General features: G+C 73.4%; 53 protein-coding genes (1 of these 53 running past the window's edge). 23 read left to right on the top strand and 30 right to left on the bottom strand.

The features are described 5' to 3' along the window. Positions 1-174: 174 nt before the first annotated feature. Both ACZ6ZT_RS27755 and ACZ6ZT_RS27750 read right to left on the bottom strand, forming a co-directional pair. On the bottom strand, positions 175-1104 hold the full coding sequence (locus ACZ6ZT_RS27755; RefSeq protein ID WP_469722721.1) for a glutaminase: 930 nt from the start codon (positions 1102-1104) through the stop codon (positions 175-177). A gap of 3 nt (positions 1105-1107) precedes the next feature. Beyond that, positions 1108-1800 carry a demethylmenaquinone methyltransferase gene (locus ACZ6ZT_RS27750; RefSeq protein ID WP_469722720.1) on the bottom strand — a complete coding sequence of 231 codons (693 nt, stop codon included), beginning with the start codon at positions 1798-1800 and terminating at the stop codon, positions 1108-1110. 190 nt (positions 1801-1990) lie between these two features. On the opposite strand from ACZ6ZT_RS27750, the gene ACZ6ZT_RS27745 reads away from it, so the two are divergent. After that, positions 1991-2734 (top strand): DUF3152 domain-containing protein, encoded by a 744-nt coding sequence (locus ACZ6ZT_RS27745; protein ID WP_469722718.1) that lies wholly within the window; start codon positions 1991-1993, stop codon positions 2732-2734. A gap of 12 nt (positions 2735-2746) precedes the next feature. Here the strand turns inward: ACZ6ZT_RS27745 and ACZ6ZT_RS27740 are convergent, their stop codons facing one another. The 5 genes from ACZ6ZT_RS27740 to ACZ6ZT_RS27720 all read right to left on the bottom strand — a co-directional run bounded on the left by ACZ6ZT_RS27740 (position 2747) and on the right by ACZ6ZT_RS27720 (position 8222). Beyond that, positions 2747-3388, bottom strand: a complete 642-nt coding sequence (locus tag ACZ6ZT_RS27740; protein WP_469722717.1) for an imidazolonepropionase-like domain-containing protein — start codon at positions 3386-3388, stop codon at positions 2747-2749. Positions 3389-3396: 8 nt separating this feature from the next. Next, entirely contained in the window at positions 3397-4596 is a 1200-nt protein-coding gene (gene mqnC, locus ACZ6ZT_RS27735) for a cyclic dehypoxanthinyl futalosine synthase (protein ID WP_469722716.1), read from the bottom strand. 73 nt (positions 4597-4669) lie between these two features. After that, a complete protein-coding gene (locus ACZ6ZT_RS27730) occupies positions 4670-6430 on the bottom strand; it encodes a serine/threonine-protein kinase (RefSeq protein ID WP_469722714.1) in 1761 nt (586 codons plus the stop codon). 66 nt (positions 6431-6496) lie between these two features. Further along, positions 6497-7162, bottom strand: a complete 666-nt coding sequence (locus ACZ6ZT_RS27725) for a hypothetical protein (RefSeq protein ID WP_469722713.1) — start codon at positions 7160-7162, stop codon at positions 6497-6499. Positions 7163-7358: 196 nt separating this feature from the next. Further along, positions 7359-8222 (bottom strand): menaquinone biosynthetic enzyme MqnA/MqnD family protein, encoded by an 864-nt coding sequence (locus tag ACZ6ZT_RS27720; RefSeq protein WP_469722712.1) that lies wholly within the window; start codon positions 8220-8222, stop codon positions 7359-7361. Positions 8223-8459: 237 nt separating this feature from the next. Here ACZ6ZT_RS27720 and ACZ6ZT_RS27715 point away from each other — a divergent pair, with 237 nt between their 5' ends. Further along, positions 8460-8663, top strand: coding sequence for a cold-shock protein (locus ACZ6ZT_RS27715; protein WP_007265804.1), 204 nt, complete (start codon positions 8460-8462; stop codon positions 8661-8663). 177 nt (positions 8664-8840) lie between these two features. Here the strand turns inward: ACZ6ZT_RS27715 and ACZ6ZT_RS27710 are convergent, their stop codons facing one another. Further along, the gene (locus ACZ6ZT_RS27710) at positions 8841-10538 is read right to left on the bottom strand and encodes a lytic transglycosylase domain-containing protein (protein ID WP_469722711.1); all 1698 of its coding nucleotides are present in this window, start codon (positions 10536-10538) and stop codon (positions 8841-8843) included. Positions 10539-10844: 306 nt separating this feature from the next. Between ACZ6ZT_RS27710 and ACZ6ZT_RS27705 the strand changes: the two genes are divergently transcribed. The 3 genes from ACZ6ZT_RS27705 to ACZ6ZT_RS27695 all read left to right on the top strand — a co-directional run bounded on the left by ACZ6ZT_RS27705 (position 10845) and on the right by ACZ6ZT_RS27695 (position 14952). Then, positions 10845-11423 carry a hypothetical protein gene (locus ACZ6ZT_RS27705; protein WP_469722710.1) on the top strand — a complete coding sequence of 193 codons (579 nt, stop codon included), beginning with the start codon at positions 10845-10847 and terminating at the stop codon, positions 11421-11423. Between the two features lie 111 nt (positions 11424-11534). Next, the gene (locus ACZ6ZT_RS27700; RefSeq protein ID WP_469722708.1) at positions 11535-12320 is read left to right on the top strand and encodes an SDR family oxidoreductase; all 786 of its coding nucleotides are present in this window, start codon (positions 11535-11537) and stop codon (positions 12318-12320) included. Positions 12321-12360: 40 nt separating this feature from the next. Then, positions 12361-14952 (top strand): bifunctional FO biosynthesis protein CofGH, encoded by a 2592-nt coding sequence (locus tag ACZ6ZT_RS27695; RefSeq protein WP_469722706.1) that lies wholly within the window; start codon positions 12361-12363, stop codon positions 14950-14952. Positions 14953-15065: 113 nt separating this feature from the next. Here the strand turns inward: ACZ6ZT_RS27695 and ACZ6ZT_RS27690 are convergent, their stop codons facing one another. After that, positions 15066-16151, bottom strand: a complete 1086-nt coding sequence (locus ACZ6ZT_RS27690; protein ID WP_469722704.1) for a tyrosine-protein phosphatase — start codon at positions 16149-16151, stop codon at positions 15066-15068. Positions 16152-16400: 249 nt separating this feature from the next. On the opposite strand from ACZ6ZT_RS27690, the gene ACZ6ZT_RS27685 reads away from it, so the two are divergent. Further along, positions 16401-17579 carry an ADP-ribosylglycohydrolase family protein gene (locus ACZ6ZT_RS27685; RefSeq protein ID WP_469722732.1) on the top strand — a complete coding sequence of 393 codons (1179 nt, stop codon included), beginning with the start codon at positions 16401-16403 and terminating at the stop codon, positions 17577-17579. A 155-nt stretch (positions 17580-17734) separates the two neighbouring features. Continuing rightward, entirely contained in the window at positions 17735-18595 is an 861-nt protein-coding gene (locus ACZ6ZT_RS27680; protein WP_469722703.1) for a TIGR03619 family F420-dependent LLM class oxidoreductase, read from the top strand. Positions 18596-18638: 43 nt separating this feature from the next. On the opposite strand, the gene ACZ6ZT_RS27675 is transcribed toward ACZ6ZT_RS27680, so the two are convergent. Next, on the bottom strand, positions 18639-19214 hold the full coding sequence (locus ACZ6ZT_RS27675) for a TetR/AcrR family transcriptional regulator (protein WP_469722702.1): 576 nt from the start codon (positions 19212-19214) through the stop codon (positions 18639-18641). Between the two features lie 70 nt (positions 19215-19284). Between ACZ6ZT_RS27675 and ACZ6ZT_RS27670 the strand changes: the two genes are divergently transcribed. Further along, positions 19285-20178 (top strand): NADP-dependent oxidoreductase, encoded by an 894-nt coding sequence (locus tag ACZ6ZT_RS27670; RefSeq protein ID WP_469722700.1) that lies wholly within the window; start codon positions 19285-19287, stop codon positions 20176-20178. Positions 20179-20204: 26 nt separating this feature from the next. On the opposite strand, the gene ACZ6ZT_RS27665 is transcribed toward ACZ6ZT_RS27670, so the two are convergent. From ACZ6ZT_RS27665 to ACZ6ZT_RS27655, 3 genes are all read right to left on the bottom strand, one after another. Further along, positions 20205-20615: a DUF6188 family protein gene (locus ACZ6ZT_RS27665; protein WP_469722699.1), complete on the bottom strand. Its 411-nt coding sequence runs from the start codon at positions 20613-20615 to the stop codon at positions 20205-20207. Beyond that, entirely contained in the window at positions 20612-22420 is a 1809-nt protein-coding gene (locus ACZ6ZT_RS27660) for a polymorphic toxin-type HINT domain-containing protein (protein ID WP_469722698.1), read from the bottom strand. Before ACZ6ZT_RS27660 ends, ACZ6ZT_RS27665 begins: the two co-directional genes overlap by 4 nt. Before the next feature lie 103 nt (positions 22421-22523). Further along, positions 22524-22997, bottom strand: coding sequence for an ATP-binding protein (locus ACZ6ZT_RS27655; protein ID WP_469722697.1), 474 nt, complete (start codon positions 22995-22997; stop codon positions 22524-22526). A gap of 126 nt (positions 22998-23123) precedes the next feature. Here ACZ6ZT_RS27655 and ACZ6ZT_RS27650 point away from each other — a divergent pair, with 126 nt between their 5' ends. From ACZ6ZT_RS27650 to ACZ6ZT_RS27640, 3 genes are all read left to right on the top strand, one after another. Next, the gene (locus ACZ6ZT_RS27650) at positions 23124-23957 is read left to right on the top strand and encodes a helix-turn-helix domain-containing protein (protein WP_469722696.1); all 834 of its coding nucleotides are present in this window, start codon (positions 23124-23126) and stop codon (positions 23955-23957) included. Next, positions 23954-24214, top strand: a complete 261-nt coding sequence (locus ACZ6ZT_RS27645; protein ID WP_469722695.1) for a DUF397 domain-containing protein — start codon at positions 23954-23956, stop codon at positions 24212-24214. The genes ACZ6ZT_RS27650 and ACZ6ZT_RS27645 overlap by 4 nt, the downstream gene beginning before the upstream one ends. Positions 24215-24324: 110 nt before the next feature. Beyond that, positions 24325-26172, top strand: a complete 1848-nt coding sequence (locus ACZ6ZT_RS27640) for an MFS transporter (RefSeq protein ID WP_469722693.1) — start codon at positions 24325-24327, stop codon at positions 26170-26172. 108 nt (positions 26173-26280) lie between these two features. On the opposite strand, the gene ACZ6ZT_RS27635 is transcribed toward ACZ6ZT_RS27640, so the two are convergent. Continuing rightward, positions 26281-26619, bottom strand: coding sequence for a hypothetical protein (locus ACZ6ZT_RS27635; RefSeq protein WP_469722692.1), 339 nt, complete (start codon positions 26617-26619; stop codon positions 26281-26283). A 123-nt stretch (positions 26620-26742) separates the two neighbouring features. On the opposite strand from ACZ6ZT_RS27635, the gene ACZ6ZT_RS27630 reads away from it, so the two are divergent. Next, positions 26743-27141, top strand: coding sequence for a VOC family protein (locus ACZ6ZT_RS27630; protein WP_469722691.1), 399 nt, complete (start codon positions 26743-26745; stop codon positions 27139-27141). Between the two features lie 6 nt (positions 27142-27147). Here the strand turns inward: ACZ6ZT_RS27630 and ACZ6ZT_RS27625 are convergent, their stop codons facing one another. The 7 genes from ACZ6ZT_RS27625 to ACZ6ZT_RS27595 form a co-directional block, all read right to left on the bottom strand. Further along, positions 27148-27447 (bottom strand): hypothetical protein, encoded by a 300-nt coding sequence (locus tag ACZ6ZT_RS27625; RefSeq protein ID WP_469722690.1) that lies wholly within the window; start codon positions 27445-27447, stop codon positions 27148-27150. A gap of 43 nt (positions 27448-27490) precedes the next feature. Next, a complete protein-coding gene (locus tag ACZ6ZT_RS27620) occupies positions 27491-29086 on the bottom strand; it encodes an APC family permease (RefSeq protein WP_469722689.1) in 1596 nt (531 codons plus the stop codon). A gap of 231 nt (positions 29087-29317) precedes the next feature. Further along, positions 29318-30805 (bottom strand): aldehyde dehydrogenase family protein, encoded by a 1488-nt coding sequence (locus ACZ6ZT_RS27615; RefSeq protein WP_469722688.1) that lies wholly within the window; start codon positions 30803-30805, stop codon positions 29318-29320. Further along, positions 30802-32541 carry an N-acyl-D-amino-acid deacylase family protein gene (locus ACZ6ZT_RS27610; protein WP_469722687.1) on the bottom strand — a complete coding sequence of 580 codons (1740 nt, stop codon included), beginning with the start codon at positions 32539-32541 and terminating at the stop codon, positions 30802-30804. The genes ACZ6ZT_RS27615 and ACZ6ZT_RS27610 overlap by 4 nt, the downstream gene beginning before the upstream one ends. A gap of 213 nt (positions 32542-32754) precedes the next feature. After that, a complete protein-coding gene (locus ACZ6ZT_RS27605; protein WP_469722686.1) occupies positions 32755-33876 on the bottom strand; it encodes an LLM class flavin-dependent oxidoreductase in 1122 nt (373 codons plus the stop codon). Between the two features lie 109 nt (positions 33877-33985). Further along, entirely contained in the window at positions 33986-34771 is a 786-nt protein-coding gene (locus tag ACZ6ZT_RS27600) for an SDR family NAD(P)-dependent oxidoreductase (protein ID WP_469722685.1), read from the bottom strand. A 23-nt stretch (positions 34772-34794) separates the two neighbouring features. Beyond that, a complete protein-coding gene (locus ACZ6ZT_RS27595) occupies positions 34795-35742 on the bottom strand; it encodes an LLM class F420-dependent oxidoreductase (protein ID WP_469722684.1) in 948 nt (315 codons plus the stop codon). Positions 35743-35882: 140 nt separating this feature from the next. Between ACZ6ZT_RS27595 and ACZ6ZT_RS27590 the strand changes: the two genes are divergently transcribed. Further along, a complete protein-coding gene (locus tag ACZ6ZT_RS27590; RefSeq protein WP_469722683.1) occupies positions 35883-36095 on the top strand; it encodes a hypothetical protein in 213 nt (70 codons plus the stop codon). A 121-nt stretch (positions 36096-36216) separates the two neighbouring features. Here the strand turns inward: ACZ6ZT_RS27590 and ACZ6ZT_RS27585 are convergent, their stop codons facing one another. From ACZ6ZT_RS27585 to ACZ6ZT_RS27575, 3 genes are all read right to left on the bottom strand, one after another. Further along, complete coding sequence (locus tag ACZ6ZT_RS27585) at positions 36217-37047, bottom strand: L,D-transpeptidase family protein (RefSeq protein ID WP_469722682.1); 831 nt, start codon at positions 37045-37047, stop codon at positions 36217-36219. A gap of 73 nt (positions 37048-37120) precedes the next feature. After that, entirely contained in the window at positions 37121-38341 is a 1221-nt protein-coding gene (locus ACZ6ZT_RS27580; RefSeq protein ID WP_469722681.1) for a sensor histidine kinase, read from the bottom strand. Then, entirely contained in the window at positions 38338-39036 is a 699-nt protein-coding gene (locus tag ACZ6ZT_RS27575; RefSeq protein WP_469722680.1) for a response regulator transcription factor, read from the bottom strand. The genes ACZ6ZT_RS27580 and ACZ6ZT_RS27575 overlap by 4 nt, the downstream gene beginning before the upstream one ends. An 89-nt stretch (positions 39037-39125) precedes the next feature. Between ACZ6ZT_RS27575 and ACZ6ZT_RS27570 the strand changes: the two genes are divergently transcribed. From ACZ6ZT_RS27570 to ACZ6ZT_RS27545, 6 genes are all read left to right on the top strand, one after another. Beyond that, on the top strand, positions 39126-39620 hold the full coding sequence (locus tag ACZ6ZT_RS27570) for a hypothetical protein (protein ID WP_469722679.1): 495 nt from the start codon (positions 39126-39128) through the stop codon (positions 39618-39620). Continuing rightward, on the top strand, positions 39605-40729 hold the full coding sequence (locus tag ACZ6ZT_RS27565) for a peptidoglycan-binding protein (protein WP_469722677.1): 1125 nt from the start codon (positions 39605-39607) through the stop codon (positions 40727-40729). The genes ACZ6ZT_RS27570 and ACZ6ZT_RS27565 overlap by 16 nt, the downstream gene beginning before the upstream one ends. Beyond that, entirely contained in the window at positions 40726-41484 is a 759-nt protein-coding gene (locus tag ACZ6ZT_RS27560; protein WP_469722676.1) for an ABC transporter ATP-binding protein, read from the top strand. The genes ACZ6ZT_RS27565 and ACZ6ZT_RS27560 overlap by 4 nt, the downstream gene beginning before the upstream one ends. 242 nt (positions 41485-41726) lie before the next feature. Next, the gene (locus tag ACZ6ZT_RS27555) at positions 41727-42911 is read left to right on the top strand and encodes an ABC transporter permease (RefSeq protein WP_469722731.1); all 1185 of its coding nucleotides are present in this window, start codon (positions 41727-41729) and stop codon (positions 42909-42911) included. 286 nt (positions 42912-43197) lie between these two features. Further along, positions 43198-43527 carry a hypothetical protein gene (locus tag ACZ6ZT_RS27550; RefSeq protein ID WP_469722675.1) on the top strand — a complete coding sequence of 110 codons (330 nt, stop codon included), beginning with the start codon at positions 43198-43200 and terminating at the stop codon, positions 43525-43527. A gap of 82 nt (positions 43528-43609) precedes the next feature. Then, positions 43610-44050 (top strand): NUDIX hydrolase, encoded by a 441-nt coding sequence (locus ACZ6ZT_RS27545; protein ID WP_469722674.1) that lies wholly within the window; start codon positions 43610-43612, stop codon positions 44048-44050. A 53-nt stretch (positions 44051-44103) separates the two neighbouring features. Here ACZ6ZT_RS27545 and ACZ6ZT_RS27540 read toward each other — a convergent pair whose 3' ends face one another. Next, positions 44104-44517, bottom strand: coding sequence for a VOC family protein (locus ACZ6ZT_RS27540; protein ID WP_469722672.1), 414 nt, complete (start codon positions 44515-44517; stop codon positions 44104-44106). 148 nt (positions 44518-44665) lie between these two features. Here ACZ6ZT_RS27540 and ACZ6ZT_RS27535 point away from each other — a divergent pair, with 148 nt between their 5' ends. Then, positions 44666-45694 carry a proline-rich domain-containing protein gene (locus ACZ6ZT_RS27535; RefSeq protein ID WP_469722730.1) on the top strand — a complete coding sequence of 343 codons (1029 nt, stop codon included), beginning with the start codon at positions 44666-44668 and terminating at the stop codon, positions 45692-45694. A gap of 28 nt (positions 45695-45722) precedes the next feature. Here the strand turns inward: ACZ6ZT_RS27535 and ACZ6ZT_RS27530 are convergent, their stop codons facing one another. The 4 genes from ACZ6ZT_RS27530 to ACZ6ZT_RS27515 all read right to left on the bottom strand — a co-directional run bounded on the left by ACZ6ZT_RS27530 (position 45723) and on the right by ACZ6ZT_RS27515 (position 49098). Next, positions 45723-46574 carry a trypsin-like serine peptidase gene (locus ACZ6ZT_RS27530; protein WP_469722671.1) on the bottom strand — a complete coding sequence of 284 codons (852 nt, stop codon included), beginning with the start codon at positions 46572-46574 and terminating at the stop codon, positions 45723-45725. A gap of 300 nt (positions 46575-46874) precedes the next feature. Then, complete coding sequence (locus ACZ6ZT_RS27525; protein WP_469722669.1) at positions 46875-47543, bottom strand: response regulator; 669 nt, start codon at positions 47541-47543, stop codon at positions 46875-46877. After that, positions 47540-47839 carry a sensor histidine kinase gene (locus tag ACZ6ZT_RS27520; RefSeq protein ID WP_469722668.1) on the bottom strand — a complete coding sequence of 100 codons (300 nt, stop codon included), beginning with the start codon at positions 47837-47839 and terminating at the stop codon, positions 47540-47542. Before ACZ6ZT_RS27520 ends, ACZ6ZT_RS27525 begins: the two co-directional genes overlap by 4 nt. Before the next feature lie 35 nt (positions 47840-47874). Further along, positions 47875-49098, bottom strand: a complete 1224-nt coding sequence (locus tag ACZ6ZT_RS27515; RefSeq protein ID WP_469722667.1) for an amidohydrolase family protein — start codon at positions 49096-49098, stop codon at positions 47875-47877. Positions 49099-49253: 155 nt separating this feature from the next. Between ACZ6ZT_RS27515 and afsR the strand changes: the two genes are divergently transcribed. The 3 genes from afsR to ACZ6ZT_RS27500 all read left to right on the top strand — a co-directional run bounded on the left by afsR (position 49254) and on the right by ACZ6ZT_RS27500 (position 53781). Then, a complete protein-coding gene (gene afsR, locus ACZ6ZT_RS27510; RefSeq protein ID WP_469722666.1) occupies positions 49254-52268 on the top strand; it encodes an SARP-family global regulator AfsR in 3015 nt (1004 codons plus the stop codon). Between the two features lie 184 nt (positions 52269-52452). Then, on the top strand, positions 52453-52653 hold the full coding sequence (locus ACZ6ZT_RS27505) for a hypothetical protein (RefSeq protein ID WP_469722665.1): 201 nt from the start codon (positions 52453-52455) through the stop codon (positions 52651-52653). Between the two features lie 396 nt (positions 52654-53049). Continuing rightward, the gene (locus ACZ6ZT_RS27500; protein WP_469722664.1) at positions 53050-53781 is read left to right on the top strand and encodes a class I SAM-dependent DNA methyltransferase; all 732 of its coding nucleotides are present in this window, start codon (positions 53050-53052) and stop codon (positions 53779-53781) included. Positions 53782-53821: 40 nt separating this feature from the next. Here the strand turns inward: ACZ6ZT_RS27500 and ACZ6ZT_RS27495 are convergent, their stop codons facing one another. Next, positions 53822-55269, bottom strand: partial view of an exo-alpha-sialidase gene (locus ACZ6ZT_RS27495; RefSeq protein ID WP_469722662.1) — the 3' portion only. 529 nt of this gene lie beyond the right edge of the window; the window shows 1448 of its 1977 coding nt (coding positions 530-1977); its start codon lies off the right edge, out of view; its stop codon occupies positions 53822-53824.

The following is a 55269-nucleotide window of genomic DNA, read 5'->3' as shown; positions in this document are numbered from 1 at the left end:
GGGAACGGTGGAAGGGCGGGTAGGGGACAGCCCCGCGCAGCGGCAACCACCCGCAGGCGATCACTGGCCTCGGCCAGGGGAAGCGGCCCCGCCCGGCAGGCCGACGGACGGAGTCCGGCGCAGCGCAGCGAAGCCGGGGAGGCCCGCCAGGGCCGAGACGTGCGAGCGGCGCGTTCAGAAGACCGAGAGGCCCGTCAGGGTGGTGAAGCGGTCCAAGGCCGCTACGCCCGCTACCGAGTTGCCGTGGGGGTCCAGGCCGGGGCTCCAGACGGCCAGGGTGCAGCGGCCGGGGACGACCGCGATGATGCCGCCGCCGACGCCGCTCTTGCCCGGGAGGCCGACCCGGTAGGCGAACTCCCCCGCGGCGTCGTACGTCCCACAGGTCAGCATCACCGCGTTGATCTGCTTCGCCTCGCTCCGCGTCAGCAGCCGCGACCCGTCCGCCCGCAGCCCGTGCCGCGCCAGGAACCGCCCGGCCAGGGCGAGGTCCGCGCAGCTCATCTCGATCGAGCACTGCCAGAAGTAGTGGTCCAGCAGCGCCGGCACCGGATTGTCCAGGTTCCCGTACGAGGCCATGAAGTGGGCCACCGCCGCGTTCCGGTCGCCGTGCTCGTGCTCCGAGGCGGCCACCTCCGCGTCGAAGCCGAGCTCCGGGTTCCCGCTCTCCTGCCGCAGGAACTCCAGGAGTTCGCTGCTCGCGTCGCCCGTCAGGGTCAGCAGCCGGTCGGTGACGACGAGCGCGCCCGCGTTGATGAAGGGGTTGCGGGGGATGCCGTTCTCGTACTCCAGCTGGACGAGGGAGTTGAACGGGTTGCCGGACGGCTCCCGGCCCACCCGCTCCCACAGGCTGTCGCCGCCCTCCGCCAGGGCCAGCGCCAGCGCGAAGACCTTGGTGACGGACTGCGCGGAGAAGGGGACCCGCCAGCTGCCCGTCCCGTAGACGTTGCCGTCCAGATCCGCGAGGGCCATGCCGAACTGCCCCGGGTCGACGGAGGCCAGCGCCGGGATGTACTCCGCGGGGCGGCCGGTGCCCACGAGCGGGGCGACGTCCGCCGCGATCCGTTCCAGGAGTTCCGGGTAGTCGTAGGGCCGGCACACCGCCATCGGCTACGCCTTGACCCCGCGGTGCAGCGCCACGATGCCGCCGCTCAGGTTCCGCCAGGCGACCTTGCCCCAGCCGGCCTTCCGCAGCAGCGCGGCCAGCGCGGGCTGGTCGGGCCACTCGCGGATGGACTCGGCGAGGTACACGTACGCGTCGGGGTTGGACGACACCGCGCGGGCCACCGGCGGCAGCGCCCGCATCAGGTACTCGGTGTAGAGGGTCCGGAAGGGGCCCCAGGTGGGCTGCGAGAACTCGCAGATCACGACCTGGCCGCCGGGCTTGGTGACCCGGAACAGCTCGCGCAGCGCGGCGTCGGTGTCCTGGACGTTGCGCAGCCCGAAGGAGATCGTCACGGTGTCGAAGGCGTCGTCCTTGAACGGCAGCCTCGTCGCGTCACCGGCCGTCAGGGGCAGCCACGGGTTGCGCTTCTTGCCCTCGCGCAGCATCCCGAGGGAGAAGTCGCAGGGGACGACGTAGGCGCCGGTCGCGGCGAAGGGGAGCGAGGAGGTCGCGGTCCCGGCCGCCAGGTCGAGCACGAGCTGTCCGGGGCGGGCGGCGACCGCCTTGGCGACCTCCTTGCGCCACAGCCGGGCCTGGCCGAGGGAGAGGACGTCGTTGGTGAGGTCGTAGTTGGCGGCCACACCGTCGAACATGGAGGCGACTTCGTGCGGCTGCTTATCCAGGGAAGCCCTTGTCACTGGTGGTGGCCCCTCGGTGCTCGGTGGATCTGCGGTTCGGCGGGTACGGGGCCATCCTCTCAGGCCCCCGGCGCGCCCCGGCCCCCTGCCCCGCCCCCTGCCCCGCCCCCGCCCCGGCCGCCCGCCGGTCCGGCGGGGCCACAGCGGCGCCCGGCACACTGGGAGGACAAGGCGAACAAAGGGTCAGATGATGCCGAGAGGCCAGTCAGTCAGCAGTGTCCGGCGCACGGAGCGGCTACGGAGGTTACGCCGCACCGTCCTGACCACGGGGGCGCTCGCCGTCCTCGGCGTGGTCGCCGCCCACCGGTGCGGCGGCGGGCAGCCCGCTGCCGACGCCCGCCCCCCGGAGCACACCGCCCCGGCCGGGCCCACGGGAGCCTCGCCCGGTTTCACCGCCTCCTCCGTCGGCGGGAAGGCCGTCGGGCAGGGGCCCGCGCTGCGCTGGCGGGTGGAGACGGAGCGGGGCAGCGGGGTGGACCCGGACGCGGCGGCCCGCGCCGTCGAGGCGATCCTCGGGGACCGGCGCGGCTGGATACGCGACCCCGCGAACGGCTTCCGGCTGGCCGGGCGCGGGGAGCCGGTGGACTTCACGGTGAAGATCGCCTCGCCCGCCACCACCGACCGGCTGTGCGAGGTGGTCACCCCCGAGCTCGTCGGGGAGACCAACTGCCGGGTGGGCCACACCGTCGTGGTCAACCTCAAGCGCTGGCAGGAGGGGTCGCCGCAGTTCGCGGGCCCCGTCGCCGAGTACCGGGCGCTGATCGTCAACCACGAGGTGGGCCACGAACTCGGCCACGCGCACGAGACCTGCCCGCACCCCGGCGCCCCCGCCCCGGCGATGATGCAGCAGATCAAGGGCCTGCTCGGCTGCACCCCGAACGCCTGGCCGTACGCGGCGGACGGCACCTACCTGGGCGGCCCGGCCGTCCCCTGAGCCCGGCGCCCCTCAGCGGCGGCGGTGCAGCAGCCGGCCCCCGATGACGGTGGCCACGCACGTGCCCGCGCCCCGCGCCATCAGCTCCGCCGGGTCCGCGACCGCGAACACCGCGAAGCGGGCCGCGGCGCCCGCCTCCAGCACCCCGTGGAAGGCCTCCTCCGGCCGCTCCCGCCCCGCGAACGGATCCGGGGACGGCGTGCCCGCGTACGGCAGCGGCGCCAGCACCGTCAGGCCCGAGCGGACCACGGCGGTGCGCACCGCCGGGCTGGTGAAGTGCCCGGCGACCGCGACCACGCCGCGCGCGAGGAGCTTCTGCGTGCCGCGCCGGGCGCTGTGGCCCCGGCGGGCCTCGGTCAGCCCCAGGGCGTCCAGCGCCGCCCCGGTGACCGGGCCGGCGCCGAGCTCGGCGGCCTCGTCGACGTCGTCGGGGTAGTAGGCGCGCTCCAGCAGCTCGTCCGCGCCGCGCACCAGCAGCCCCGGGGTCAGCAGCCCGGGCCAGCGGCGCACCCGGGCGTGCGGGGCGCCGGCCGCGAGGTCCTCGTACGGGCCGACGCGGAGCAGCCGGTCGCCCTCGACCAGGACCGCGCCGTCCGCGAGCGGCGTGGACCCGGGCCCGGCGAGGAGGAGTCCGGCGGTGTGCAGCGTCGGCATCGCGGGGGTCAGTTCGAGGAGATGAGCTTCAGCTCGGGGTGCGCGGTGCCGCCCTCGATGGCCGTCGAGGAGATGTGCGAGACGACGCGGTCGTCGACCGGGTCGTTCGCCGGGTCCTCGTGCACGACGAGGTGCTCGTACGTCGTCGCGCGCTGCGCGGGGACGCGGCCCGCCTTGCGGATCAGGTCGATGATCTCCTGCCGGTTCGAGCGGTGCTTGGCACCGGCCGAGGAGACGACGTTCTCCTCCAGCATGATCGAACCGAGGTCGTCGGCGCCGTAGTGCAGGGAGAGCTGGCCCGCCTCCTTGCCGACGGTCAGCCAGGAGCCCTGGATGTGGGCGATGTTGTCGAGGAACAGGCGCGCGATGGCGATCATGCGCAGGTACTCGAAGACCGTCGCCTGGGTCCGGCCCTTGAGGTGGTTGTTCTCGGGCTGGTACGTGTACGGGATGAACGCGCGGAAGCCGCCGGTGCGGTCCTGCGTGTCCCGGATCATGGCGATGTGCTCGATGCGCTCGGCGTTGGTCTCGCCGGTGCCCATCAGCATGGTGGAGGTGGACTCCACACCCAGGTTGTGGGCGATCTCCATGATCTCCAGCCAGCGCTCGCCGGACTCCTTGAGCGGGGCGATCGCCTTGCGCGGCCGCGCCGGGAGGAGTTCGGCGCCGGCTCCCGCGAAGGAGTCGAGGCCCGCGGCGTGGATCCGCCGGATGGCCTCCTCCGCCGAGACGCCGGAGATGCGGGCCATGTGGTCGACCTCGGAGGCGCCGAGGGAGTGGATGACCAGCTGGGGGAACGCCTTCTTGATGGCGGAGAAGTGTTCCTCGTAGTACTCCACGCCGTAGTCCGGGTGGTGGCCGCCCTGGAACATGATCTGCGTGCCGCCCAGCTCGACGGTCTCCGCGCAGCGGCGCAGGATGTCGTCGAGGTCGCGGGACCAGCCCTTCTTCGTGTCCTTGGGGGCCGCGTAGAAGGCGCAGAACTTGCACGCCGTAACGCACACGTTGGTGTAGTTGATGTTGCGCTCGATGATGTACGTCGCGATGTGCTCGGTACCGGCGTAGCGCAGCCGGCGCGCGGCGTCGGCGGCCTGGCCGAGCGCGTGCAGCGGGGCGTGGCGGTAGAGGTCGAGGGCCTCTTCCTGGGTGATCCGGCCCCCTGCGGCGGCACGGTCGAGGACAGACTGGAGAGCGGCCTGGTCGGTCACCGGTGCGTCACCTTTCGGCGGTGTGTCAAGGGTCCGGACCGAGCCAGCCTACGCCAGGGGCGCTCGGGGCTCGTCAGGGGCTACGGGTCAGGTCGCCCTCGGGGTTGCCGGCGGCCCGGTCGCCCGAGCGGTAGTGGAGGGTTCCGTTCGCGTTGAGCGTGAAGCGTTCGTCGGCGGAGCCGCTGGAACAGATGCCGGGCGCGGGGTTGGTGCCGCCCGAGGTGTCCAGGACCAGGGAGCGGTCGGTGGCGGAGGCCAGTTTCCAGTCGCCGCCGCAGTCGGTGCCGAGGACGTCCAGGACGGACTTGTCCCGGCCGACGACCTCGCCGACCCGGCCCGCCCTGATGGTGATCTCGAACTGGCTGGGCACGCCCAGGCGGGCGGTGGTGACAGTGCCCTTCCAGGTGCCGGTGAGCTCCGGGGGGACGTCGGTACGGGTCCCCTTGGGCGCGGCCGAGGGGGACTGCGCACCCCCCGGCGGCGCGGGCGGGGAGGCCGGGGCGGAGCCCGCCGGGTCCGGGCCGCCGCTCGCGTGGGGGTTGCCGGAGGCGGCGTCGTGGCCCTGGTCCCGGCCGCCGAGGCCCGGCAGCACGCCCGACGCGAACAGGCCGCCGGACAGCGCCGCCACCAGGGCGGCGGCGCCGAGTACGAGGGTGCAGCTGAAGCGGCGGCCCGCCAGGCTCAGGCTCGCCCGGGGCCCGCCGGGGCCGGTCCGCTGCCCCGGTACGGCGGCGACGCCCGGACCGCCCGCGCCGCCGGCCGGCCCGGTCGGGGGGCCGTACACGCCGTACGGGCCCGCCGGGGCGGAGTACGGAGCCGGCCCCCCGTACGAGGGGTCGGGCGTACCGAAGCCGACGCCCGCCGGCCCGCCGACCGAGGCCTCGGTGAACGGCACCGGCCCGGACGGAGCCTCCGGGAAGCTCCCCCCTGCGGAAGGCGCCTCCGCGTCCGCGTCCAGGTCCAGCAGGGCCACCGCCGCCCGGCTCGCCTCCTCCACCAGCGGCCCCGGCAGCCAGCCCGGGGCGCCCAGCGCGCCGCCGAGGGCCGCCGCGAGGTCCTGCGGGGCGGGGCGGTCGGCGGCCGACTTGGCCAGGCAGGAGGCGATCAGCCCGCGCAGCTCCCCGGGCGGGATCCCGTCCAGCTCCGGCGGCTCGTGCACCACCTTGTAGAGGAGGGTCGCGGAGTTGTCGCCGGTGAAGGGGGGCCGCCCGGTCGCCGCGAAGGCCAGCACCGCGCCCAGCGAGAACACGTCCGAGGCGCCGGTGACGCCCTTGCCGAGGATCTGCTCCGGGGCCATGTAGCCGGGCGAGCCGACCGACACCCCGGTGGAGGTCAGCGAAGCCGTGCCGTCCGTGGCCCGGGCGATCCCGAAGTCGATCAGGCGGGGCCCGTCGAGGGCCAGCATCACGTTGGACGGCTTCACGTCCCGGTGTACGAGTCCCAGCGCGTGCACCGCCACCAGGGCCCGGGCCAGCCCCGCGCCGACGGCCCGCACCGAGGCGCCGGGCAGCGGACCGTGCCCGGCCACCGCCCGGTCCAGCGAGGGCCCCGCCACGTACCCGGTCGCCACCCACGGCACGGCCGCCTCCGGGTCGGCGTCCAGGACGGGCGCGGTCCACTCCCCGCCGACCCGCCGGGCGGCCGCCACCTCGCGGCGGAACCGGGCCCGGAACTCCTCGTCGGCGGCGAAGTGGGGGTGCACGATCTTGACGGCGACGGTCCGGCCGCCCGCGCTGCGCCCGAGGTAGACCCGGCCCATTCCGCCCGCGCCGAGCCGGCCGAGCAGCCGGTACGCGCCGATGACCCGTGGCTCGCCGGCTTCGAGCGGCTGCATCGCGTTCCCCGTCCCCCGAGTTGCTGGTGTCGCCTCGGCACGCAGCACCTTAGGCGCTCGTGCGGGTCAGCGCCGGTCCTCTCCCCAGACCTCGCTCTCGCGCAGGACCGCCAGCGCGAACGCCGGCCGGGGGTCGGGGAGGCCGACCCGGTCCAGGGTGTACCAACGGGGGCCCGGCGAGGGCTGGAAGGCGAGTACGGTCCGCTCCCCGGCCCGCCAGAGCACCGGCTTCGGCCCGGCGCCGCCGTCGTCCTCGGCGCCCAGGCTCAGCAGGCCGTCGACGACGGAGCCCAGCAGCTTCCCCGCGCCGCGCTCCAGCGCCCGCCCGGGTCCGCCGCGCGCCCAGGCCCGGTCGGCGACCGCCGCCGGCTGCCCGGGCCGCTCCAGCCACCAGCCGTGGCGGACCAGCCGCTGGGCCGCCGGGGTCCGGTGGACGGTGCCCAGCTCCCGGCCGGCCGGGTCGGTCACCCGGTAGGGGCCCGCTCCGGGTTCGGGGCCGGCCGCGGTCACCGCGCACAGCGGGCGCAGGCCGGCCTCGTCCTCGCACAGGGCGAACCCCTGCCGGGGCGGGGCCCCGGGGGCCGTGACCACGACGAAGAGCGCGGGCACCATCTCCCCGCCGCGCGGCCGCGGCACCCTGATCGCGTACGGGCCCGCGCCGCGGCGCGCGGCGCGCACCGCGTCGCGCAGCGTGCGCCCGACGGTGAACCGGGTGATCCCTTCCCAGTCCACCGGATCAATGGGTCCGACCGGCCTGTCCCGGTTCCTGCCGAATGCCATCGAGTCCCCCGCCCCTCGTCGCTCGCGCGCCGTTCGTATTCACCGTGCGGGGACGAGAATACGAAAGGGGGAACGAATTCCCGGCAAACGGAACATTCCCCTTACGGCGACGGCCGGAGATCAGCGGAGATCACCGCGATAAACCCGCTCAGTGTCCCGGCGCGGCCACCTTCAGGAGCTCTACGGCGACGTCCGCGGCGTACCCGGTGTCCGGACCCGTACGGCGCGCGAATTCCCGCACGCCGGCCAGCTGCTCGGGCCCGAAGCGGAAGTCGAGGGTGGTGAAGTAACGCTCCAGCAGCTCGGCGTCGAAGGCCTCCCAGCGGGCCGCCTGGTCGGCGACCTTCGTGACTTCCTCCAAGGAGAGGTCACGGGAGGCGAGGAACGCCTCGTGGGCCTCGTGGACCACCTGCGGCTCACGGGCCAGGTAGTCCTTGCGGGCGGCCCAGACGGCGAAGACGAACGGCAGTCCCGTCCAGTCCTTCCACATCTGCCCGAGGTCGTGCACGGTCAGGCCGAGGCGGGGGGCGTCGTGCAGCGAGGCGCGCAGCGCGGCGTCGCCGATCAAGACCGCCGCTTCGGCCTCCTGCATCATGAGCCCCAGGTCAGGGGGGCAGGTGTAGTAGTCGGGCCGGACTCCGTACTGCTCGGAGAGCAGCAGCTGGGCCAGGCGTACGGAGGTGCGGGAAGTCGACCCGAGGGCGACCCGGGCGCCGTCCAGCTGCTCCAGCGGGACCTGCGAGACGATCACGCAGGACATGACGGGGCCGTCGCAGCCGACCGCGAGGTCGGGGAAGGCGACGAGCTGATCGGCGTTGCGGAGGAACTCCACGAGGGTGATCGGGGCGATGTCCAGCTCACCCCGTACGAGGCGCTCGCTGAGCTTCTCGGGGGTGTCCTTGGTCAGCTCCATGTCCAGCAGCGTGCCGGTTCTGGCCAGCCCCCAGTAGAGCGGCAGGCAGTTCAGGAACTGGATGTGGCCGACGCGGGGCCGGCTGCGATAGACGTCCACATCGCGAGACTAGCCCCCGGCGTTCCGTCAGCGATCAGCCGGGTCTCAAACGTCCGAGTGACGTGATCTTTCCCTCTGGTCTCGCCCCGAGGGTGCGTGCTAGGCTCGTCGCAAGTTGCAGTTTGGTTTCCCTTGCAGTACGAGGCCTGCGGAGCATGTAACCCGCAGGCTTTTGTAGTTTTCAGACTTCTTAGCAGGTTCTGGAGCAGGGCGACCCTTTGGCCCATAGGAGGGCTCATGGCTACCGGAACCGTGAAGTGGTTCAACGCTGAAAAGGGCTTCGGCTTCATCGCCCAGGACGGCGGCGGCCCGGATGTCTTCGTCCACTACTCCGCGATCAACGCCTCTGGCTTCCGCTCCCTGGAGGAGAACCAGCAGGTGAACTTCGACGTCACGCAGGGTCCGAAGGGCCCGCAGGCGGAGAACGTCACCCCGGCCTAGTCGCCTGGCCGACCGGATCGCGGTTGGAATCAGCAGTACCCAAGGGGCCCTGTCCCCTCCGTGCGAGCGGAGGGGACGGGGCCCCTGCCTTTGTCCTCCGGCGGTTCGCCGGGGAACGCACAGTGGCCCGGTCACCTCGCGGTGACCGGGCCACTGTGCGTTCGTGCGGGGCTGCCGCTACGACTTGGCCGGAGGGGCCGTGATCTTGAGGTCCAGGACGAGTTCCGCGCCGTCCGGGGTGGTCAGGCGGAGGTGGTACGTGCCCTCGGGGGCGTCCGTGGTGAGGAGGTCCGGGAGGGTGAGCTTGCCGTCGGCGGAGGTCTTGGGGAGCTCCAGGGTGTAGAGCTTCGCGGCGTCCTTGCCCGCGAAGTACGGGCCCTTCGTCGCCGGGACCCACGCGCCCGGCTTGCCCTCGACCAGCGTGGCCGTCACCCGCGCGCCCGCCACGGGCTCGTCACCCGCCGCGGCCCGGAACTCCAGGCCCTTGACGGGGGTTCCGGCTTCGACCGCCACCGGGGCGCCGCCGTCGGTACGGGTGAGCTCCAGCGGCTTCGCCTTCTCGGTGACCTTGCCGGGCAGGGTGACCGAGAACTGGCCCTTGGAGTCGTAGGCCGTCGCCCGGAGGGCGAAGGTGCCCCCCTTGGCGCCCGCCTTGAGGCGGGGCGCGGTGGCGACGCCCTCGGCGTCGGTACGGACGACCACGCTCGGCTCGTCGGCGAAGACGAAGCCCGTGCCGCCGGTGGTGTCCTGCTCGATCGCGAAGACCACGGCCTGCCCGACGGCCGGCTTGCCGTCGCTGAGCAGCGCCTTGAAGCGGACGCCCTCCGCGAACTGGGCGCCGGTCTCGGCCTCCAGCTTCGCGTCGCCGACCCGCTCCAGCTTGGCGAGGGTCGCGGGCGCCGGAGTCGGGGTCGGGGTCGGCGTGGGTGTGGGCGTCGGCTTCGGAGTCGGGGTCGGCGTCGGAGTCGGAGTCGGCTTCGGCGTGGGGGTCGGCTTCGGCGTCGGCGTCGGGCGCGTGGCCGGCGGGTTCGGCGTCGGCACGTGCGGCGCCTGCGGGGTCGGCAGGCTCGGCGTGGGCGGCGTCGGGTAGGTGCCGACGGGCGGGTTCGGGACGCCGGTGGCACCGTCCTGGTACTGGCGCATGTAGCCGAGCACGGTGTTCACGTAGTCGCGCGAGGCGTTGTAGCTCAGGATCGCCTTGTCCAGGTCCGCCGGCAGCGAGAGGTCCTTGTTGCCCGAGCAGAGGTAGAGGCCGGCGCCGAGCGCGGCGTCGTAGATGTTGTTCGCGTCGCGCTGGCCGTCACCGTTGCCGTCGGCCTTCCAGGCCTTCCAGGTGGACGGGATGAACTGGAGCGGGCCGAAGGCGCGGTCGTACTCGGTGTCGCCGTCCCACTCGCCCTTGTCGGTGTCGGTGATCCTCTCGTACCCGTTGCCGTCGAGGCGGGGTCCGCGGATCGGCCGCTCGGTGGTGCCGTCGGCCTTGAGCCCGTAGCCGGAGGCGTGGACGGACTCGACCCGGCCTATGCCCGCGATCAGCGCCCAGGGGAGGTTGCAGTGCGGCAGGGCCGCCTGCACCGCGACCTCGGCCCGCTTGTAGGCGTCGAGGGCGGTCGCGGGGATGCCGGACGCCCCCTCCGCCGCGACCGTGCCACCGGCGGCGGGCGGGACGACGGGGTCCGCGAGCGGGGCCGGCAGGTCGAGCCGGGCGTCGCCGCGGTCGGCCGCCTGCGGGCTGTCCGGGACCGGTTCGGCCTCTCCCGCTCCGGCGACCGGGGTGTTGGTCACGACGGCGGCGGTGGTCAGGCTGGCCGCGAGGGCGGCCGTGCACAAGACCTTGCGCGAGGTGTTGACTACATGACGGTGAAGCGGCTTCACAGTGCGGCGATCCCCCCAAGGCGGCCGGCGAAGGCGTCGGCTGGTCGAGCCGTGATTCTTCTGTCTATCAGGTATTCCGATACGACTCGCCGGTGCCCCTCCACATATGACACACCATTCGTCTCGGCTTCATCCAGTGGTGGCTCAGGATGTCCAACGAGACCCGCGAGTGCCCGGAACGCCCCAATGGCACCTCCCGCAACGGCTCGTGCCCTTTGGGCCCCCGTCGGCAGCACCTGAACACGCCTCCCGGCCTGGTACGTTCGTTCGCCGCTCCCCTGCCCGCACGCACCCGAAGGCCCTTCCATGAGCACTCCCCCCGTCAACCCCTACTCCGGCGCACCGCTCCCGCCCCCGCCGGCCGGAGCCAACCCGTACGCGCAGCAGCCGGCGCCGCAGCAGCAGGCGCAGCAGCCGATGCCCCACCCGCAGTACGCCCAGCACCCCCCGCAGCAGTACCCGCAGCACCCCCAGTACGCCATGGCGCCGCCGGCCGGGTGCCGCCACTGCGGGGCGCCCGAGGCGGCGAACTTCGCGGTGCGGGCACACGTCGGCGTGCTCGTGCTGATGCGCTTCCACCGGCTCGACGGGCCCTTCTGCCGCCGGTGCGGGCGCGCCCTGGTCCGGATCATGACCACGAAGACGCTGTTCCAGGGCTGGTGGAGCCCGCTCTCCCTGGTGCTGTTCACGCCCTTCACGCTGATCTGGAACCTCATCGCCTCGATGAAGTTCGACAAGCTCGACCCCTCGGAGCCCGCCCCCGGCCGCCAACAGCTGGACGAGGGCCCGCCGGTGTACGCCCGGCCGCTGGCCTACGTGGCGATCATCCCGCTGCTCTGGGCGATATGGGTGGTTTCGCACATCATCGCGGACGTGGCGGCCTGACCCCCGGGGGCGGCGACCGCACCCCGCCGCCCCTTCACAAGCCCGGCCCGCACCCCTACCCTGACGCCCCGTCAGTTCCAGTCGCCGGACCGAGCCGCCAGGGGGCGCGCCATGCTGCTGCGAGGGAAGACCGTCATCGTCTCGGGGGTCGGGGCCGGGCTCGGCCACCAGGTGGCCGCCGCCGTGGTCCGCGACGGGGGCAACGCCGTGCTCGGCGCGCGGACGGAGGCGAACCTCGCCAAGACCGGCGCCGAGATCGACCCCGACGGCGCCCGTACCGCCCACCGCACCACCGACATCACCGACGAGGCCCAGTGCGAGGCCCTGGTCGCGCTCGCCCGGGAGCGGTTCGGCGCCGTGGACGCCGTCGTGCACGTGGCGGCCTGGGACTCCTCCTTCGGCGGCCTCGCCGACGCTGACTTCGGGACCTGGCAGCAGATCCTCGACGTCAACCTCCTCGGCACCCTGCGCATGACCCGCGCCTGCCTGCCCGCCTTCCGGTCGGGCGGCGGCGGCTCGGTCGTCATCATCGGCACCCAGTCCGCCGTGGCCGCCCCGAGCGAGGTGCGCCAGACCGCGTACGCCGCCTCCAAGGGGGCGCTGACCTCCGCCATGTACTCCCTGGCGCGCGAGCTCGGGCCGGACCGGATCCGGGTCAACACCGTGCTGCCCGGCTGGATGTGGGGGCCGCCGGTGCAGGCCTTCGTCACCTTCACCGCGCACAGCGAGGGCCTCCCCGAGTCCGAGGTGCGGGCCCGCCTGACCGAGCGGATGGCCCTGCCCGACCTCGCCACCGACGGGGACGTCGCGGACGCCGCCGTCTTCCTCGCCTCCGACCGGGCGCGGGCGATAACCGGCCAGTCGCTGCTGGTCAACGCCGGTGAGCTGATGCGATGACGGACGCCGCCGACCGGACGCCTGATCGTATGCTCCCCGTATGACCACTCCGAGTGACGCTCCGACCGACAACGCGATGCGCCGCGCGCTCCGGCGGGCCCGGGACGGCGTCGCGCTCGACGCGACCGAGGCGGCCGTCCTGCTCCAGGCCCGCGGCGAGGCCCTCGCGGACCTCACCGCCTCCGCCGCCCGCGTGCGGGACTCCGGGCTCGCCGCGGCGGGCCGGCCCGGGGTCATCACGTACTCGAAGAGCGTGTTCATCCCCCTCACCCGGCTCTGCCGCGACAAGTGCCACTACTGCACCTTCGCCACCGTCCCGGGCAAGCTCCGCCGGGCCGGCCACGGGATGTTCATGTCCCCGGACGAGGTCCTGGACGTGGCCCGCAAGGGCGCCGCCCTCGGCTGCAAGGAAGCGCTGATCACCCTCGGGGACAAGCCCGAGGACCGCTGGCCCGAGGCCCGGGAGTGGCTGGAGGCGCACGGCTACGACGACACCATCTCCTACGTACGGGCCGTCTCGATCCGCATCCTGGAGGAGACGGGCCTGCTGCCCCACCTCAACCCGGGCGTCATGTCCTGGGCCGACTTCCAGCGGCTCAAGCCGGTGGCGCCGTCCATGGGCATGATGCTGGAGACCACCGCCACCCGGCTGTGGTCCGAGCCCGGCGGCCCGCACCACGGCTCCCCCGACAAGGAACCGGCCGTCCGGCTGCGGGTGCTGGAGGACGCCGGGCGCTCCTCGGTGCCCTTCACCTCCGGGCTGCTGATCGGGATCGGCGAGACGTACGAGGAGCGGGCCGAGTCCCTCTTCGCGCTGCGCCGGATCTCCCGCGCCTACCACGGCATCCAGGAGCTGATCATCCAGAACTTCCGCGCCAAGCCGGACACGGCGATGCGCGGGATGCCGGACGCCGAACTGGACGACCTGGTCGCCACCATCGCCGTCGCCCGGCACATCATGGGCCCCTCCGCCTGCCTCCAGGCCCCGCCGAACCTGGTCGACGGGGAGTACGCGCGGCTGATCGGCGCGGGCATCGACGACTGGGGCGGCGTCTCGCCGCTGACTCCGGACCACGTCAACCCGGAGCGCCCCTGGCCGCAGATCGAGACGCTGGCCGGGCAGTCCGCGACGGCCGGGTTCGAGCTGCGCGAACGGCTCTGCGTGTACCCGGAGTTCGTCCGGCGCGGCGAGCCGTGGCTCGATCCCCGCCTGCTGCCCCACGTACGGGCGCTCGCGGATCCGCAAACGGGCCTGGCGGACGAGTCGGCGACGGTCGAGGGGCACCCGTGGCAGGAGCCCGACGAGGGGCTCGGCGCGTACGGCCGCACCGACCTGCACACCGCCATCGACACCGAGGGCCGTACCGGCGACCGCCGCGAGGACTTCGACCACGTCTACGGGGACTGGGAGTCCCTGCGCGAGGCCGCGGCCCCCGGCATGGTCCCCGAGCGCATCGACACCGACGTACGGGAGGCCCTCGCGCGGGCCGCCGACGACCCGGAGGGCCTCACCGACGCGCAGGCCCTGGCCCTGCTGCACGCGGACGGCCCGGCGCTGGACGCGCTGTGCCGCGTCGCGGACGACCTGCGCAGGTCGGTGGTGGGCGAGGAGGTCACGTACATCGTCACCCGCAACATCAACTTCACCAACGTCTGTTACACCGGCTGCCGTTTCTGCGCCTTCGCGCAGCGCCGCACGGACGCCGACGCCTACACCCTCTCCCTGGACCAGGTCGCCGACCGCGCGGCCCAGGCGTGGGACGTGGGCGCGGTCGAGGTGTGCATGCAGGGCGGCATCCACCCGGACCTGCCGGGGACGGCGTACTTCGACATCGCGAAGGCGGTCAAGGCCCGGGTTCCCGGCATGCACGTGCACGCCTTCTCCCCGATGGAGGTCGTCAACGGCGCGACCCGCACGGGCATGTCCGTACGGGACTGGCTGACGGCCGCCAAGGAGGCCGGGCTGGACTCGATCCCGGGCACGGCGGCGGAGATCCTGGACGACGAGGTCCGCTGGGTGCTGACCAAGGGCAAGCTGCCGACGGCGGACTGGACCGAGGTCATCACCACCGCGCACGAGCTCGGCATCCGCTCCTCGTCCACCATGATGTACGGGCACGTCGACCAGCCCCGGCACTGGCTGGGTCACTTCCGCACGCTGACCCGGATCCAGGAGAGCGCGCGGGAGAAGGGCGTGGCCGGGTTCACGGAGTTCGTGACGCTGCCGTTCATCCACACCAACGCCCCCGTGTACCTGGCGGGCATCGCCCGTCCCGGCCCGACGGCGCGGGACAACCGGGCGGTCACCGCGATGGCCCGGCTGCTGCTGCACCCGCACATCCCCAACATCCAGACCAGCTGGGTGAAGCTGGGGACGCAGGGCGCGGCCGAGATGCTCCGCTCGGGCGCCAACGACCTGGGCGGGACCCTGATGGAGGAGACGATCTCGCGGATGGCGGGGTCGAGTTACGGCTCGTACAAGTCCGTACGGGACCTGGTGGCGGTGGCGGAGGCGGCCGGGCGGCCCGCGAAGGCCCGTACGACGCTGTACGGGGAGGTCCCGGCGGAGCGCCAGGAGGCGGCCCGGGCCTCGGACGGGCACCTGCCGCGGCTGCTGCCGGTACTGGAGTGACGGCGGCGCCGGAGTGACGGCGGCGCGGCCCGGCCGGGGAGGGACACCGGCCGGGCCGCGCGGCGCGGGGCGTCGGGTCGCGGGGCGTCGGGTCGCGTTTCAGCGGGGGCGCGTCAGCCGACCAGGAGGTCGTCCTTCAGCTCGCGCAGCTCGCGCGCGTCGATGCCGAGGCCGTTCTTCAGGTAGCGGTCGAAGGTGCCGTACTCCGTCTTGACCTCGGCGTATCCGGCGTTCAGGTACTCGGGGCGGACGTCCAGGAGCGGCTTGTAGACGGCTGCCTGGGCGGCCGGGAGGTGCGAGAGGATCGCCTCGTTGGCGGCCTTGCGGTAGTCGTTGGAGGCCAGGTAGTCGGCCATCACCGTCTCCCGCGGGACACCGAGCGCGGTCAGCAGGGTGGCGTTCGCCCAGCCCGTGCGGTCCTTGCCGGCGGTGCAGTGGAAGAGGACGGCGCGGCTGCGGTCCTGCTCGATGCCCTCGAAGACCCGCGTGTACGCCTTCTTGCCGCCGGCGCCGCCGACCATCGCCTTCTCGGCGTCGATCATGCTCGTGACGGCCTCGTCGGGGGTCTTGGGCAGCGTCTGGAAGGCGGGTGAGCCCGCGAAGACGTCGGCGACGACGTACGTGGCGCCGGCCGGGACGGCGTCGGCGTCCTTGGTGCGCTCGTCCTGCGTGCGCAGGTCGAAGACCGTCTTGACGCGCAGCCGCTGGAGCTTGGCGAGGTCGTCGGCGGTGAGCTTGTTCAGGGCGTCGGAGCGGTAGACCGCGCCCATCTTGACCCACTGGCCGCCGGTGGTGCGGTAGCCGCCCGCGTCGCGGAAGTTGGCGGTGCCCTCCAGCTTGATCAGGCGGTCGGCGAGGCGCAGGCCCTGGCCGCGCTCCGGCTGGAAGTCGAACCACTGGCGGTCGGCGGCGGGCAGGCCCTTGACCACGGCCTGGCCCTGGGGGCCGCCCTTGGCGACGACCTTGCCGTTGGCCTTGATCTGGACGCGCCGGGCGTCCTTGGCGCTCCACTTCAGCGTGTAGGAGCCGTCGGCGCCCGCGGTGACGGTGGCCTCGGTGAACGGGATGACCGGGCGGCCCTGGTGGTGGCCGTTGTTCCAGGGGAGGTCCCAGCCGGCGGCGGTGGCGGTGGGGGCCACGGCCAGGGAGGCGGTGAGGGCGGCGGCGACGGCGGTCGCGGTGAGCAGAGCCTTCTTCATGAGGTCGAGGCTGTGGGCGTCCGGAGAACGGTGCGTGAACGAGGCGTGGCCGAAAACGACCGGCTCGAAGGCCAGTGGCAAAACGTGCCACATAATGGGACGGGGCGGATGGCCGACGCCCGGAAACCCGCACATTCCGGCCGTTCTCCGGTCAGTTACGGGCGTCATGACCGACTACTTCCGGAATGGACCGGACCTGTCCACTACAGTGCGGCCCCTGAACACGGGGGGATAGGCATGGACACGACGATGACGGCGGATACGGGTGCGACGGGGGCGGCGGCGGGCTCCGTGCCCGTTCCCCTTCCGGCCACCGCACTGTGGGGCCGCGCCGAACAGCAGGACTTCCGCAGCCGGGTGCGCGGCGCCCTGCTCGGCTCCGCCGTCGGCGACGCCCTCGGCGCGCCCGTCGCCGCCCTCTCCCTGGCGGCGATCCGTACGGCCCACGGCGCGGCGGGCCTGACCGGGCCGGCTACCGCCGCCGAGAGCGGGCGCAGCCCCGTCACCGCCGCCACCCAGCTGACCCTGTTCACCGTGGACGGCCTGGTACGGGCCCACGTGCGCCGGGACTCCGGCGGCTGGCACCCGCCGACCGACGTCCACCGCGCCTACCTCCGCTGGGCCGCCACCCAGCACGACTGGGGCCCGGACGAGCGCCGTGAGGACAACGGCTGGCTCGCCCGCGAGGAGTGGCTCTACGTACGGCGCGCCCCGGACCGCTCCTGCCTGACCGGCTTCGCCGACGACACCCTCGCCACCCTGGAGCAGCCGAAGAACCCCGCCGCCCGGGACGCGGCCGCCGCCGCCCGCTCGGCGCCGTTCGGGCTGCTGGTCGGCTGGGAGCCCGCGCTCGTGCTCCAGCTGACCGTCGAATGCGCCGTCCAGAGCCACGGACACCCCACCGCGTACCTCGCCGCGGGCGCCTTCGCCGTGATCGTGCACGCGCTGACCCGCGGCGAGTCCCTGGACGCGGCCGTCCGGCGCACCCTCGCCCTGCTCGGCGCCCGGCCCGGCCACCAGCCCGTCACCGACGCCCTCCAGCGGGCGCTCGCCGCCGTCACCCGGGGCACGCCCTCACCCGAGGCCGTCGAAGCCCTCGCCACGGGCGACGGGCGGGACGCCGCCGACGCGCTCGGCGTCGCCGTGTACTGCGCCCTCGTGGCGGAGGACGTCCCCGGCGGCCTGCGCCTCGCCGTCAACCACGGCGGGGACTCCGCCGCCACCGGCGCCCTGTGCGGGGCGCTGCTGGGCGCGCTGCACGGGGAGACGGCCCTGCCCGCCGCCTGGCTGGCCGCCCTGGAGGGCCGGGCCACGATCCTCGAACTCGCCGACGACTTCGCCCTCGAACTCACCCAGGGCCCCACCCTCCACGGCCCCCACACCACCACCCCGGCCTGGCTCACCCGCTACCCCGTCCCGGAGGCCTGAGCCGCCCCGTCCCGGAGGCCTGAGCCGCCCCGCCCCCACCGGCGGCAGCGGGCACCGGATGCCGCGGCACGGCGACGCAGGGGCGCGGCGCACTCTGCCGTCCTGGCGGGACGCCGTAGCTTGGCCTCTTCCACGACTCGGAGGTGCCCTCGCCCATGCGGATCGCCACGACCGTCTTCCTCACCGACCGCACCGTCTCCCCCGTCCGGCTCGCCCGCGCCCTGGAGCAGCGCGGCTTCTCCGGCCTCTACCTCCCCGAGCACACCCACATCCCGGTCAGCCGCGTCACCGCCGCGCCCATGGGCGGTGACCTCCCGGAGGAGTACGGGCGCACCCTCGACCCGTTCGTCGCCCTCGGGCAGGCCGCCGCCGTCACCGAACGCCTGCACCTGGGCACCGGCATCACCCTGGTCGCCCAGCACGACCCGATCGGCCTCGCCAAACAGGTCGCGACCCTGGACCACCTCAGCGGCGGCCGCGTCACCCTCGGCATCGGCTACGGCTGGAACGTCGAGGAGGCCGCAGACCACGGCGTCGAGTGGCGCACCCGGCGCGACCGCGTACGCGACCACATGGCGCTGATGCGCGCACTGTGGGCGCCGCGGCCGACCGGTCACGAGGGCCCGTACGCCTCCGTCCAGCCGAGCGCCGCCCACCCCAAGCCGGTCCAGCCGCCGCGCGAACTGGCCCCCGGGCAGCCGCTGTACGGCCCGCGCACCCTGATCGGCGGCTCCGCCGGCCCGAAGCTGTTCGCCGCCATCGCCGACCACGCCGACGGCTGGCTCCCCATCGGCGGACGCGGCCTGACCGAGTCGGTGCCGGTGCTGCGGCGGGTCTGGGAGGACGCCGGGCGCGACCCGAAGACCCTCCAGGTGGTCCCGTACGCCGTCCAGCCCAGCCCCGGCAAGATGGGCCACTACGCCGAACTCGGCCTGGAGGAGGTCGTCCTCCAGCTCCCGTCGGCCCCGGAGGCGGAGGTGCTGCGGGTCCTGGACGGCTTCGCCCGGTACCTCTGAGCGGCCCGGCGGCTGCCGGGTCGGCGCGTTCCGTTCCCCCGGCTCAGGGCGCGGTGGCTTCCCAGGCGGCCTCGATCATCCGGAAGACCTCGTCCACCGTGGCCTCGGGATCGTCCGCCCGGCAGGCCAGCGCGTAGGCGTCGATGGCGAACCGCGCGGTCGCCTGGCAGGCCGTCGCACTCCGGGACAGGTGGGGATCGGCGGCCAGCGCCGCCGCCAGCGCCTGCGCGTGGCGCAGGCCCATCGACTCCTCGTACTCCCGCAGGGCGGGCGATCCCTCGATCATGCGTCGGATGGCGGCACTGCCCTCCGCCGTGCAGTGCCGCACCAGGGCCTGGACCTCGCGACGCAGCGCCGGGATGAGCGGCTCGCGCGCAGGCCGGTCGGTCACCGCCCGCGTGAGGCGCTGCTCGAAGTCCTGGTCGCGCTCGAACACCAGGGCTTCCTTCGAGGCGAAGTGGGCGAAGACGGTGGTGACGGCCACGTCGGCCTCGGCCGCCACGTCACGGATGCCCACGGCGTCGTACCCGCGCTCCAGGAAGAGGCACAGAGCGGTGTCGGCGATCTTCTGACGGGTCGCGGCCTTCTTGCGTTCGCGGCGTCCGGGCGGCTCGGTCATGGCCCGACACTACCAGGTATGAAAACCTAACCATTGTGAAACCCTAACGGTTAGGGCTATCTTCGGCCGCATGAAAAAAGTGAGCTTCGCCGAGTTCGGCGGTCCCGAGGTCCTGCGACTGGTGGAAGCCGAGGAGCCCCACGCGGGCCCCGGCCGGATACGCATCGCCGTACGGGCGGCGGGCGTCAACCCCGTCGACTGGAGGATCCGGGAGGGCCAGGTCCTGGGAGCCCATCCGGTCGAGCTGCCCGCCGGGCTCGGGCTGGACGCCGCCGGGGTGGTGGATGAGGTCGGCGAGGGCGTCGAGGGAGTCGAGGTCGGCGACCGCGTGTTCGGCGAAGGCACCGACACCTACGCCGAATTCGCCGTACTGACGGCCTGGGCCCGGATCCCCGAAGGGCTGACCTTCGAGGAGGCGGCCGGGTACCCGTCGGTGGTGGAGACCGCGCTGCGCGTCATCCGCGAGGTCGGCGTGCGGCCCGGGCAGACCCTGATGGTCAGCGGCGCGTCCGGCGGCGTCGGGTCGGCGGTGGTGCAGATCGCCCGCGCGCGCGGCATCACGGTGATCGGCACGGCCGGGGCCGCGAACCAGGACTACCTGCGCGGCCTGGGCGCCCTCGCCACGACCTACGACGAGGGCTGGGTCGAACGGGTGCGGCACCTGGGCCGGGTCGACGCGGCCCTCGACCTGGCCGGCTCGGGCGTGATCCGCGAACTCGTCGAGCTGACCGGGGACCCGAGCAAGGTCGTCTCCATCGCCGACCTCGCTGCGCCACAGCTGGGCGTCCGGTTCTCCGGCGTGGCCGGGAGCGTGCCGGACGCGCTCGCCGAGGCCGTCGACCTCATCTCCCGGGGCACGCTCCACATCCCGATCGAGAAGTCCTACTCGCTCACCGAGGCAGCGGCGGCCCACACCGACAGCCGCGCCGGCCACACCCGCGGGCGCCGGGTCCTGTCCATCTGAGCCGCGGCCCGCCCGAAGTGGCGTCCCTAGGCCTCCTGGCCCTCCCAGCCCTCCGCCCCGGGGGTCAGCATGACGCCGGCCCCCGCACGGCAGGACCAGCGGAACGCGCCGGGCCGGTGCAGGGACGCCCGTGTTCCCAACTCCGCACCCCGGATGTTCAGGTGGTGGCCCGTACTGAACACCAGCCGCAGCGCCCCCGTCCTGAAGGCCACCGCCGACAGAACGGTGGCGCCGACAAGCCGGTCCCAGCCGTCACCCGCGACCTGCGCGGCCCCCGGGGCGGTCGCCGGTCCCTCCGTCAGCAGCACGGGGCCGGACACCGTGAGGGCCGTCCCGTCGGCGAACGTCACCGACAGGGTCTGCTCCGTACGGCTGACGGCCAGCACCGGGGTGCCCCGCAGCCCGATGCGCCAGCGGTCGCCGAGGTCCTCGATCACGGCAGGTCCGGCAGGTGGTCGAAGATGTTGCCGATGCTGTCGCCCGGCGAGCCGTCCGGCATCTGGGGGTGCACCTCTCCGGTCTTGGGGTCGACGAGCATGTCCGGGTTCTTGTTGCCGCCGATCCCGCGCCACGCACCCTGGGCCTTCACCTTGTGGATCGCGTCCTTGATCTGCTTCACCGAGTAGCCGGTCGCCTTCGCGATGGCGGCCGGCCTGCTGCACAGTCCACCCGCATTGTGGACCAGGACCGGGGTCGCGCCCGCGAGGACGTAGTAGGTGTGCAGGTCGTTGACCGTCAGGTTGTACGCGCCCTGGAGTTCCTTCCAGTGCGTGACCCGGTCGACCGCGACGACCGTGCCGCCAGGGGTGCGCAGGGTGTCGCCGGAGTTGAGCTCGGCGGCGTCCGTCCACTGCCCGCGGTTCTCCACCCAGAACGGGTGGTGGTCGGTGGCCGTGAGGGCGCCCGCCCCCTGGCCCACGGTGATGCCGGTGAAGTCGACGTCGTCCGGGGTGTGGATCGTGGCGTCGACCCGGCGGGGCCCGTCGGCGCCCGTCTCGGGATCGGCGGCGAAGACGGTGTCGCCGACGCCGATCCGCTCGATGGGACGGGTCGTCTTCCCGTCACCCATCAGCACCTGCGTACCGGCAGGGAAGCTGTTGAAGCATCCGGCGACCTTCTCGGTCTTGCGGGCCGCCCGGATGGCCTCGGCGGTGAGCGTGCCGCCGGTCTTCAGCCAGCGCATGACGACGAGCCCGCCCACGGCCCGGTCGGTAGTGCTCAGTTCCTCACCGGTGGCCAGGTTGTGCCCGGTGACGGCCTCGACGACGCCCTTGCCGTCGCCGATACCGGGGAGCAGGTCGAGCAGCAGGCCCATCTTGCGGTCCTGCTCGGCGAGCACCTCGCGCGGCACGGTGTTCGCACCGACCCGGTCGGCGACGTGGGAGAAGTCGAACTTGAAGTCCGGGACGGCGAGGATCTTCTCGGCGGCCTTGTTGAACCCGGCGACGGCCGTGTTCATCTGGCCCACGCCCTGGTTCATCTGGCCGACGCCCTCGTTGAGCTGGGCCATCCCCCGGTTGGCCTGCTTCAGGCCCTCGTTCATGCCGTCGATGCTCGCGTTGACATCGACCATGACCCCGTTCATCTCGTCCAGGGCCTCGTTCATCTGGTCGAGACCGCTGTTGATCTTCGTCAGGGCGCCGAGGACGTCGTCGATCCACCGGCCGAACGACCCGTCGGCCACCACCGGCGGCAGGTCCTCACCCGGCGGGAAGAACTGGACGGCGGTCAGGAAGGCGAGCATCTCGACCGAGTCGTTCGCCGTCCCGCTGGCACGCGCCGCCAGCTCCAGCTTGCCGCGCAGCGACTCCATCGCCGGCTTGGCCGCCTTGAACGTCTTGGCGAACTGCTGCAACACCTCCAGCCGCTTCTTCGGGTCCGTGTCCGGCTTCGGGTGCAGAAGGATCTCCGGCTGGAGCTTGACGAGCGCCTGCACCTCCTTCGAGATCTCGGCGAAGGCGGGCTGCTCGTCGTCCTCCATGCCGCCCTGGAGCGTGTAGAGGACCACCCCCAGGGCGAGCCCGACCTTCAGTGACTTGAGCGCGAACTCCTTGGCGCACTTGGGCCGCTCCAGCAGCGGCAGCTGCTTGCACTTCGCGTACTGCGATACCCGGGCGGCGATCTCCAACAAGGTGGGCGGCCGGTCGACCGCATCCGCCGCCGCAGCCGTTCCGGCCGCCCCCACCGTCAGGCACATGACGGTGAGGAGGATGACTATCTTCTGTCTGACGTGCTGAAACATGCGTTCCCTACGACGCGGCCGCAAGGGCCGCGCTCCCCGCGGCGGCACAGGCCGCCGTTGTTACTCGCGCGTACGGCGCTTGGTCGCGGCTCACGTTAAGGCGTTACCCGAGGTCATGATCATCGCCATGGCCGCCGGGGAGGACGGGCCGTACGCGGCGGGGGAGTTCGGCCCAGACCGTTTTGCCGATCAGGCGGTCCGTGACGCCCCAGTCGGTGGCGAGGGCCTGCACGATGCGCAGGCCGTACCCCGAGCCGGGGCGGTGGTCCGGGGGCCGGACCACCGGACGCCGGTCGCTGCGGGCGTCGGACACCTCCACCCGCAGCACCCCCTCCAGCAGCGTCATCCGCAGCTCGAAGTCCCGCCCCGCGACCCGCCCGTGCAGGACCGCGTTCGCGGCGAGTTCCGCGATGAGGAGCCCGGCGTCGGCCGACAGGGGCGTCCCCTCGGGCATCCCCCAGTCGTGCAGCTCCACGAGCGCCAGCTGGCGGGCGAGCCGGGCTCCCCTCCGGGTGCAGCTGAAACGCTGAGTGAACACGCGTACGAGGGTCCGGGCGGAGCCGGACGGTGTGGTCATGGCAACAACGTCCCTTGTGGGGCGGGTAGTTCCCAGCACCCCGACTACTACTTTTCAACTGTAGTAGTCGACTCTATGGACAGGGACGGTCACCGACCGTGAGCATTGCGCGGGGAGGTGACCGTGATGACCGCTGCCGATGACGGCACCAAAAAGGTGGAACCCGATCCGGACATCAAGAACTTCGGCGAGACGCTCGCCGCTTTCCGGAAACGCGCAGGTCTGACCCAGGAACAGTTCCACTCCATGGTGGGCTACTCGATCCAGTACGTGGCCGCCGTGGAACAGGGCCGCAAGCACCCGTCCGCGAACTTCGTGACCAAGTCGAACGAGATCCTGGACGCCTTCGGCGTCCTCCAGATCGCCGCCCGGCAGATGGACCGACGGCGTGGGCTGGCGAAGTGGTTCCGGCGCTGGGCCGAGCTGGAAGCCGAGGCAATCGCGCTCTACACGTACGAATGCCGGTCCGTGCCGGGGCTGCTCCAGACGGAGGCCTATGCCCGGGCCCAGATCGAAAGCGTCCCACCCGTAGTCACGGAACAGGAGACGGCGGATCGCATCGCCCGGCGCCTGGAGCGACAGAAGGTGCTGCGCCGCACTCCCTATGCCACCTTCAGCTTCATCATCGAGCAGGCGGTGATCGAGCGGCAGACGGGCGGCCCCGAGGTAGCCCGCGAGTTGATCGACCACCTGTTGGAGTGTGCCGCACTTCCCAACGTGGACATTCAGATCATGCCGAGGGTGAGCCCCGAACACGCCGGCACCGACGGCCCCTTCCGACTGCTGGAATCGAAAGAACACGAGTGGTGGGGGTACAGCGAGGGCCAGCAGACGGGACGCATCATTTCCGACCCGAAAGACATAAGCCTGCTCCACCAGCGGTATGCCAAACTTCGCATCCAGGCCCTCAACCCTGCGGACACCGTGGGCCTGTTGAAGCGATTGCGAGGATCCCTGTGAACAGCTCCCAGCTCCGGTGGTTCAAGAGCAGCTACAGCAGCGGTGATGGCGACAACTGCGTCGAGGTCGCCCTCTCCTGGCACAAGTCCAGCTACAGCGGCAGCCAAGGCGACGACTGCGTCGAGGTCGCCGCCTGCGCCACCGGCACCGTCCACATCCGGGACTCCAAGCTCACCGCCAGCCCCGAGCTCGCGGTCGGGGGCGGTACCTGGACCGCGTTCCTCGGCGGGCTGGGTGTCGGTGGCGGGCACCACTGATCTCTCCATACCGGCCCCTTGGATGATCGACCTACCTTAGGATCTGCGTCGTCCATCCAGGGGGCCGAGTCGGCATCTGAGCCCCGAGCCGAAGGGCTGATGCCTCCACCGTGGAACACCTGACGGGGCAGGACCCCACGCACATAGGCCCGTACCGGCTGATCGCCCGCCTCGGCGCGGGCGGGATGGGGCTGGTCTACCTGGGCCGCTCCGACCTCGGGCGGACGGTCGCCGTCAAGGTCGTCCAGGCCGAGTACGCCCAGCATCCGGAGTTCCGCAGCCGGTTCGCCCGCGAGGTGGCGGCGGCGCGGCGGGTGGGCGGGGCCTGGACGGCCGACGTCCTCGACGCCGATACCGAGGCCGCCGTGCCGTGGGTGGCGACGCAGTACATACCGGGGCCCGACCTGACCGCCGTCGTGGGCCAGGACTTCGGGCCGCTGCCGGAGCGGTCGGTCCGTACCCTCGCCAACCGCCTCGCCCTCGCCCTCCAGGCCGTGCACGAGGCGGGCCTGATCCACCGCGACCTCAAACCGTCCAACGTACTGGTCACCGTGGACGGCCCCCGCGTCATCGACTTCGGCATCGCGCGGGCGATGGACAGCCTGGCCGGGGACAGCCTGCACACCCGCACCGGCATGCTGATCGGCTCCCCCGGCTTCATGTCCCCGGAGCAGGTGCGCGGCCTCGAACTCACCCCGGCGTCCGATGTGTTCTGCCTGGGGGCGCTCCTCGTCTACGCCGCCACCGGGCGCCTGCTCTTCGGGGCGACGGAGAGCGGGCTGAACGCCCACCTCTTCCGGATCGCCGAGGAGGAGGCGGACCTCACCGGCGTACCGGATTCGCTGATCGAGCTCGTACGGGCCTGTCTGCACAAGGACCCGGCCAAGCGGCCCACCCCCAGCGAGGTGGCCACGTACACGGCGGGCGACCAGGCGGGCGAGTGGCTGCCGGGGGCGGTGCTGGCCCAGCTCGGCCGCCGTGCCGCCCATCTGCTGGACTACGCCCCCGTCGTCCCCGCCGTACAGCAGGACCCCCGCGTCCAGCTCGCCCAGCCGGCGTCCCCGCCGCCCGCGGACGCCCCGACCGCGCACCCCACCCGCCCGGCGGTGTCCCTCGCGGGGCGCCGGTGGGGGCTGCTGGCGGTCGCGCTGGCCCAGCTGATCGTGCTGTTCGACGCGACGCTCTCCACCATGCGGGGCTTGTGGTCCCTTGGTGGCAGGGTGCGGGTGACGTCCACGGCCCATGTGGACGTGCTGCCCGCCCTCTATGTGCTGGGGTTCGTCGCGCTGCTGCCGTTCGGAGCCCGCATCGCGGACCGCGTGGGGCGCAGGAGAACGCTGGTGATCGGCCTGGCGGGTTTCGCGCTGGCCGCCGCGACCGGCAGTGCGGGGCCCGGTCCCGTTCTGCTGGGCGTGACCCGTCCCCTCCAGGGCATCTTCGCCGCGCTGGTCTCGTCGTCCGCGGCGCTCCTGGTGTCCACCTCCTTCACCGGCTCCCGGGAGCGGCGCAAGGCGTTCGGGATCTACGTCGCGGTCGCGGGCATCGGCCCGGCGCTCGGCGCCTTGGTACGCGCGTGGCGCCTCACGGACCTGCCCTGGAACTGGTGCGCGTTCGCCGAAGTCCCGGTCGCCGTGATCGCCGCCATCGGGGTGGCCAAGGCGATGGAGGACCGTCCGGGACGCATCGGTGCGCGCTCCGACGTGCTCGCCGTGCTGCTCGGCTGCGCCGGGATCGTCGGGATCAGCGGGGCTATTCCGTACTTCGGCCACCGGGCGCTCATCCTGCCTCCCGTGGCCATCGTCCTGCTGGCGGCCTTTGTGTGGCGGCAAACCGGGAGCGCCGGCGCCCTCGCTTCGCCCTCCGGCGTCACCTCCCGGGCGCCGGTCGGGTCCTTCCTCGCGGCGGCCCTGACGGGACTCGGCGTCTTCGGGGTGCTGGTCGCCATGGGCTGGTGGTAGGAGTACCCCAGCTCGGGTGACCCGACCAGCGCCGCCCTGCCGGCCAGGCAGTGGGCGGGGTGATCGACGCCACCGGCGGCTCCGGCCTCTGAGCCCCCGTCCCCCGCTTCACGGCGGCGGGACCGGGCCCGGCGCGGTCGTGCCCGGGGCCGGACGCCAGAAGCGCCCGTCAGGCAGGGCCTGACGGGCGCCGAGGAAGTACTCCGCGTCGCGCTGGAACCGGACGTCCGGCACGGCGCCGCGTACGCGGGCCCAGATGCCCGGGGCCACGCGGTACTCGCCCGCGACCATCCAGGGGTCGTCACCGAGCACGAACAGGTGGCGGATCTCCAGGAACTGGTCCCGGCACAGGGACACGGACTCGACCATCTCCTCGTCCACGTCACCGAAGCCGGTCAGGTCCCAGACGAGGTTGTAGCCGTCGGCGAATGGATAGTCGCTGCTCATCCGCCTCAAGCTAGGCGCCCCGCGCGGGCCCCCGCACCTGCTTTTCGGGGGCCCGCCGGGGCCATCTGACACATCCCGCCCCGCCCGCCCCCGTGGCCGGGCGGGGCGACGTAGCCTCCCGGCATGATCAGTGCACACACCCACGTCCGGGTCGCACGGCCCTCGCTGGACCTCGCGGCCGCCGAGCGGTTCTACGTCGACGGGCTCGGGCTGGACGTCCTGTGGCGGACCAGCGGGCACGTGCCCGGGGAGCACGACCTGGTGATGGTCGGTCCGGCGGGCGGCGGCTGGCACTTCGAGCTGACCCGGGACCCCCGGGAGCCGCTGGCGCCCACCCCGACGGTGGACGACCTGTTCGTGGTCTACCTCGGCGGGGCGCCGGACGAGGCGCTCGTCCAGCGCCTCGTCGACTGCGGCGGGACCCGGGTGGCGTCACACAACCCGTACTGGGACGAGTACGGCGTCACCGTCGCCGACCCGGACGGGTACCGCCTCGTGCTGTGCTCCCGCTCCTGGGGCTGAGCGGGCTCAGCCGGCCTTCGGGGCGCTGGGCAGTCCGGCCGTCAGGGCGGAGCCGGCGCTGTCGAGGGAGGTCTCGGCGGCCCCGGAGGCGGAGCCGGCGGCCTGGGTGGTGATGCCGACGGCGGTCTTCGTGTCCTGCACGGCGTGGCCGGGGTGGTCCACGATGTCGCCGACGCGCTTGGCGATCGGCGCCACGGCGGGCTGCCCGTCCCCTTCGGCGGCGTGCGCGACGGCGGGCGTGAGGGCGAGGGCGGCGCCGCCGCCGGACAGCAGCAGGGCGGCGAGGGTGCGCTTGATGGCAGTCATGCCCGGCCCAACGACCCCGCCGTGGGTGGGGTTACCCCTCGCGTCAGTCCTGGACGACCAGGGACGGGGTGGACTTCGTGAGGATCTCGCCGCGGAAGAAGGCGGGGTTGCGGCGCTGGGTGACCAGCATGATGACCAGGCCGAGGGCGAGCAGGCCGACGCCGATGACGAAGACGCTGCCGACGCCGAGGCCGGGAATGCTGGAGCCGGATCCGTAGGAGGGGTCCCAGGCGTCGGTGAGGGTCTTGAAGAACACGGCGGCGAGGAGCAGGCCGCCGAGGACCGGGAAGACGCCCTTGAAGAACAGGGCGCGCAGGGACGTGCGCAGTTCGCCGCGGAAGTACCAGGCGCAGGCGAAGGCCGTGAGCGAGTAGTAGAAGCAGATCATCAGGCCGAGCGCGAAGATCGTGTCGGTCAGGACGTTCTCGCTGATCAGGGTCATGACCGTGTAGAACGCGCCGGTCGCGACGCCCGCCATGACGGTGGCGCGGCCCGGGGTCTTGAACTTCGGGTGGACCCGGGCGTAGGAGGCGGGCAGGGCCTCGTACGTGGACATGGCCAGGACCGTGCGGGCCACGGGGATGAAGGTGGTCTGCAGGGAGGCGGTGGCCGAGGCGAGGACGGCGACGAAGAGCAGGATGCCGAGGGCGGGGCCCATGACGGGTCCGGCGAGGGCGGCGAAGACGTTGCCGGAGGTCTCCGGGTTGCCGAGGCCGAGGCCGGAGGTGCCGGAGCCGACGGCCATCTGGGCGGCGACGCCGGTGGCCAGGTAGGAGCCGACCAGGACGACCATCGCGATGAGCGAGGCGCGGCCGGGGGTCTTGGCGGAGCCGGTGGTCTCCTCGTTGGTGGCCAGGCAGGCGTCCCAGCCCCAGTACATGAAGATCGAGAGGGAGAGCCCGGCGGTGAAGGAGCCCATGGAGCCGACCGCGAAGGGGTTCATCCACTCCCAGGAGAAGTCCAGGCCGGTGTCGAAGGTGCCGGCGGAGGCCTTCTGGAGGGCCATCGCGACGAACAGGCCGAGGACGGCGAGCTGGAGGCCGACGAGGGTGTACTGGACGCCCTTGGTGGCGGTCATGCCGCGGTAGCTGATGGCGGTGGCGACGGCGATGAGGGTGAGACAGGTGGCGATGTGGACGGCCTTGTTCCCGTCCAGGGCGGCGATCGACGGATTGCCGGTGATCTCACCCGCCAGCAGCCAGAAGTAGGAGGTGGCGACGCCCGCCAGGTTGGACAGCACGATGATCGTGGCGATCACCAGGCCCCAGCCGCACATCCAGCCGATCCGTGGGCCGAAGGCCTTGACGGTCCAGGTGAACGAGGTGCCGCAGTCCGGCATGGCCTTGTTGAGCTCGCGGTAGGCGAAGGCCACCAGCAGCATCGGGAGGAATCCGGCCAGGAACACGGCGGGCATGTGGACGCCGACCTCACCGGCGGTGGAGCCGAGGGTCGAGGTCAGGCAGTAGACGGGGGCGACGGTGGAGACGCCGATGACCGCGCTGCCCACCAGACCGACGGACCCCTTGCCGAGGCCCTTGCCGCGGACCCCGCCGCGCGCCTCGCCGTCGCCGGAACCCTGGTCCCGGGCGACGCCGCCCACCGTGTCTGCGACCTGCGGCCGTACGTCCACCTGTGTCATGGGTCAGGACGTTAGACGGTGCGGTTTCCACATCCGGAAGGCTTAAGTCCGTTTCTGAAGTCCGCAAAATGCCTTGGAATCTTGAGGCCTAGAGAGTTAATGCTGACGCAATGAAAGGTTCACGGGCCCGCCGATCATTGTTTCGGCGGACCCGGAGCATCGCTTTCACCATGCGGAAACCGCAGCTGTGTCCGTTTTGCCGGTTTTCAAAGTTTCCCGGTCAACTTTTGGTCAAGCCCAGACGATCGACTGGATTTCGCTGTAGGCGTGCAGCGCGTACGAGCCCACGTCCCGCCCCACACCGCTCTGCCGGAACCCGCCGAACGGCGCCTCCATGTTCCGGCCGATCGTGTTCACCCCCACCCCGCCGGACCGCAGCCGCCGCGCGACACGGAAAGCGCGGGCCGCGTCCCCCGACCACACGTAGCTCAGCAGCCCGAAGTCGCTGTCGTTGGCCAGCCGGACCGCCTCGTCCTCGGCCGCCTCCCCCTCCCCGTCGAACGGCACGACCACCACCACCGGCCCGAAGATCTCCTCCCGGACCACCCGCATGTCGCTCGTGCAGTCGACCAGCAGCGTCGGCGCCACGTAGAACCCGCGGCCCGCCCCCACCACCGGCCGCTCCCCGCCGTACGCCACCCGCGCGCCCTCCTTGCGGCCCAGCTCCACGTACGACTCCACCCGGTCCCGGTGCGCCGCCGAGATCACCGGGCCGACCACCGTGCCCCGCTCCCCCGGATCGCCCACCTTCATGAAGGCCAGGTAGCCGGTCAGCTTCTCCACCAGCTCCGCGTACACCGACCGGTGCGCGATCACCCGCGTCGGCGCCGTGCAGATCTGCCCGGAGTAGAAGGAGAACGTCGTCCCGATGCCCGCCACCGCCGCGTCCAGGTCCGCGTCCGCCAGCACCACCGCCGCGCCCTTGCCGCCGAGCTCCATCAGCTGCCGCTTCATGCCGCGCCCGCACACCTCCGCGATGCGCCGGCCGACGGCCGTGGAACCGGTGAAGGACACCATGTCCACGTACGGGGAGTCCACGGCCGCCTCGCCCACCTCCACCGAGGCGCCCGAGACGACGTTCACCACCCCGGCCGGGACCCCCGCCTCGTGCAGGGCCTCGGCCATCCGGAACACCGACAGCGGATCCTGCGGGGCCGGCTTGACCACCACCGTGTTGCCCATCGCCAGCGCCGGGGCCACCTTGCCCGCCGGGTTCGCCCACGGGTTGTTGTACGAGGTGACGCAGGTGACCACACCGACCGGCTGGCGCACCTCCAGCGCGCCGAGGACGGACGCCCTCCCCATCGGGCCCGCCTCGGTGACCTGCGGCGGCAGCCCGCGCTCCATCGGCTCCAGTGCGCCGCGCGCGTACCGCCGGAAGCGGGACACCCCGACGCCCACCTGCATCCCGCGCGCGATGCCCGTCGGGGCGCCGGTCTCGGCCCGCGCCAGGTCCGCCCACGGCTCGAACTCCCGCTGCATCACGTCCGCGGCCCGGTCCAGGATCGCGGCCCGGGCCTGCGGCGTCGTACGGGACCAGCTCCCGAAGGCCTCCGCGGCGGCCCGGACGGCCTCCTCGACCTGGGCGCGGGTGGCCTCGGGGGCCAGGCCCACCACCGACTCGTCCGCCGGATTGACGACCTCGTAGTGGCCGCCGCCCGGCTCGACCCACTCGCCGCCGATGTAGAGCCGCTGAGGGGGGTAGGGGGTCTCGCTCATCGGGTGCTCACCGTCCTCGTGTCCCGGCCCGAACGCAGCACGGTCCCCGGGACCGCGCCCGTCACCTCGTCGTCGCGGATGGTCTCCACGCCGTTGACCCGGACCGAGACGATCCCGATGGCGCGGGCGTCCAGCCGCGGGCTGTCGCCCGGCAGGTCGTGCACGAGCGTCGCCGGGCCCGCCTCGATGCGCTCCGGGTCGAAGAGGACCAGGTCCGCGTGGTAGCCCTCGGCGATCCGGCCGCGCCCCCGCAGCCCGAACAGCCGCGCCGGGTCGTCGGTGAGCATCCGTACCGCCCGCTCCAGCGGGACCAGCTTGCGGCCGCGCAGGCAGTCGCCGAGGAAACGCGTCGTGTACGGGGCCCCGCACATGCGGTCCAGGTGCGCGCCGGCGTCCGAGCCGCCGAGCATCACGTCCTCGTGCCGCCAGGTCTCGGCGCGCAGCGCCCAGCTGGCCGGGTCGTTGTCGGTGGGCATCGGCCAGAGCACCGTACGCAGGTCGTCGTGGGCGCAGATCTCGACGAGGCAGTGGAAGGGGTCCTGGCCGCGCTCGGCGGCGATGTCGTTCACCACCCGGCCGGAGAGGCCCTCGTTCTCCTTGCTGTACGTGTCCCCTATGACGTACCGGCCGAAGTACGCGAGGCGGCGGAAGACGCCGGCCTCCTTGCTGTCGGCGTGGCGCAGCATCCCGGCGCGCACAGCGGGGTCGCGGAGCTTCTCGATGCGCTCCGGGACGGGGAGGGCGAGGACCTCGCCCCAGCCGGGGATGAGGTTCAGGGCGCAGAAGGTGCCGAGGGACATGTTCATGGGGGTCAGGATCGGCATGGTCAGCGCCACGATCCGGCCGCCCGCGGCGCGGGCCCGCTCGCTGGCGAGCAGCTGGCGCGGGACGCGCTCGGGGACGGCGGCGTCGATGGTGAGGACGTTCCAGTTCAGGGGGCGGCCGGCGGCGGCGCTCATCTGGACGAAGAGGTCGATCTCGGCGTCGGAGAACTGGTCCAGGCAGCCCGCGACGATCGCTTCGAGCTGGGTGCCCTCGTGGTCGGCGACGGCCCGGGAGAGCGCGAGGAGTTCGGCGGGGCGGGCGTGCCGGGAGGCGACGGGGGCGCCGTCGCCGTCGGAGTGGGTGGAGGACTGGGTGGTGGACAGGCCCCAGGCGCCGGCGTCCATGGCGTCGTGGAAGAGGCCGAGCATCTCCCGCATCTGCTGCTCGGTGGGCTGCCCGCCGACGGCGTCCTCGCCCATGACGTGCCGGCGCAGCGCGCAGTGGCCGACCATGAAGCCGGCGTTGACGGCTATCCGCCCCTCCAGGGCGTCGAGGTACTCGCCGAAGGTCGACCAGGACCAGTCGACGCCCTCCTCCAGGGCCTTGAGGGCCATGCCCTCGACCTTGCTCATCATGCGGCGGGTGTAGTCGGCGTCCTCGGGGCGGGCCGGGTTGAGCGGGGCCAGGGTGAAGCCGCAGTTGCCGCCGGCGACGGTGGTGACGCCGTGGTTCATGGAGGGGGTGGCGTACGGGTCCCAGAACAGCTGGGCGTCGTAGTGGGTGTGTGGGTCGATGAAGCCGGGGGTCAGGACGAGCCCGGTCGCGTCCTCGCTCGTCCGGGCCTCCTCGGTGACGCTGCCGGGAGCGCCGATCGCGACGATCCGGCCGTCGCGCAGGCCCACGTCGGCGGGGCGCTCGGGGGCGCCGGTGCCGTCGACGACGGTCGCTCCGCGGATGAGGTGGTCGAGCATGACGGGTCCCCTCCTGGGTGGCCGTGCCCTGGCCGGGCGGTACGGGTGGGCCCCCGGGCGGGTGCGCGGGGGTGGTGGGGGTGTGGCGGTGTGTGTGCGGCGGGCCGGGGCGGGGGCGGGCCGCTGCCGCCCGCTCCGGCCCGCCGCGGCGCCCTGCCGGGCGGCGGTCCGGGAAGACGCCGCCGCGGCGGGGGTCGGTGGGGCCCCGCGGGGTCAGGCCGACTGGCGGAAGCGGGTCGTGCGGTGGACCGGGTCCGTGTCGATGTGGGGGATGACGTGCTCGCCGATCAGCTTGATCGTGGTGAGGGTGTCCTCCTTGGAGACGCCCGTCGGCAGGCCGAAGGACAGCTGGTCGGCGCCCGCCTGCTCCCACCTCTTGCACTGGGCGCGGACCTCCGACGGGTCACCGCAGATCAGCAGCTCCTCCGCGATCAGCAGCTCGATGATCTCCGCGTTGTACTCCGGCAGGGTCTCCGGCCACTGCGGGATCGCCTCCGGCCGCGGGAAGGTGTCGTGGTAGCGGAAGACCAGCGACTGGAAGCGGTTCATGTTCGCGTTGACCGCGATCTCCACCGCCTTGTCGTGCGTCTCGGCGCAGATCGCGGTGGAGGTGACCATGACGTTGTCGTTGACGAACGCCCCGATCGCCTTCGCCTCCCGGATCGCCGTCTTGTACTGCTCCAGCACCCACTCCATGTCGGAGACCTTCTGGACGCTGAAGCCGAGGACCCCGAGGCCCTTCTTGGCCGCCATCGCGTACGAGGACGGCGAGCCGGCCGCGTACCACATGGCCGGGTGGGCCTTGCCGTACGGCTTGGGGAAGATCTTGCGCGGCGGCAGCGACCAGTGCTTGCCCTGGAACCCCTCGTACTCCTCCTGGAGGAACATCTTGGGGAACTCCGCGATGGTCTCCTCCCAGATCTCCTTGGTGTGGTTCATGTCCGTGATGCCGGGCATGAAGCCGAGGATCTCGTGGCTGCCCGCCCCGCGCCCGGTGCCGAACTCGAAGCGGCCCTTGGAGAGGTGGTCGAGCATGGTGACCTTCTCGGCCACCTTCACCGGGTGGTTGACCGGGGCGAGGGGGTTGAAGATGCCCGAGCCCAGGTGGATCCGCTCGGTCGCGGCGGCCAGGTACCCGAGGAACACCTCGTTCGCCGAGAGGTGCGAGTACTCCTCCAGGAAGTGGTGCTCGGAGGCCCAGGCGTACTTGAAGCCGGACTGGTCGGCCTGGATGACGTACTCGGTCTCCTCGAGCAGCGCCTTGTGCTCCGCCTCGGGGTCGACCTTGGACCGCGCCTGGGGCACGTATCCCTGCACGAAGAGCCCGAATTCCAAGGGGGTTCACCGTCCTTAGGTTTCTGACGTGTCGTCAGATCGATGGGTCCGACTGTTCCACCGCCGGGCGGGAGCGTCAATACCCGTGGCCGGGGTACCTGACGGTCCGTCAGAAGAGGCTGACCCCGGCCGTCCAGCCGCCGTCCGCCACGAACGGCTGGCCGGTGATGTACGAGGAGTCGTCGCCGGTCAGGAAGAGGGCGAGCCGCGCGATCTCCTCCGGCCGGCCCACCCGGCCGAGCGGCACCACCCGCTTGTAGAGCTCCGCCATCGCCTCCCGCGCCTCGTCCGTCACCCCGGCCGGGTCCAGCAGGCCGGGATTGGCCATCGGGGTGTCCACCGCCCCCGGGCACAGGGCGTTGACCCGGATGTTGTGCGCGGCCAGCTCCAGCGCGGCGACCCGGGTCAGCCCGAGGACGGCCGCCTTGGTCGCCGCGTACGCGCCCACGTACGCCATGCCCGTCAGCCCCGTGTACGAGGAGGTGTTGACGATGGTGCCGCCGCCCGCCTCCGCGATCTGCGGGGCGACCGTCTTGATGCCGAGGAAGGCGCCCACCTGGTTGACCTCGACCACCTGCCGGAACTCCTCCAGCGGGGTCGCGGTCAGCTCGTTGAAGCGCAGGATCCCCGCGTTGTTGACCAGGCCGCTGACCGGGCCGAAGGCCTCCTTCGCGGCGGCGACGGCGGCCTGCCAGTCCGCCTCCCGGCTCACGTCCAGCCGTACGTACCGCGCCCGGTCCGCCCCGAGCTCCTTCGCGACGGCGGCGCCCTGCTCGTCCAGTACGTCGCCCAGCAGCACCTTCGCGCCCTCGGCGGCGAAGAGGCGGGCCTCCTGCTCGCCCTGGCCGCGTGCCGCGCCGGTGATGATGACGACGCGCCCGTCCAGCTTGCCCATGTCGGTGCCCCTAACCGTTCGGTTCAGTCGTTGAGGAGCGGGGCCACCTCGGCCCCGAAGGCGGTGATCTGGTCGGTCAGCTCGGCGCGGTCGCGGCTGCGGAAGCGGACCTGGATCTGGTCGACCCCGAGGGCCCGGTAGCCGCGCAGGGACTCCGCGAGCGCCTCCGCCTTGCCGGTCAGGGCCCGGCGGCCGGTGTCCCAGCCGGGCTCGCCCACGTACAGCGCCTCGGTGAGGGCGCCGATCTCGACGGGAGCGGTGACACCGGCCCCGGCGCGCAGCTCGCGCAGCCGGGCGATCTGCGCCGGCAGCCCGTCGCGGGGGTCGCCCTGGGGGAGCCAGCCGTCCCCGCGCACGGCGGCCCGGCGCAGGGCCGCGGGCGAGGAGCCGCCGACCCAGACGGGGATCCGCTCCTGCGCGGGGCGGGGCAGCTGGCCGAGGTCCCGGAAGGAGAACCGCTCCCCCGCGAACTCCGGGTACTCCTCGGGCCCGAGGGCGGCGCGCAGGGCGTCGAGGCTCTCGTCCAGGACGGCCCCGCGGCGGGCGAAGTCCACGCCGAGCGCCTCGAACTCCTCCTGGACGTGCCCGGCCCCGACGCCGAGGATCAGCCGGCCGCCGCTGAGGTGGTCGAGGGTCGCGTACTGCTTGGCGGTGACCAGCGGGTGGCGCAGGCCCACGATCGCGACGTGGCTCAGCAGCCGGACGCGCTCGGTGATCCCGGCCAGGAAGGCCAGCGTGGCGACGGGGTCGTACCAGACCGTGCTCATGGGGCCGGCGAGGCGGCGCGGAATCGCCACGTGGTCGCAGGTGGCGAGGTACCCGAAGCCCGCCCGGTCGGCGGCCCTGGCCACCTCGGCGAGATCGGCCGCGCCGGCGGACGCCTCCCAGGGCTCGGCGTAGAGGGTGCTCTGCGACTGGACGGGAAGCTGCATCCCGTACGCCAGCCGGCCTTCCGGAAACACGCGTGCCATACCGGGCCCGCCTCGCCTTCGTCTGCCGTGGGCGCTTGCCGCGCCGTTGCCTTGCGGTGCCTTGCGGTGCGGTGCCTTGCGGTGCGGTGCCTTGCGGTGCCGGGCCATCGTCGTAGCTGACGGGCCGTCAGGCAAGGGGCGTGCAGATACGCCCGATCGACGCGGCCGCCGAGCACTGGCTGGCGCTGCTCAAGGCACAGGAGATCGTCGAGGACTACGAGCGGACCAACGGGCCCGTGCCGGAAGACCTCGTGGAAGAGGTCAGCCGCGCATGGCACGGCGAGCCCCCGCCGACCTCGTCGTCATCGGGACGTACTCGCGCTACGGGCGGGCCCGGCTGCCCGGCTTCGTGACCCGGCCGCTGTTCGCTCGCGTCGGCGCCGCTGTTCGGCGTGCTGGAGGGCTCCGGCTTCATTCCGGGGCTGGGCGGCGCGCTGGGCCGCGGCTTCGGGCTCGGCTCCGTCGCACCGCTGGTCAGAAACCCGGCGGGCCCATCGCGATGACCGGGTGCGCGGCCGGGTCCAGCGTGGCCAGGAGCTGCTCCATCGCCGCCTTCGGGACGCCCACACAGCCCTGCGAGGGGCCGTCGTGGTCCACGTGCAGCCAGATGTTGCCGCCCTTGTCCTCGCCGTCCGGCTTGACCGGGTCGAGCGGGGACACGCCCTGCCTGCGGTTGTAGTCGATCGCCACGACGTAGTCGAAGGAACCCGCCAGCGACTCCCCGTTCACGCCGTGGCCGGTGGCCACGAAGGCCTCGTCCCGGTCGTACGGGAGCTTCGTGCCGGGCGGGGCGGGCAGCAGGCCGCCCGCGTCGGTGAGGGAGAACACGCCCTCCGGGGAGGTCAGGTCCCCGTACGACCGGCCCGTGGACCAGCCCTTGGCGCCGTTGCGGGCCGGCCACTGCCCGGCGGCGGTCCAGTCGGCGCCCGCGGTGGGCCGGGTGTAGAAGGTGACGGTGGACTCCGAGGAGTCCTTCGCCCTGCCGGTGACCAGCACCAGTTGGCGGGAGTCCGCGGGGATCCGGGCGCGGGCCGCGTCGCCGAGGGTGGGCGGCAGGCCCTGGCGGGCGGCGGGACGGTGGGCGTCACGGGCCGCCCGGTCCTTGGCCGGCGGGCGGGCGTCCGTACGGGCGGCCGGGACGGCGGCGCCCGGCTGCTCGTGCAGCGCCTGCGCCCAGGCGGCGCCGAACGCCAGCAGACCGATGGTGGCCACCACGGTCAGCGCCCTCGGCCGGCGGGCGGCGGAGCTGGAGCGCGGACGGGTGCGGCCCCGGGAACGGGAACGGGCTCGGGCGTGCTTGCTCATTGCCCCGACCGTACAGCAGTCGATCTTCGTTCCCCCCGAACTCCGGGCCCGGCGAGCGTGCCGGAGCCGGAACCTAACGCGCGGGCCGTGGACCGAAGCTGACGTGGAGGGTGAGACCGCCGTCCGGGGCCGGGTTGGCCTCCGCGTGCAGCGGGGCCGTGTGGGCCCGGGCGATCGAGGCGGCGATCGAGAGGCCCAGGCCCGCGCCCTCGCCCGCCGTGTGGCGGCGCTCCGCGCGGCGGCGGAACGGCTCCAGCAGCCGCGGCACCTCCGCCGGGGCGATGAGCGGCCCCGTGTTGGACACCGTCAGCACCCCGGCGGCGGAGGTCGACACGCGCAGCCGTCCGCCCGCGCGGTTGTGGCGTACCGCGTTGGCCAGGAGGTTCCGCACCAGGTGGCCCAGCAGGGTCTCGTCCCCGCTCACCGTCAGCGGCGCGAAGTCCCCCGCCGCGTCCACTCCGGCGGCCCGCGCCTCCTCCCGTACGGCTGCCAGCTCCGCCCGCGCCAGCGCCGCCAGGTCCACCGGCCGGGCCGACTCCAGTCCCTCCTCGGAGACGGCCAGCAACAGCAGCGACTCCACGAGGTGTTCGCTGGAGTCGGCCACCGCGATGAGCCGCTCCCGGATCCGCGCCACCTTCGCCGGCTCCGGCTCCCCGGCCAGCCCGATCTCGGCGGCGGCCCGCTGGACGGCGAGCGGCGTGCGCAGCTCGTGGGCGGCGTTGGCCGCGAACCGGCGCTGCGCCCCGACCAGGTCCTCCATCCGGTCGAGCATCCCGTCGAAGGTGTCGGCCAGCCGCTTGAGCTCGCCGGGCGGCGCCTGGAGCGCGATCCGCTCGTGCAGGTTCGCCCCGGACAGCCGCCGGGCCGTCTCGGTGATCACGCCGACGGGACGCAGCACCCGGCCCGCCATCCACCAGGCCAGCCAGGCGGAGAGCACGGCGAAGAGGGCGAGCGCGATCAGGGAGACGAGGGTCAGCTCGTGCAGGGCCGCCTGGGACGCGGCGCTGGACAGGTTCCGGGTGACGCGCCACTGGTCCAGCTGCTCGGCGGTGGGGGTGGTCCCGGGCGGCAGCCGGTGCGCGGGCTCGGACCGCTCGCCGGGGACGGCCCCGGTGCCGCCGTCCGCCGCCGACCGGACGGGCATCACGGTGGTGACGGCCCAGCTGATCCGCGAGTACAGGCCCTTGCGCAGCAGTACGTTGACCAGCGCGACGAGACCCCCGCCCGCGAGCAGCAAGAGCACGCCGTAGAGGGCGGTGAGCCGGGCCCGCTCGGAATGGAGCACCGCCCTCATCGCGGACCGGCGCTCTGCGGGGCGGTGGCCGGGGCCGGGCCCGCGAGGCGGTAGCCCGCGCCCGGGACCGTCTCGATCAGCTGCGGCTCGCCGAGCTTCGCGCGCAGCTTGCTCAGCGTGACCCGTACGGCGTTGGTCCGGTAGCCGGTGTCCTGCTCCCACACCTGCTCGACCAGGTCGTCGCTGCTCAGCACCGCCCCCTCGGCCCGCAGCAGCGCCTCCAGCACCGCGAACTCCTTCCGCGACAGCGCCAGCCGGTGCCCGTCGCGGGACGCGGACCGGCGCGCGGTGTCGAGCGCGAGCCCGGCCCGCTCCAGGACCGGCGGCAGCGCCGGGCGGGTGCGCCGCCCCAGCGCCAGCACGCGCGCGAGGAGCTCGTCGTAGGCGAAGGGCTTGGTGAGGTAGTCGTCGGCGCCCAGGCCGAGCCCCTCCACCCGCTCCCGTACGGTCCCGGAGGCGGTCAGCATCAGGACCCGGGTCAGCAGCCGCTCCCGGACCACCTGGCGGCAGACCTCGTCACCGTGCAGGCCGGGCAGGTCCCGGTCGAGGACGAGGACGTCGTATTCGCCCAGGCGCAGCCGGCGCAGCGCCTCCAGGCCGTCGCCCGCCTCATCGACGGCCAGCGCGTCGCGGCGCAGCCCCTCGGCGATCATCTCCCGGAGGAATTCCTCGTCCTCCACCACCAGTACTCGCATCCGTCCTCTCTACCGCAGGAGCACATTTCGGCGTTGTAAGCGTCCTGCGAGAGAGAAGCGAAACCCCCTCCTCCCGCACCCTCGGGCCCATGAAGCGATCCCTGACCATGACCACGGCCGCGGTCCTCACCGGGCTGACCCTGTTCGTCACCGCCTGTACGAACGGCGGCGCGTCCGAGAAGAAGGACGGCGGGAGCAACGCGGCGAGCGGCGGCAGCGGCGGCGGCGCCGACGCCGACGCCGACAACGCGCTGAAGATGCGCAAGTGCCTGCGCGACCACGGCATCGACGCCCCCGACCCCGCACCCGGCCAGGACCCCCGCGGCATGACCGTCGGCGGCGACGCGGACCCGCAGAAGATGCAGGAGGCCATGAAGGCCTGCGGCATGCAGGGCCCCGGCTCGGGCAAGGAGCCGACGCAGGAGCAGAAGGACAAGGAACTGCGCTGGGTGCAGTGCATGCGCAAGAACGGCGTGGACCTCAAGGACCCCGAGTACAACGGCGGCGCGAAGACCGCCATCGAGATCCCCAAGGGACAGGAGAAGGCCTTCGAGGAGGCCCAGAAGAAGTGCGAAGCGGCCTGATGGCCCGGCGCGGCGCATGGCTGCTCGGCTCCCTCGTCGTGGTGCTGGCCGTCTCGGGCGGCGGCTACGCCGTCCTCGACCGGCCCGCGCAGGGCGGCGCACGCCAGCAGCGCGGCACCGACCACCTGCCGCCCGCGACGGCGCCGGTCCAGCGCGGTGACCTCTCCTCCGGAACCCAGGTGGACGGCACCCTCGGCTACGCACAGGAGCGCAAGCTCGGCGCCCCCGGCCCGGGGGTGCTCACCTGGACGGCTCCGGAGGGTGCGGCGGTCGAGCGGGACGGGCGGCTGTACGAGGTCAACGGGAAGCCGGTGCGGCTGATGTACGGGGCCGTACCGATGTACCGGCCGCTGAAGGCCGGAGACAAGGGCGACGACGTCAAGCAGCTCAAGCGGAATCTGGTGGCCCTCGGCTGGGGAACCGGCCTCGACGCCTCGGACGGCACCTTCACCGGGGGCACCACGGCGGCGGTCAAGCGCTGGCAGAAGGCCCACAAGGAGAAGGAGACGGGTGAGGTCGCCAAGGAGGACATCGCCTTCGCGGCGGGCCCACAGCGGGTCAAGCGGAACGACGCGGCGGTGGGCGACGAGCCGGGTCCCGGAAAGCCGGTGCTGACGGTGACCGGCACCGAGCGGACCGTCCGCTTCCAGCTGGAGGCGGCGAAGGCGGGCACGGCGAAGCCCGGCGACCCGGTGAGCGTACGGCTCCCGGACGGCAGCACCGCGTCCGGGAAGATCGACGCGGTCGGCGGCACGGCGGGTACGGACGACCAGAACGGCGGCGGCTCCGGCGGGGGCGGGGGCGGTGGCGGCGGTGACAAGAAGGCGAAGGTCGAGGTGAGCGTCGCCTTCGACCGGCCGGGCGACGTCAAGGGCCCGGACCAGTCCCCGGTGTCGGTGTCGCTGACCGGCGAGACCCGCACCGGCGTGCTGTCCGTCCCGGTCAGCGCGCTGCTGGCGCTGCCCGGCGGCGGCTTCGGCGTCCAGGTGGTCGAGAACGGCCGGGCGCGCGACGTACGGGTGGAGCTCGGCATGTTCGGCAACGGCCGGGTCGAGGTGACCGGCGGGGACCTCAAGGAGGGCATGCGGGTGGGGGTGCCGACGATATGACGGCCGATGCCGTGACGACGGCCGGAGCCGGGGCGCGGCGCGCCCCCGCCCGGCCCGTGATCGAACTGGCCGGGGTCACCAAGGAGTACCCCGGCGGGGTCGCGGCCCTGCGCGGGGTGGACCTCACCGTCCTGAGCGGGGAACTCCTCGCCCTGGTCGGCCCGTCGGGCTCCGGCAAGTCCACCCTGCTGCACATCGTCGGCACCCTGGACCGGCCGACCGCGGGGCGCGTCGCCATCGCGGGGCACGACGTGGCGGCCCTGTCCGACCGGGCCCTGTCGGCACTGCGCTCGCGCCACGTCGGCTTCGTCTTCCAGTCCTTCCACCTGGTGCCGGGCCTCAGCGCCCGGGCCAACGTCGCCGAGGGCCTGCTGTACTCCGGCCTGCCGCGCGCCGAACGCGGCCGGCGGGCGGAGCGGGCCCTGGAGCGGGTCGGCCTCGGAGACCGGATGGAGCACCGGCCGCACGAGCTGTCGGGCGGGCAGAAACAGCGGGTGGCCATCGCCCGGGCGGTGGCGGGCGAACCGGACCTGCTGCTCGCCGACGAGCCGACCGGGGCCCTGGACACGGCGTCGGGGCGGTCGGTGATGGAGCTGCTGCGCGAGCTGAACGAGGAGGGCGCCACCATCGCGGTGATCACCCACGACACCGAGATCGCGGCCGCCCTCCCCCGCCAGGTCCGCATCCGCGACGGCGAGATCGTCGCGGACGTACGGACCGGGACCGGGACCGGCCCGGGAAGGGAGGCGGCGTGAGCGGCGGCGCGGGTACGGGTGGGGGCGGCGCTACGGGGGCGGGCGGCGCGGGCGCCGGTACGGGCCCGGGCGGCGCGGGTGCGGACACCGACACGGGCCAGGACGCCGGTACGGGGGCGGATACGGGCACCGGTACCGGCCACGACACCGGTACGGACGCGGGCGGCGCGGGCGCCGGTAGGGACCCGGGTGGCCCGCGCGGCCCGGGCACCGGCCCCGGCCGGCGCAGGGCCCGTACGCGGCTGCGGCCGCCCCGGCTCACGCCGCGCGACGTCCTGCACGCCGGGTCGGCGGGGCTGCGCGCCCGCCCGACGCGGGTCTTCCTCTCCGCCCTCGGGATCGCCATCGGCATCGCGACGATGATCGCGGTGGTCGGGATCTCCTCCTCCAGCCAGGCCAAGCTGCTGCGCGAACTCGACCAGCTCGGCACGAACATGCTGGTGGCCACCCCCGGCCAGTCCATGTTCTCGGGGCAGGACACGAAGCTGCCCCCGGAGGCCCCGGGCATGATCTCCCGTATCGACGGCGTCGAGTCGGTCGGTACGACGGGGGACGTGGCGCAGTCCGTACGCCGGTCGGAGAACATCCCGGCCGGGGAGACGGGCGGCATCGCGCTGAAGGCCATCAAGGACGACCTCCTCGGCACGCTGCGGTCCGGCGTGCGCAGCGGCACCTGGCTGAACGCCGCCAACGGCCGCTACCCCGCCGTCGTGCTCGGACACGTCTCGGCACAGCGCCTGGGCATCACGCAGCCGGGGCAGCAGGTGTTCATCGGCGGCCGCTACTTCACGGTGGTCGGCATCCTGGAGCCCATCCCCCTGGCGCCGGAGATCGAACGCGCGGCCCTGATCGGCTGGGAGGCGGCGACCGGGCTGCTGGGGTTCGACGGCCACCCGACGGCGGTCTACGAACGGTCGGCGGACGACCGGGTGGCGCGGGTACGCCGGCTCATCGCGGCCAGCGCCAACCCGCAGACGCCGAGCGCGGTGTCGGTGACCGACCCGTCGGCGGCGCTCCAGGCGAAGGCGGCCACGGAGGGCGCCTTCAGCACGCTGCTGCTCGGGCTGGGCGGGATCGCCCTGCTGGTGGGTGGGGTCGGGGTCGCCAACACCATGATCATCTCGGTGCTGGAACGCCGACACGAGATCGGGCTGCGCCGCTCGCTCGGCGCCACCAAGGGGCAGATCCGGATCCAGTTCGTCACCGAGTCACTGCTGCTGTCCGGACTCGGGGGCCTGGCCGGCATCGCCCTCGGCGGCGCCGCCACCGGGATCTACGCCCGGGCGGGCGGCCTGCCGTGGGTGGTCCCGCTGTGGGCGGTCACCGGCGGCTTCGCGGCCACCCTGGCCATCGGCACGGTGGCGGGCCTCTACCCGGCGGTCCGCGCGGCCCGCCTCTCGCCGACGCTGGCGTTGCAGGCGGCGTAGCGGAACGCGCGGCCGGGCCGGCCTGCGGATGCCGCCGGTCACCAGTCGCCGGTCGCCAGTCGCCGGTCGCCGGTCGCCGGTCGCGCCGCGGGAGTCGCCCCGCGGGAGTCGCCCCGCAGAAACGGCACTGCGGGGCGACCGGTCGCATCATCAGACCGCAAAGGCCACCTGATCTGGGGGATTGCCGGCCCGTCCCCCCCTTCGGCGGCCGCCGGGACGCTACTACTGGTCGGGCCGGCCGCACGGCAGTACGGAAGTGCGGCCGACCCGACCAGGAGGAACAGTCATGCGGAAGTCCGCCACCCTGCTCGCCGCCGTCGCCCTCGCCCTCGCCGCCGCGTCGCCCGCCAGCGCCGAGGTGAACAGCCACTGCGGCCAGTACATCTGCGTCATGACCGCGCACCACAACCGCTTCGTCCAGGACATCACCGTCCAGACCCGCGACGGCAACCCCGGGGTGCTGCGCGCCTACTGGGGCGAGTTCCGGTCGGGCCGGGTCACCGCCGCCTCCCACCGCTGGGGCGTCGGGTACGAGCAGGCCGGCGCCAAGCTCGTCTGCGGCGGTCTGGAGCGCGACGGCCGCACCATCGAGGACGGCATCTGCGTCACCATCTGACGCCGGTACGCCCCCGGGGCCCGCGCGGCGGGAACCTTCCGACCCCTCCCGCCGCGCGGGCCCCCGGACGTACCCTGAACTGATGAGAACTCCTCGTCAGGCAGCGCGCATTGTCGTCGTCTCCCCCAGCGGATCGGTGTTCCTCTTCCGCGAGAACAACAGTGAGGTCGGCATCCACTGGCTGCCCCCGGGCGGCGGGATCGACCCCGGCGAGAGCCCGGAGGAGTGCGTACGGCGCGAGTTGCGCGAGGAGACCGGCTGGACCGACCTGGAGCCGGAGCGGCTGCTGTGCACCTGGGAGCACGACTTCACCCACCAGGGCATACGGGTCCGCCAGCACGAGCACATCTACCTCACCACCGGCCCCCAGCGCGAGCCGCGCCTCGAAGCCCCCGGCATCCACTGGCAGTGGCTCCCCCGCCGACGCCTCGCCACCCTCGGCGAACCGCTGTGGCCGCCACGGCTGGCGGACCTGCTCGCCGAAGCCCCGTCCGAGCCGGTGCACTTGGGGCTGCTCGCCTAGGTGGGCTCCGGCGGCGCGCGAAGGGCTCCGTTCCGTCTACTGCGCGGCACGGCCTACTGGGCGCGCTGGGGCCAGGTGGGGCCCTGGTCGGTCCACACGACACCCTTGTTGCGGCAGAGGCAGAAGGGGTGACCGATGGGGTCGGTGTAGACGCGGAAACCGTAGCCTTCGGGGCCGACGCAGTCCCGCTGCAAGGTCGCGCCGAGGGTCAGGACGCGGCTCTGTTCGGCCTCGATGTCGTCGACTTCGAAGTCGAGGTGGAACTGCTTGGGGTGCTCGCCGTCGGGCCACCGCGGGGCGCGGTAGTCCTCCACCTGGATGAAGGCCAGTTCGATCTCGCCTGTCTGGATACCGGCCCAGTCCGCGTTGCTGCCCTCCTTGACCGGGAGCCCCATCACCTCGGAGTAGAAGGCTGCCAGCTTCATCGTGTCCGGGCAGTCGATGATGAAGTCGGTGAGTCGTAGCATGCCGCGATCTTGCCACACCGTCTTCTGGGTGAGCCGGACTTATAGGCGGGGCCCCGGGCGGTCCGGCGCCCGGGCTGACGGCCGGGCGCCGACGCCGCTACCCTGCGGGAAGCCCGACAGACGGCAGCACGGGGGAGAAGGCGTGAGCATGCACCCGAGTGGCGAACAGCCGAACCCGCCCGGACCGTACGGCGGTCCGCAGCCCCCGCCACCACCCGGGCCGTACGGCGTGCCCGCGCAGCCGCCGCAGCCGGGGTACGCGCCGGGACCGTACGGGGTGCCCGCGCAGCCCCCGCAGCCCGGGTACGCGCCCGGGCCGTACGGCGTGCCCGCGCAGCCGCCGCAGCCCGGATACGCGTATGCGCCCCCGTACCCGAACCCGTACGCGATGCCGGCCCCGCCGCCGGTCCCGCCACCGCCGCCGCCCACGCGCGGCCGGCTGATCGCCCGTTTCGTGTTCAACCCGCTGTACGCCGCCCAGCGCACGTTCCGCCCCACGCGTCCCGGGATCATCACCGACCCCACGGTGCACAAGCTCCAGCTGTGGCGGACCGTGCTCGGCTTCACGGCGTGGCTCGCGCTGACGTTCGCGTACTCCGCCGCCACCGACGCGGTGAAGGGCGCCGAGGCGGCGGCCCGGGACCGGCTCGACCAGAGCTGGACCAGCACCCTCATCCTGGCCTGCACGCTCCCCTTCCTGGTCGGCGCCTTCGCGGCCGCCGCCCGCGGCAGCCTGCGGCGCCTCTACCTGAAGCGGGCCCTGCGCTCCCTCGGGGTGGTACTGGCCCTGATGGCGTCGATGGCCACCTTCCCGCTGGCCGTGTCCGCCGAGAGCCAGGGGCTGCGCGACGCGGTCGGGCTGCCGGGGAAGATCGTCATGGGGCTGATGTGCCTGTGGTCGCTCGGTTTCGCGCTCTACGGCATCGGGCTGTCGCTCGTCCACGTCTTCCGCACCGCCGACGTCCACGAACTGCTGCCGCCCGCGCTCGCCACCGTCCTGGTGTGGGAGATGGCCGTGGAGGACCTGATCACCGGCTCGTACGGGCAGGTGCCGCTGGCCGCGCGGGTGGTCTTCATCCTGGGCGCGCCCGTCTCGGTCACGGCGCTGTCGTGCTGGGAGCTGTACCGGCTGCACCACCACCACGGGCTGACCCTGCGGGCGGCGCTGGGGCGGTGAGGGGGCGGGGGCGGGCGCGGGCGCGGGGTCAGCGGCCCGCGGTGGCCTTCGCGTACAGCTTGGCGGCGTAGTCGCCGAGGACCGTGCTGGTGGACACGTCGTCCGTGTCCCCGCCCGTCAGGATCCCGATGACCTTGCCGTCACGGCCTATCCACGCGCTGCCGCTGGTGCCGCCGGGGAAGTCGGCGCAGTCGAACTGCTGCTCCGTCGGGCTGAGGCGGGTGGCGACGGCCGTGCAGGTACGGGGTACCTTGCGGTCGGCCGGGTAGCCCGTCACCGTGACCTCCTCGCCCGCGCGGCCGGAGGCGTCCAGGGGCGCGCCGCCGGTGACGTCCTCGATGTTGCGGCCCTTGTCGTCGGGGGCGAGGCGGGCGAAGGCGAGGTCGTAGTCGTCGTCGGTGCCCTCGGCCCAGCGCTCGTCCTCGTAGACGTGCTCTATCTTCCACGTGCCGTACGGGGCCGCGCCGTTGGCGTACGCGGGCGCGAAGACGGCGCTCTCCGGGCCGCCCTGGTCCCCCTCCATCAGGCAGTGCCCGGCGGTGATGAGGAGGTTCTTGCCGGGGCTGCGCACGACGGTGGCCGTGCAGAAGTGATCGCCGTCCAGACTGCCGGTGAACAGGGCCCCGGTGAAGGCGGCGGGCCCGCCGGGCTTGGGGGTGGGGGCCACGGGGGTGGGGACGGGCTTCGCCAGCTGGGGCTTGGAGGCCGCTCCGCGCGCCGGCCCCGTGGGCGAACCCGACGGCGCCACCGCCGAACCGGCCCGCACGGCGGCCTCGGTCCCGTCGGGCGGCGGGACGAGCTCGGCCACCGCCGCGGAGGCCCCGAGCGCGGCCACCGCGCACAGCACCGCCGTCACCACGCCCCGCTTGTCCACCGCCATGATCCCTCCCGCTCACCCTCGCGAAGCATGCCCCGCGAGCCGGGCGGCGTGCAAGGTCATGGCCCTCAGTGGCCGGTACGGTGCACGCGGGGACGGCCAGGCGCCTCGGGTCGAGAGTGCGGTAAGCGAGGTAATGCCCGTTTCGGGCTTGGAGTGGGGTGAGGATCCCTGGTCAGCGGGGTGGGTCGGCAGGTCCAGTGCCTCGCGCAGGTCGCGGGCCCGCATCGGACGGGTGGTCCGGCACGTCGGGGCGGGGCGTCTCGACGGGCTCGGGCCGCCCACCCGCGACGGGGTCACGGCTCAGTACGCCCGGGGTCGGGTCAGGCCGTGGTCGTAGGCGAAGATCACCGCCTGGATGCGGTCGCGGGCGCCGATCTTGGACAGGACCCGGCCGACGTGGGTCTTCACCGTGGACTCCGCGAGGACGAAATGACCGGCGATCTCGCTGTTGCTCCAGCCCTTGCCGATGGCGACGAGGATCTCGCGCTCGCGGTCGGTGAGGGAGGCAAGGCGGGGGTCCTGAGCGGAGCCGTCGCCCGCGGGTGGGACGAGGCGGGCGAACTCCTGGAGAAGGCGGCGGGTGAGGGTGGGGGCGATCACGGCGTCTCCGACGGCCACCGCCCGGATGCCGGCGAGGAGTTCCTCGGGGCGGGCGTCCTTGAGGAGGAAGCCGCTGGCTCCGGCGCGCAGGGCCGCGTACACGTACTCGTCGATGTCGAAGGTGGTCAGGACGAGGACGCGGGAGCGATCGCCGGCGGCGACGATCCGGCGGGTGGCCTCGATGCCGTCCATGCCGGGCATGCGTACGTCCATGAGGACGACGTCGGGGCGCATTTCCGCGGCCCTGCGCACGGCTTCGGCTCCGTGTGCGGCCTCGCCGACCACGTTGGTCTCCGCCACGGAGTCCAGGAGCATGCGGAAGCCGTACCGCTGGAGCGGCTGGTCGTCCACGATGAGCACGGTGGTCACCGGGCACCGTCCTGGGGAGTGAGGTCGAGGTCGGCCCGTACCGTCCAGCCGACACCTGCGGGGCTCGCGTTGATCCGCCCTCCGTAGAGCGCTGCGCGTTCTCGCATGCCCACCAGGCCGTGTCCTTCCTCGTTCGCCCTGCGCGGACGGACAGCCGGGGCGGGCGGGCCGGAGTCCTGGACGGTGATGGTCAGCCGGGTGTTCTCCAGGACGATCGCCAGGTGCGCACGCGCGCCGGCTCCGGCGTGTTTCAGGGTGTTCGTCAGCGGCCCCCAACCCTCCCTGAGACCGGGCAAGGGAGCACCGCCCACCCCCGACCCCGATCACCCCCCTAAGACCCCCCCGCCCAGAGCCCCTCCCCGGTCAGCCCCAGCAGGGATATCGCGTTGCCGCGCACGATGCGGTCCACCACCTCCGGGTCCAGGTGGCCCATCTGCGATGCGCCCACCTCGCGGGACTTCGGCCAGGTGGAGTCCGAGTGGGGGTAGTCCGTTTCGTAGAGGACGTTTCCGACGCCGATCGCGTCCAGGTTCTTCAGGCCGAACGGGTCGTCGAAGAAGCAGCCGAAGACGTGCTCGGCGAAGAGTTCCGACGGCGGGCGGTGGACCTTGTCGGCCACGCCGCCCCAGGCGCGGTTCTCCTCCCAGACCACGTTCGCGCGTTCCAGGATGTACGGGATCCAGCCGATCTGGCCCTCCGCGTACATGATCCTGAGGTTCGGGAAGCGCTCGAACTTGCCGCTCATCAGCCAGTCGACCATCGAAAAGCAGCAGTTGGCGAAGGTGATGGTGGAGCCGACGGCCGGCGGGGCGTCCGCCGAGGTGGACGGCATGCGGGAGGACGAGCCGATGTGCATGGCGATGACCGTGCCGGTCTCGTCGCAGGCCTGGAGGAAGGGGTCCCACTCGTCGGTGTGGACCGAGGGCAGGCCCAGGTGCGGGGGGATCTCGGAGAAGGCGACCGCGCGCACGCCGCGGGCGGCGTTGCGGCGGACTTCGGCGGCGGCGAGCCGGGCGTCCCACAGGGGGACGAGGGTGAGGGGGATGAGGCGGCCGTGGGCCTCGGGGCCGCACCACTCCTCCACCATCCAGTCGTTGTACGCCCGTACGCCGAGCAGCCCCAGCTCGCGGTCCTTGGCCTCGGTGAAGGTCTGGCCGCAGAAGCGCGGGAAGGTGGGGAAGCAGAGGGCGGACTGGACGTGGTTGACGTCCATGTCGGCGAGCCGGTCGGGAACCGAGAAGGAGCCCGGGCGCATCTGCTCGTACGTGATGACTTCCAGTTTGATCTCGTCGCGGTCGTATCCCACGGCCGTGTCGAGACGGGTCAGCGGGCGGTGCAGGTCCTCGTACACCCACCAGTCGCCGATCGGGCCGTCGTCGCCCGGGGCTCCCATGACGGGGGCGAACTTGCCGCCCAGGAAGGTCATTTCCTTCAGGGGGGCGCGGACGATCCTGGGGCCGGTGTCGCGGTACTTGGACGGGAGCCGGTCCCGCCAGACGTGAGGGGGCTCGACCGTGTGATCGTCCACCGAGATGATCTTCGGGAAGGTCTCCATACCGTCTACCGTAGCGCTGATCTGACGAACCGTCAGCTATCTGGCGCACAGTCGCCCGCAGAACCAGGAAGGGCTCCCTCCGCCACGGGCTGACGTGTGCGGGCGAGACAGGGCAGACTGACCCTTAAACCAACGGAAGGCAGGGGGGACGCCAGATGGACGGCATACCGGCCATCCCGCACCAGCGGAACCACCCCGAGGCAGCCCGTTTCCCCGACCCCTCCCCCGCCGACAACCGCTTCGCCGTCCTCGGCCCCATCCGCGCCTGGCGCGGCGCCGAGGCGCTGCCCTCCGGCAGCCCCCAGCAGCGCGCCCTGCTCGCCGTACTGCTGCTGCGCGACGGCCGCACCGCCACCGCGCCCGAGCTGATCGACGCCATCTGGGGCGAGGACCCGCCCCCGCAGGCCCTGGCCACCATCCGTACGTACGCCTCCCGGCTCCGCAAGGTCCTCGACCCCGGCCTTCTCGTCAGCGACGCCGGCGGCTACGCCGTCCGGCTGCGCCACCAGGAGGCCCTGGACCTCGGCATCGCCCGCAGCCTCGCCGCCGACGCCGAGACGGCCCGCACCGCCGGGGACCGCGCCCTGGCCCGTACGCTGCTCGCCCGCGCGCTGGACCTGTGGGACGGCGAACCCCTCGCCGGAGTCCCGGGCCCGCACGCCGACACCGAGCGCACCCGCCTCGCCGAATGGCGCCTCCAGCTGCTGGAGACCCGCCTCGACCTCGACCTGGAGGTCGGCCACCACGCCGAGGCCGTCTCCGAGCTCACCGCCCTCACCGCCGCCCACCCCCTGCGGGAGCGGCTGCGCGAGCTGCTGATGCTGGCCCTGTACCGAAGCGGCCGCCAGGCCGAGGCCCTCGCCGTCTACGCCGACACCCGCCGCCTGCTCGCCGACGAACTCGGCGTCGACCCCCGGCCCGAACTCGCCGCCCTCCAGCAGCGCATCCTCAACGCGGACGCCGAACTGGCCCGCGCCGAAGACCCCGCCCCGGCCGCCGCCCCCACGCTCGCCAGGCCCGCCCAACTGCCCGCCACCGTGCCCGACTTCACCGGCCGCGCCCCCTTCGTCAGCGAACTCGGCGACATCCTCACCGCCGCCGACGGGCAGGTCATGGCCGTCTCCGCGCTCGCCGGGATAGGCGGCGTCGGCAAGACCACCCTCGCCGTGCACGTCGCTCACGCCGCCCGCCCGCACTTCCCCGACGGCCAGCTCTACATCGACCTCCAGGGCACCGACCCCCGCCCCGCGCTGCCCGAAGCCGTCCTCGGCTCCTTCCTGCGCGCCCTCGGCACCCCCGACAGCGCCATCCCCGACTCCGCCGCCGACCGGGCCGCGCTCTACCGCACCGTTCTCGACGGCCGCCGCGTCCTCGTCCTCCTCGACAACGCCCGCGACGCCGCCCAGGTCCGCCCGCTGCTGCCCGGCACCGCGGGCTGCGCGGCCCTCGTCACCAGCCGGGTCCGCATGTCGGGCCTCGCCGGGGCCCATCTCGTCGACCTCGACGTGATGAGCCCCGAGGAGGCCCTCCAGCTGTTCACCCGGATCGTCGGGGCCGAACGGGTCGGCGCCGAACGCCAGGCCGCCCTCGACGTCGTCGGCGCCTGCGGCTTCCTGCCGCTCGCCATCCGCATCGCCGCCTCCCGGCTCGCCGCCCGCCGCACCTGGACCGTCTCCGTACTCGCCGCCAAGCTCGCCGACGAACGCCGCCGCCTCGACGAGCTCCAGGCCGGTGACCTCGCCGTCAAAGCCACCTTCGAACTCGGCTACGGCCAGCTCGAACCCACCCAGCAGCGCGCCTTCCGCCTGCTCGGCCTCGCCGACGGCCCCGACATCTCCCTGGCCGCCGCGGCCGCCGTCCTCGGCCTGCCCGAGCACGACACCGAGGACCTGCTGGAAGCCCTGGTCGACTGCTCCCTCCTGGAGTCCGCCGCCCCCGGCCGCTACCGCTTCCACGACCTCGTACGCCTCTACGCGCGCGCCTGCGCCGACCGCGACGAGCAGCCGCCGGCCGGCCGGGAGGACGGCCCCGAGGACAGCCGGGAGGACGGCCGCGGGGACAGCCGGGAGGACGCCCTCGACCGGCTCCTGGACTTCTACCTCGCCACCGCCTCCCACGTGTACGCGCTGGAGCGCCCCGGCGACCGCCTGCCCGCCCACCTGTCCGGCACCTGCCACCCCGGCATGGTCCTGACCGAGGCCCGCGCCGCCCTCGACTGGCTGTTCGCCGAGGCCGACCCGCTGCTGGCCTGCGTACGCCAGGCCGCCGGCCGGGCGGGCGCGCTGCGCCGGGCCGTGGACCTGCTGTGGGCCGCCAAGGACCTCGCCGAATCCGGGGCGAACTCCAAGCAGTACGAGTCCGCCGCGCTGACCCTGCGCGAGGCCGCCCAGGCCGCGCGCGACCCGCGGGCGGAGGGCCGGGCCCGGATCACGCTCACCATCGTCCACCTGGTCGCGGGCCGCTTCACCGAAGCCGACGACGAGGCCCGCCAGGCCATGGACCTGGCCCGCGCGGCCGGCGACCCGCTGCCCAGCTGCTGGGCGCCCAACGACCGCGGCATCATCGCCCTCTACCAGGGCCGCCACCGCGACGGCGAGCGCTACCTGCTGGAGGCCATCGACAACTTCCGAGCCGACGCCAACTACGTCGGCGAGGCCAGCGCCCTCTGCAACCTCTCCCGGATCCACGTCGAGCTGGGCCGCCTGCCCTCCGCCATCGACCTGGCCCAGCAGGGCATCGCCATCTACGACCGGATGGGCCTGACCCTGCGCCTGGCCAACGGCCGGTACGCCCTCGGCATCGCCCTCACCCAGGCCGGACGGCTGCCCGAGGCGCTCACCCAGCTCGCGGAGGCGCTGTCGCTGTTCCACGAGAACCGCCAGCCCCTGTGGGAGGGCGTGACCCACTTCCGGCTCGCCGAAGCCCACCTCGCGGCCCGCCGGCCCACCCTGGCCGCCAAGCACGCCGAGCAGGCCATCGCGCTGCGCGGGATCGGCGGGGAGTGGCGCCGGGCGACGGTGCTGACCGTACTCGGCAAGGCGCTGCGCCGGCTCGGCCAGCCGGACCGGGCGCGGGCCTGCTGGCGGGACGCGGAGACCGTCTTCGCGCAGCTGGGCTCCGCCGAACTGGCCGAAGTCCGCGCCCTACTGGCCTCCGAACTGGCCGCCTGACCGGGGCCGCGGGCGTGGCGCGGAGCGATGGACGGGCGCGTTCATCGTTCGTTTATCGCCACGCGCGACCATAAGTGCATCGACCCGGTGTGTCGGGGGACAACCGGGCCGGCTGTGGGACCACCCGTTCGGCGGTCCACGGGGGAATCGCCGAACGGGCCCGACTCATCCATCAGGAGATCCGATGACGACGAACGAGAACAGCCTGCCGCTCGACGGTGACATCAGACCGCTCGACAACCACGCTTCGGGCGCCGACATCAATCCGCTGGATCCGCTCGACCTGCCGGCCCCGAAGAATCCGGGCGAGAAGCCGCTCGACAACCACGCCTCGGGCGAGGAGATCGTGACGCTGGACAACCACGCGTCGGGAATCCGCCCGTAGCACCGGCCCGTCAGGGCGGCGGCACGGCACGACGGCACGACGTACGGGGGATACGTACGGGGGACCTGCGGGGGTTGCGCACGGGGGACCCGCGAGCGGACGTACAGGGGGATGTACGGGGGACCGCTCGCGGGACGAACGGGGGATGCGCACGGGGGAAAACCCCGCAGGAACGTACGGGGGTACGGGGGGGTACGGGGGGACGGCGCGGGGGGGGGACCGTACGGGGGACGTACGGGAGCACCGCACGGGGGACCGTCCTGATCCGCCGCACGGGGGACCTACGGGGGATCGGTACGGGGGAAGCGGCGGCCGCGGTGGCCTGGAGGGGGACCACCGCGGTCGCCGCACATCCGTGCCCTGCCCGGCCCGGGCCGCCGGGGCTACGCTGGGCCGGTGTTCACCTCCCAGGGCCCGAGCCTGCGCGAACTGGCCGTCCAGGCCCTCACCTCCGTCGAGCGGGGCTACGACCTGCTCGCCCCGAAGTTCGACGAGACGCCCTTCCGCACCCCGGACCGGATGCTCGACGCCGTCGAGGAGGCCCTCGCCGGACGGGAGGGTTCCTTCGGCTCCGGGCTGGACCTGTGCTGCGGGACCGGCGCGGGCCTGCCGATGCTGCGCCGGCTGTGCCGGGACCGGGTGACCGGGGTCGACCTCAGCGCGGGCATGCTGGCCGAGGCCGCCCGGCGCCACCCCGACGGGGTGGACCTCGTACGGGCCGACGCGCTGGCGCTGCCGGAGCAGCTCGGGGACTCGTACGAACTGGCGGTGAGCTTCGGGGCCTTCGGGCACTTCCTGCCGGCCGAGCGGCCCGCCCTCTTCGCGGGGGTGCATCGCGCGCTGCGGCCCGGCGGGGTCTTCGCCTTCCCCGTCGGCGCCCCGATCCCGCTGTCCTCGCCGCTGTGGTGGGCGGTGGCCGGCTTCGACGCGGCGATGCGGGTGCGCAACGCCGTGTGGCGGCCCCCGTTCGTCATGTACTACCGGACCTTCCCGCTGGGCCCGGTCCGCGCGGACCTGTCGGCGGCGGGCTTCGCGGTGGAGACGGTCCCGCTGGAGCACTTCGGGTACCGGGAGGACGGCAGCCCGCGCTGGCGGCTGCTGCTGGCCCGCAAGGACGCCGCCGGCTGACCGCCAGACCGTCCGGGCCCGTGGGCCCGTGGGCCCGTGATCACCCGGCGCGGTCGAAGGACAGCCGGACCCGCTCCTGGTCGGTGAGGTCGGCGCCGTCGCGCAGCCGGGCCATGTCGTTGCCGGACAGGGCGCGCCCGTAGATCCGTACGTCGTCCAGCGCGCCCGCGTAGAAGGCCTTGTAGTCGGGCTGCGTGCCGAGGTGGATGGTGAAGGCCCCGGTGGGCCGGAAGTCGGTCCGGCCGGGACCGAGTGGCGCGGTGGCGGGCCGGCCGCCGTCCACGGACAGCTCCAGCGTGCCGCCCCTGCGCTGGAAGACCACGTGGTGCCAGGCGTCGTCGTCGGTGCGGGCCGGGGCGGTCACGGAGACGGGTCCGGGGCCGGGTCCGGCGTTGACGGTGGCCACGAGGCGGCCGGTCTCCGGGTCGGCCTCGACGCGGAACTGGCGGGCGTCGGGGCCCTGTCCGTACGCCCACACGAGGGGCTGGCGCAGGCCGCTCTCCCGGTCCTGGCCGCGGGTCTTGTACTTGACCCAGGTGGCGACGGCGAAGTCCGCATCGCCCAGGCGCAGCGAGTCCGGGCAGTCGGTCAGGCGCAGGAAGTCGTCCTTGCCGTCGAAGCGCAGGGTCTTGCCGCCGTCCGGGCGGTTGCCGGAGCGGGGTGCACCGTGGACGACGGCGTCGTTGTGGTGGGGGCTGCTGTCGGGGGTGTAGCGGGGGGTGAGGTCCTCGGCGGCGGTGCGCAGTTCGTGGGGGCCGAAGGCGGTGAACTTGATGTAGCCGTGCGGGGTGCCGTTGGCGGTCTCGTAGAGCATGCCGACGCGGCCGCCGGGGAGGACGGCCATGTCGGAGTAGCCGGCGCGTTCGCGCAGGACGACGGCGCCGTCCTTGGACCAGGTGCGGCCGCCGTCCTCGGAGGTGCGTACGGCCAGGGTCCAGCGGTCGGAGAACTCCGCGCCGGGGCGGCTGGGCGCCGACAGCAGGAGGGGGCCGCCGGCCGGCAGTTGGAGCAGGGAGCCGGAGGCGGGCGGGGCGGTGAGGCCGGTGACGGGGGTGAAGCCGGGGGCCGGGAAGGTGGGGGCTGCGGCGTCGTCGATGAGGGCGGAGACGCGGTGGTCGGCGGTGCCGCAGGTGGCGGTAGAGCGGGCGTTGACGTAGATCCGGCCCTCGGGGAGCTGGGTGAGGGCGGGCTCGTTGGGGGCGGGGGTGCCTTCGGGGGCGCCCCAGCGGGCGCCGGGCTGCCAGCTGAGGCCGCCGTCGTCGCTGTAGAGGAGCTGGGCGCCGGATTCGTTGGACTCCGTGCGGTAGTCGGCGCCGATGACGAGCCGGCCGGGGCGGTCGGGGCGGGTCGGGGTGAGCTGGATGCCGTGGCCGGGGCCGACGGAGACCCAGGCCCAGTCGGCGCCCTTGAGCTGGGGCTGCGGTTCGGGTTCGGTGCTCCAGTGGGCGCCGTCGTCGGTGCTGTGCGCGAGGCGCAGTTCGCGGGGGC

It is taken from the genome of Streptomyces sp. NPDC102258, assembly GCF_055584685.1.
The sequence above is the reverse complement of the archived record's forward strand: the minus strand, read 5'-3'. Positions and strand labels throughout refer to the sequence as shown.

Coding starts and splice junctions, on each gene's coding strand:
- ACZ6ZT_RS27755 (WP_469722721.1), bottom strand. CDS start 1,104: ATGGCGGTGTGCCGGCCCTACGACTACCCGGAACTCCTGGAACGGATC.
- ACZ6ZT_RS27745 (WP_469722718.1), top strand. CDS start 1,991: ATGCCGAGAGGCCAGTCAGTCAGCAGTGTCCGGCGCACGGAGCGGCTA.
- ACZ6ZT_RS27740 (WP_469722717.1), bottom strand. CDS start 3,388: ATGCCGACGCTGCACACCGCCGGACTCCTCCTCGCCGGGCCCGGGTCC.
- ACZ6ZT_RS27730 (WP_469722714.1), bottom strand. CDS start 6,430: ATGCAGCCGCTCGAAGCCGGCGAGCCACGGGTCATCGGCGCGTACCGG.
- ACZ6ZT_RS27715 (WP_007265804.1), top strand. CDS start 8,460: ATGGCTACCGGAACCGTGAAGTGGTTCAACGCTGAAAAGGGCTTCGGC.
- ACZ6ZT_RS27705 (WP_469722710.1), top strand. CDS start 10,845: ATGAGCACTCCCCCCGTCAACCCCTACTCCGGCGCACCGCTCCCGCCC.
- ACZ6ZT_RS27700 (WP_469722708.1), top strand. CDS start 11,535: ATGCTGCTGCGAGGGAAGACCGTCATCGTCTCGGGGGTCGGGGCCGGG.
- ACZ6ZT_RS27695 (WP_469722706.1), top strand. CDS start 12,361: ATGACCACTCCGAGTGACGCTCCGACCGACAACGCGATGCGCCGCGCG.
- ACZ6ZT_RS27690 (WP_469722704.1), bottom strand. CDS start 16,151: ATGAAGAAGGCTCTGCTCACCGCGACCGCCGTCGCCGCCGCCCTCACC.
- ACZ6ZT_RS27685 (WP_469722732.1), top strand. CDS start 16,401: ATGACGGCGGATACGGGTGCGACGGGGGCGGCGGCGGGCTCCGTGCCC.
- ACZ6ZT_RS27680 (WP_469722703.1), top strand. CDS start 17,735: ATGCGGATCGCCACGACCGTCTTCCTCACCGACCGCACCGTCTCCCCC.
- ACZ6ZT_RS27675 (WP_469722702.1), bottom strand. CDS start 19,214: ATGACCGAGCCGCCCGGACGCCGCGAACGCAAGAAGGCCGCGACCCGT.
- ACZ6ZT_RS27670 (WP_469722700.1), top strand. CDS start 19,285: ATGAAAAAAGTGAGCTTCGCCGAGTTCGGCGGTCCCGAGGTCCTGCGA.
- ACZ6ZT_RS27660 (WP_469722698.1), bottom strand. CDS start 22,420: ATGTTTCAGCACGTCAGACAGAAGATAGTCATCCTCCTCACCGTCATG.
- ACZ6ZT_RS27655 (WP_469722697.1), bottom strand. CDS start 22,997: ATGACCACACCGTCCGGCTCCGCCCGGACCCTCGTACGCGTGTTCACT.
- ACZ6ZT_RS27650 (WP_469722696.1), top strand. CDS start 23,124: ATGACCGCTGCCGATGACGGCACCAAAAAGGTGGAACCCGATCCGGAC.
- ACZ6ZT_RS27635 (WP_469722692.1), bottom strand. CDS start 26,619: ATGAGCAGCGACTATCCATTCGCCGACGGCTACAACCTCGTCTGGGAC.
- ACZ6ZT_RS27630 (WP_469722691.1), top strand. CDS start 26,743: ATGATCAGTGCACACACCCACGTCCGGGTCGCACGGCCCTCGCTGGAC.
- ACZ6ZT_RS27625 (WP_469722690.1), bottom strand. CDS start 27,447: ATGACTGCCATCAAGCGCACCCTCGCCGCCCTGCTGCTGTCCGGCGGC.
- ACZ6ZT_RS27620 (WP_469722689.1), bottom strand. CDS start 29,086: ATGACACAGGTGGACGTACGGCCGCAGGTCGCAGACACGGTGGGCGGC.
- ACZ6ZT_RS27615 (WP_469722688.1), bottom strand. CDS start 30,805: ATGAGCGAGACCCCCTACCCCCCTCAGCGGCTCTACATCGGCGGCGAG.
- ACZ6ZT_RS27610 (WP_469722687.1), bottom strand. CDS start 32,541: ATGCTCGACCACCTCATCCGCGGAGCGACCGTCGTCGACGGCACCGGC.
- ACZ6ZT_RS27600 (WP_469722685.1), bottom strand. CDS start 34,771: ATGGGCAAGCTGGACGGGCGCGTCGTCATCATCACCGGCGCGGCACGC.
- ACZ6ZT_RS27595 (WP_469722684.1), bottom strand. CDS start 35,742: ATGGCACGCGTGTTTCCGGAAGGCCGGCTGGCGTACGGGATGCAGCTT.
- ACZ6ZT_RS27585 (WP_469722682.1), bottom strand. CDS start 37,047: ATGAGCAAGCACGCCCGAGCCCGTTCCCGTTCCCGGGGCCGCACCCGT.
- ACZ6ZT_RS27580 (WP_469722681.1), bottom strand. CDS start 38,341: ATGAGGGCGGTGCTCCATTCCGAGCGGGCCCGGCTCACCGCCCTCTAC.
- ACZ6ZT_RS27575 (WP_469722680.1), bottom strand. CDS start 39,036: ATGCGAGTACTGGTGGTGGAGGACGAGGAATTCCTCCGGGAGATGATC.
- ACZ6ZT_RS27570 (WP_469722679.1), top strand. CDS start 39,126: ATGAAGCGATCCCTGACCATGACCACGGCCGCGGTCCTCACCGGGCTG.
- ACZ6ZT_RS27560 (WP_469722676.1), top strand. CDS start 40,726: ATGACGGCCGATGCCGTGACGACGGCCGGAGCCGGGGCGCGGCGCGCC.
- ACZ6ZT_RS27550 (WP_469722675.1), top strand. CDS start 43,198: ATGCGGAAGTCCGCCACCCTGCTCGCCGCCGTCGCCCTCGCCCTCGCC.
- ACZ6ZT_RS27545 (WP_469722674.1), top strand. CDS start 43,610: ATGAGAACTCCTCGTCAGGCAGCGCGCATTGTCGTCGTCTCCCCCAGC.
- ACZ6ZT_RS27540 (WP_469722672.1), bottom strand. CDS start 44,517: ATGCTACGACTCACCGACTTCATCATCGACTGCCCGGACACGATGAAG.
- ACZ6ZT_RS27535 (WP_469722730.1), top strand. CDS start 44,666: ATGCACCCGAGTGGCGAACAGCCGAACCCGCCCGGACCGTACGGCGGT.
- ACZ6ZT_RS27530 (WP_469722671.1), bottom strand. CDS start 46,574: ATGGCGGTGGACAAGCGGGGCGTGGTGACGGCGGTGCTGTGCGCGGTG.
- ACZ6ZT_RS27515 (WP_469722667.1), bottom strand. CDS start 49,098: ATGGAGACCTTCCCGAAGATCATCTCGGTGGACGATCACACGGTCGAG.
- afsR (WP_469722666.1), top strand. CDS start 49,254: ATGGACGGCATACCGGCCATCCCGCACCAGCGGAACCACCCCGAGGCA.
- ACZ6ZT_RS27505 (WP_469722665.1), top strand. CDS start 52,453: ATGACGACGAACGAGAACAGCCTGCCGCTCGACGGTGACATCAGACCG.